Origin of the sequence: Burkholderia aenigmatica (genome assembly GCF_048627025.1) — a bacterium.
Lineage (GTDB): Bacteria > Pseudomonadota > Gammaproteobacteria > Burkholderiales > Burkholderiaceae > Burkholderia > Burkholderia aenigmatica.
On record NZ_CP184468.1, the window covers coordinates 909,449 to 966,703 of the forward strand.

The 57,255-nt window shown below is 60.4% G+C and carries 52 protein-coding genes (1 of these 52 running past the window's edge); 32 read left to right on the forward strand and 20 right to left on the reverse strand.

What is annotated here, in order from left to right; genetic code table 11:
* Nucleotides 1-252: 252 nt before the first annotated feature.
* Entirely contained in the window at nt 253-1,527 is a 1,275-nt protein-coding gene (locus tag ACN8ZM_RS04265; RefSeq protein WP_420210620.1) for a hypothetical protein, read from the forward strand.
* A 175-nt stretch (nt 1,528-1,702) separates the two neighbouring features.
* The gene (locus tag ACN8ZM_RS04270; RefSeq protein ID WP_420210621.1) at nt 1,703-4,228 is read left to right on the forward strand and encodes a hypothetical protein; all 2,526 of its coding nucleotides are present in this window, start codon (nt 1,703-1,705) and stop codon (nt 4,226-4,228) included.
* 16 nt (nt 4,229-4,244) lie between these two features.
* On the opposite strand, the gene ACN8ZM_RS04275 is transcribed toward ACN8ZM_RS04270, so the two are convergent.
* From ACN8ZM_RS04275 to ACN8ZM_RS04340, 14 genes are all read right to left on the reverse strand, one after another.
* Nucleotides 4,245-4,523 (reverse strand): helix-turn-helix domain-containing protein, encoded by a 279-nt coding sequence (locus ACN8ZM_RS04275; protein ID WP_420210622.1) that lies wholly within the window; start codon nt 4,521-4,523, stop codon nt 4,245-4,247.
* Nucleotides 4,524-4,580: 57 nt separating this feature from the next.
* Nucleotides 4,581-5,009 carry an antitoxin Xre/MbcA/ParS toxin-binding domain-containing protein gene (locus ACN8ZM_RS04280; protein WP_420210623.1) on the reverse strand — a complete coding sequence of 143 codons (429 nt, stop codon included), beginning with the start codon at nt 5,007-5,009 and terminating at the stop codon, nt 4,581-4,583.
* 451 nt (nt 5,010-5,460) lie between these two features.
* Nucleotides 5,461-6,330, reverse strand: a complete 870-nt coding sequence (locus ACN8ZM_RS04285; RefSeq protein ID WP_420210624.1) for a TniQ family protein — start codon at nt 6,328-6,330, stop codon at nt 5,461-5,463.
* Nucleotides 6,323-7,294 carry a TniQ family protein gene (locus tag ACN8ZM_RS04290; RefSeq protein WP_420210979.1) on the reverse strand — a complete coding sequence of 324 codons (972 nt, stop codon included), beginning with the start codon at nt 7,292-7,294 and terminating at the stop codon, nt 6,323-6,325. Before ACN8ZM_RS04290 ends, ACN8ZM_RS04285 begins: the two co-directional genes overlap by 8 nt.
* Entirely contained in the window at nt 7,294-8,154 is an 861-nt protein-coding gene (locus ACN8ZM_RS04295; protein WP_420210625.1) for a TniB family NTP-binding protein, read from the reverse strand. Before ACN8ZM_RS04295 ends, ACN8ZM_RS04290 begins: the two co-directional genes overlap by 1 nt.
* Complete coding sequence (locus tag ACN8ZM_RS04300) at nt 8,151-9,323, reverse strand: hypothetical protein (RefSeq protein WP_420210626.1); 1,173 nt, start codon at nt 9,321-9,323, stop codon at nt 8,151-8,153. The genes ACN8ZM_RS04295 and ACN8ZM_RS04300 overlap by 4 nt, the downstream gene beginning before the upstream one ends.
* 788 nt (nt 9,324-10,111) lie before the next feature.
* The gene (locus ACN8ZM_RS04305) at nt 10,112-10,732 is read right to left on the reverse strand and encodes a TnsA endonuclease N-terminal domain-containing protein (protein ID WP_420210627.1); all 621 of its coding nucleotides are present in this window, start codon (nt 10,730-10,732) and stop codon (nt 10,112-10,114) included.
* Between the two features lie 162 nt (nt 10,733-10,894).
* Nucleotides 10,895-11,317: a helix-turn-helix domain-containing protein gene (locus tag ACN8ZM_RS04310; RefSeq protein ID WP_420210628.1), complete on the reverse strand. Its 423-nt coding sequence runs from the start codon at nt 11,315-11,317 to the stop codon at nt 10,895-10,897.
* Between the two features lie 343 nt (nt 11,318-11,660).
* The gene (locus ACN8ZM_RS04315; RefSeq protein ID WP_420210629.1) at nt 11,661-12,221 is read right to left on the reverse strand and encodes a TetR/AcrR family transcriptional regulator; all 561 of its coding nucleotides are present in this window, start codon (nt 12,219-12,221) and stop codon (nt 11,661-11,663) included.
* A gap of 63 nt (nt 12,222-12,284) precedes the next feature.
* Nucleotides 12,285-12,746 (reverse strand): DUF2147 domain-containing protein, encoded by a 462-nt coding sequence (locus ACN8ZM_RS04320; RefSeq protein WP_420210630.1) that lies wholly within the window; start codon nt 12,744-12,746, stop codon nt 12,285-12,287.
* 75 nt (nt 12,747-12,821) lie between these two features.
* Nucleotides 12,822-13,952, reverse strand: a complete 1,131-nt coding sequence (locus tag ACN8ZM_RS04325; protein ID WP_420210631.1) for an NAD(P)/FAD-dependent oxidoreductase — start codon at nt 13,950-13,952, stop codon at nt 12,822-12,824.
* A 45-nt stretch (nt 13,953-13,997) separates the two neighbouring features.
* Complete coding sequence (locus ACN8ZM_RS04330) at nt 13,998-14,513, reverse strand: hypothetical protein (protein ID WP_420210632.1); 516 nt, start codon at nt 14,511-14,513, stop codon at nt 13,998-14,000.
* Nucleotides 14,510-16,159 carry an FAD-dependent monooxygenase gene (locus tag ACN8ZM_RS04335; protein WP_420210633.1) on the reverse strand — a complete coding sequence of 550 codons (1,650 nt, stop codon included), beginning with the start codon at nt 16,157-16,159 and terminating at the stop codon, nt 14,510-14,512. The genes ACN8ZM_RS04330 and ACN8ZM_RS04335 overlap by 4 nt, the downstream gene beginning before the upstream one ends.
* A 151-nt stretch (nt 16,160-16,310) precedes the next feature.
* The gene (locus tag ACN8ZM_RS04340; protein WP_420210634.1) at nt 16,311-16,925 is read right to left on the reverse strand and encodes a TetR/AcrR family transcriptional regulator; all 615 of its coding nucleotides are present in this window, start codon (nt 16,923-16,925) and stop codon (nt 16,311-16,313) included.
* A gap of 178 nt (nt 16,926-17,103) precedes the next feature.
* On the opposite strand from ACN8ZM_RS04340, the gene ACN8ZM_RS04345 reads away from it, so the two are divergent.
* The 6 genes from ACN8ZM_RS04345 (at nt 17,104) to ACN8ZM_RS04370 (ending at nt 23,590) form a co-directional block, all read left to right on the forward strand.
* Entirely contained in the window at nt 17,104-18,177 is a 1,074-nt protein-coding gene (locus ACN8ZM_RS04345) for a VOC family protein (RefSeq protein WP_420210635.1), read from the forward strand.
* Nucleotides 18,178-18,287: 110 nt separating this feature from the next.
* Complete coding sequence (locus tag ACN8ZM_RS04350; RefSeq protein ID WP_420210636.1) at nt 18,288-19,241, forward strand: fumarylacetoacetate hydrolase family protein; 954 nt, start codon at nt 18,288-18,290, stop codon at nt 19,239-19,241.
* Nucleotides 19,242-19,246: 5 nt separating this feature from the next.
* The gene (locus ACN8ZM_RS04355; protein ID WP_420210637.1) at nt 19,247-21,190 is read left to right on the forward strand and encodes an acyl-CoA synthetase; all 1,944 of its coding nucleotides are present in this window, start codon (nt 19,247-19,249) and stop codon (nt 21,188-21,190) included.
* A gap of 209 nt (nt 21,191-21,399) precedes the next feature.
* Nucleotides 21,400-22,125: an OmpW/AlkL family protein gene (locus ACN8ZM_RS04360; RefSeq protein WP_420210638.1), complete on the forward strand. Its 726-nt coding sequence runs from the start codon at nt 21,400-21,402 to the stop codon at nt 22,123-22,125.
* Nucleotides 22,126-22,274: 149 nt separating this feature from the next.
* On the forward strand, nt 22,275-22,715 hold the full coding sequence (locus ACN8ZM_RS04365) for a nuclear transport factor 2 family protein (protein WP_420210639.1): 441 nt from the start codon (nt 22,275-22,277) through the stop codon (nt 22,713-22,715).
* Entirely contained in the window at nt 22,706-23,590 is an 885-nt protein-coding gene (locus ACN8ZM_RS04370) for a pirin family protein (RefSeq protein ID WP_420210640.1), read from the forward strand. The genes ACN8ZM_RS04365 and ACN8ZM_RS04370 overlap by 10 nt, the downstream gene beginning before the upstream one ends.
* A gap of 153 nt (nt 23,591-23,743) precedes the next feature.
* On the opposite strand, the gene ACN8ZM_RS04375 is transcribed toward ACN8ZM_RS04370, so the two are convergent.
* Nucleotides 23,744-24,445, reverse strand: a complete 702-nt coding sequence (locus ACN8ZM_RS04375; protein ID WP_420210641.1) for a TetR/AcrR family transcriptional regulator — start codon at nt 24,443-24,445, stop codon at nt 23,744-23,746.
* Nucleotides 24,446-24,599: 154 nt separating this feature from the next.
* Here ACN8ZM_RS04375 and ACN8ZM_RS04380 point away from each other — a divergent pair, with 154 nt between their 5' ends.
* From ACN8ZM_RS04380 to ACN8ZM_RS04415, 8 genes are all read left to right on the forward strand, one after another.
* On the forward strand, nt 24,600-25,463 hold the full coding sequence (locus ACN8ZM_RS04380) for an alpha/beta fold hydrolase (protein ID WP_420210642.1): 864 nt from the start codon (nt 24,600-24,602) through the stop codon (nt 25,461-25,463).
* Nucleotides 25,444-26,490 (forward strand): VOC family protein, encoded by a 1,047-nt coding sequence (locus ACN8ZM_RS04385; protein ID WP_420210643.1) that lies wholly within the window; start codon nt 25,444-25,446, stop codon nt 26,488-26,490. The genes ACN8ZM_RS04380 and ACN8ZM_RS04385 overlap by 20 nt, the downstream gene beginning before the upstream one ends.
* Nucleotides 26,487-28,253 (forward strand): bifunctional 3-(3-hydroxy-phenyl)propionate/3-hydroxycinnamic acid hydroxylase, encoded by a 1,767-nt coding sequence (locus ACN8ZM_RS04390; protein ID WP_420210644.1) that lies wholly within the window; start codon nt 26,487-26,489, stop codon nt 28,251-28,253. The genes ACN8ZM_RS04385 and ACN8ZM_RS04390 overlap by 4 nt, the downstream gene beginning before the upstream one ends.
* 24 nt (nt 28,254-28,277) lie before the next feature.
* The gene (locus ACN8ZM_RS04395; protein ID WP_420210645.1) at nt 28,278-29,072 is read left to right on the forward strand and encodes a 2-keto-4-pentenoate hydratase; all 795 of its coding nucleotides are present in this window, start codon (nt 28,278-28,280) and stop codon (nt 29,070-29,072) included.
* 11 nt (nt 29,073-29,083) lie between these two features.
* The gene (locus tag ACN8ZM_RS04400) at nt 29,084-30,031 is read left to right on the forward strand and encodes an acetaldehyde dehydrogenase (acetylating) (RefSeq protein WP_420210646.1); all 948 of its coding nucleotides are present in this window, start codon (nt 29,084-29,086) and stop codon (nt 30,029-30,031) included.
* A gap of 11 nt (nt 30,032-30,042) precedes the next feature.
* Complete coding sequence (gene dmpG, locus ACN8ZM_RS04405) at nt 30,043-31,059, forward strand: 4-hydroxy-2-oxovalerate aldolase (RefSeq protein ID WP_420210647.1); 1,017 nt, start codon at nt 30,043-30,045, stop codon at nt 31,057-31,059.
* A 74-nt stretch (nt 31,060-31,133) separates the two neighbouring features.
* On the forward strand, nt 31,134-32,252 hold the full coding sequence (locus ACN8ZM_RS04410; RefSeq protein ID WP_420210648.1) for an amidohydrolase family protein: 1,119 nt from the start codon (nt 31,134-31,136) through the stop codon (nt 32,250-32,252).
* Between the two features lie 118 nt (nt 32,253-32,370).
* The gene (locus ACN8ZM_RS04415) at nt 32,371-33,096 is read left to right on the forward strand and encodes an OmpW/AlkL family protein (protein WP_420210649.1); all 726 of its coding nucleotides are present in this window, start codon (nt 32,371-32,373) and stop codon (nt 33,094-33,096) included.
* Nucleotides 33,097-33,593: 497 nt separating this feature from the next.
* On the opposite strand, the gene ACN8ZM_RS04420 is transcribed toward ACN8ZM_RS04415, so the two are convergent.
* The gene (locus tag ACN8ZM_RS04420) at nt 33,594-35,336 is read right to left on the reverse strand and encodes a hypothetical protein (protein ID WP_420210650.1); all 1,743 of its coding nucleotides are present in this window, start codon (nt 35,334-35,336) and stop codon (nt 33,594-33,596) included.
* 557 nt (nt 35,337-35,893) lie between these two features.
* Between ACN8ZM_RS04420 and ACN8ZM_RS04425 the strand changes: the two genes are divergently transcribed.
* The 3 genes from ACN8ZM_RS04425 (at nt 35,894) to groL (ending at nt 40,701) form a co-directional block, all read left to right on the forward strand.
* Nucleotides 35,894-38,236: a KAP family P-loop NTPase fold protein gene (locus ACN8ZM_RS04425; RefSeq protein ID WP_420210651.1), complete on the forward strand. Its 2,343-nt coding sequence runs from the start codon at nt 35,894-35,896 to the stop codon at nt 38,234-38,236.
* Between the two features lie 482 nt (nt 38,237-38,718).
* Complete coding sequence (gene groES / locus ACN8ZM_RS04430) at nt 38,719-39,012, forward strand: co-chaperone GroES (RefSeq protein WP_011351136.1); 294 nt, start codon at nt 38,719-38,721, stop codon at nt 39,010-39,012.
* Between the two features lie 48 nt (nt 39,013-39,060).
* Nucleotides 39,061-40,701 carry a chaperonin GroEL gene (gene groL, locus ACN8ZM_RS04435; protein ID WP_043181578.1) on the forward strand — a complete coding sequence of 547 codons (1,641 nt, stop codon included), beginning with the start codon at nt 39,061-39,063 and terminating at the stop codon, nt 40,699-40,701.
* 183 nt (nt 40,702-40,884) lie between these two features.
* Here groL and ACN8ZM_RS04440 read toward each other — a convergent pair whose 3' ends face one another.
* Nucleotides 40,885-41,751, reverse strand: coding sequence for a hydroxymethylpyrimidine/phosphomethylpyrimidine kinase (locus tag ACN8ZM_RS04440; RefSeq protein WP_043181580.1), 867 nt, complete (start codon nt 41,749-41,751; stop codon nt 40,885-40,887).
* A 254-nt stretch (nt 41,752-42,005) separates the two neighbouring features.
* Between ACN8ZM_RS04440 and ACN8ZM_RS04445 the strand changes: the two genes are divergently transcribed.
* From ACN8ZM_RS04445 to ACN8ZM_RS04480, 8 genes are all read left to right on the forward strand, one after another.
* Nucleotides 42,006-42,176: a rubredoxin gene (locus tag ACN8ZM_RS04445; RefSeq protein ID WP_004186709.1), complete on the forward strand. Its 171-nt coding sequence runs from the start codon at nt 42,006-42,008 to the stop codon at nt 42,174-42,176.
* 104 nt (nt 42,177-42,280) lie between these two features.
* Entirely contained in the window at nt 42,281-43,582 is a 1,302-nt protein-coding gene (locus tag ACN8ZM_RS04450) for a hypothetical protein (RefSeq protein ID WP_420210652.1), read from the forward strand.
* A gap of 182 nt (nt 43,583-43,764) precedes the next feature.
* The gene (locus tag ACN8ZM_RS04455; RefSeq protein WP_011351143.1) at nt 43,765-44,343 is read left to right on the forward strand and encodes a YqgE/AlgH family protein; all 579 of its coding nucleotides are present in this window, start codon (nt 43,765-43,767) and stop codon (nt 44,341-44,343) included.
* Nucleotides 44,340-44,789 carry a Holliday junction resolvase RuvX gene (gene ruvX / locus ACN8ZM_RS04460; RefSeq protein WP_027788201.1) on the forward strand — a complete coding sequence of 150 codons (450 nt, stop codon included), beginning with the start codon at nt 44,340-44,342 and terminating at the stop codon, nt 44,787-44,789. Before ACN8ZM_RS04455 ends, ruvX begins: the two co-directional genes overlap by 4 nt.
* A complete protein-coding gene (pyrR, locus tag ACN8ZM_RS04465) occupies nt 44,776-45,288 on the forward strand; it encodes a bifunctional pyr operon transcriptional regulator/uracil phosphoribosyltransferase PyrR (RefSeq protein WP_420210653.1) in 513 nt (170 codons plus the stop codon). Before ruvX ends, pyrR begins: the two co-directional genes overlap by 14 nt.
* Before the next feature lie 73 nt (nt 45,289-45,361).
* Nucleotides 45,362-46,393: an aspartate carbamoyltransferase catalytic subunit gene (locus ACN8ZM_RS04470; protein WP_006476735.1), complete on the forward strand. Its 1,032-nt coding sequence runs from the start codon at nt 45,362-45,364 to the stop codon at nt 46,391-46,393.
* Between the two features lie 52 nt (nt 46,394-46,445).
* A complete protein-coding gene (locus tag ACN8ZM_RS04475; protein WP_420210654.1) occupies nt 46,446-47,723 on the forward strand; it encodes a dihydroorotase in 1,278 nt (425 codons plus the stop codon).
* Between the two features lie 19 nt (nt 47,724-47,742).
* Entirely contained in the window at nt 47,743-48,600 is an 858-nt protein-coding gene (locus ACN8ZM_RS04480) for a lysophospholipid acyltransferase family protein (protein ID WP_420210655.1), read from the forward strand.
* 32 nt (nt 48,601-48,632) lie between these two features.
* Here the strand turns inward: ACN8ZM_RS04480 and ACN8ZM_RS04485 are convergent, their stop codons facing one another.
* The gene (locus ACN8ZM_RS04485) at nt 48,633-49,472 is read right to left on the reverse strand and encodes a symmetrical bis(5'-nucleosyl)-tetraphosphatase (RefSeq protein WP_043181592.1); all 840 of its coding nucleotides are present in this window, start codon (nt 49,470-49,472) and stop codon (nt 48,633-48,635) included.
* A gap of 344 nt (nt 49,473-49,816) precedes the next feature.
* Between ACN8ZM_RS04485 and rfbB the strand changes: the two genes are divergently transcribed.
* Genes rfbB through rfbD form a run of 4 tightly spaced genes read left to right on the forward strand, consistent with a single transcriptional unit; the run spans nt 49,817 to nt 53,211 of the window.
* Nucleotides 49,817-50,878 (forward strand): dTDP-glucose 4,6-dehydratase, encoded by a 1,062-nt coding sequence (gene rfbB / locus ACN8ZM_RS04490; protein WP_043181595.1) that lies wholly within the window; start codon nt 49,817-49,819, stop codon nt 50,876-50,878.
* An 11-nt stretch (nt 50,879-50,889) separates the two neighbouring features.
* The gene (gene rfbA / locus ACN8ZM_RS04495) at nt 50,890-51,783 is read left to right on the forward strand and encodes a glucose-1-phosphate thymidylyltransferase RfbA (protein WP_089450033.1); all 894 of its coding nucleotides are present in this window, start codon (nt 50,890-50,892) and stop codon (nt 51,781-51,783) included.
* Nucleotides 51,768-52,319: a dTDP-4-dehydrorhamnose 3,5-epimerase gene (gene rfbC, locus ACN8ZM_RS04500; protein ID WP_089450034.1), complete on the forward strand. Its 552-nt coding sequence runs from the start codon at nt 51,768-51,770 to the stop codon at nt 52,317-52,319. The genes rfbA and rfbC overlap by 16 nt, the downstream gene beginning before the upstream one ends.
* On the forward strand, nt 52,312-53,211 hold the full coding sequence (gene rfbD / locus ACN8ZM_RS04505; RefSeq protein WP_420210656.1) for a dTDP-4-dehydrorhamnose reductase: 900 nt from the start codon (nt 52,312-52,314) through the stop codon (nt 53,209-53,211). Before rfbC ends, rfbD begins: the two co-directional genes overlap by 8 nt.
* A gap of 53 nt (nt 53,212-53,264) precedes the next feature.
* Here the strand turns inward: rfbD and ACN8ZM_RS04510 are convergent, their stop codons facing one another.
* Entirely contained in the window at nt 53,265-54,005 is a 741-nt protein-coding gene (locus ACN8ZM_RS04510; protein WP_420210657.1) for a glycosyltransferase, read from the reverse strand.
* Between the two features lie 61 nt (nt 54,006-54,066).
* Entirely contained in the window at nt 54,067-55,959 is a 1,893-nt protein-coding gene (locus ACN8ZM_RS04515; protein ID WP_420210658.1) for a glycosyltransferase, read from the reverse strand.
* A 236-nt stretch (nt 55,960-56,195) separates the two neighbouring features.
* On the opposite strand from ACN8ZM_RS04515, the gene ACN8ZM_RS04520 reads away from it, so the two are divergent.
* Nucleotides 56,196-57,255 carry the 5' portion of a glycosyltransferase family 2 protein gene (locus ACN8ZM_RS04520; RefSeq protein WP_420210659.1) on the forward strand. It continues 1,013 nt past the right edge of the window, so the window shows 1,060 of its 2,073 coding nt (coding positions 1-1,060); the start codon lies at nt 56,196-56,198; its stop codon lies off the right edge, out of view.

Sequence of the window (57,255 nt, forward strand, 5' to 3'; positions counted from 1 at the left end):
GGCGGCAGTGTTTTGTGCGAGTCATCCATCTACTATTCCGCTTCCTTGGTGGCTCACTTGCATGGAGTGATCGTGGTCACGAAAATGATCTACGGTCGACGGCGATGAAGCGTAGGCTGAACACATCTTTCCGAAGGAAAGGAATAGGCCTCGGATCGTGATCTATCCTTTGCGAGGCTCCGCGTCCAGTTTGGGGGGATGCAATCGAAAAGGGATCGCGCTTTTGTACTTCACTTTAGTGAAAGAGTCGCAATGCAGACCTTGAAACCCCAAGATGTAGCGACGTGCATCTACTGCGGCCTCGAGCGTGGCTTCACAAACGAGCATGTATTTCCAGCTGGCCTGGGTGGCGACGACGATCGCTTCCTTTTGACTAACATGGTCTGTGGCCATTGCAATACCAACATCTTTTCACCGATCGAACTGCAATTCATGCGTTCGTCGCCGACGGCCCTCGCCCGTATTTTTCTTCAGCCACATGGCAGAGGCCGCGGAAAGAAAGCGAGCTTGCCAACGATCGACACACGAGAAACGACGGTGCTTACTGAGAATTTCGGTGCGGTTGAGGGGGAGGTCGGTACGTCGGGTAAGGCGGTAATTCTCATGCAACTCGTCTTTCTCGACGACGGGCGAGTAGGCTGCACGGGAAGCAATGCCGAAAACCCGGACGACTTCTTTGCGAGTCTTTCCGCGACACTGACCGATTCCATCGACTTGATCGAAAAGATCGGGATTGGTAAGAGTGCAAAATTTATCGTTGAGACTGTCCGGTGGACTGAGGCAGGGTATGAAAGCGGGTCGCGGTACGCGGCTGAACGTCCGCCTGTATCGGGTCTTTGGCGAGAGGTATTACATCCGTCGCCAAGTGGTAAGGTGTGTCGTCCACCGACCCTCTACAGACGGCGAGCTGGCCAGATCGTGCTGCGAGCGCCGACTGGGTGCGATGAGCTAGCGTTGTTGACGAGGGCACGAAAGGCTTTGCCGGCACTTTCGGTTACGACTCGAGAGGAAGCCGCCGTGGTCAATCCACTGGTACATCTCTCGATGTCGATGGAGTTGAGCACCTACGCACGCGTTATTGCGAAGATCGGGGTTAATGCCATCGCTTATGCGTACGGCCGGGACTATGCACGACACCACGGATTCAACGGCATCAAGCGAGCGATCCTAACAAATAAGCGCGCGATACCACTGAGTACGAAACCATCACAAGACGACCCGTTCTCAGGCGTACCTGCCGATAGGCACGTCGTCATGGTTCATTTTCAGAAGGGGCACGCCGGTCGGTACCGTGTTGCAGTTTCAGCAAGATTGTATGGTGGGGCAACGACGTGGGTATGGCTCTCTGAAAAGGCAGTTGCTCCGCCAGAACGGGCGGCGATTCTTGTGGTGAAGTATCGCGAGCATCGTATTGAAGAATTCAACAATCTTAGGCAATTCGTGGAGGCTTACCCTCCGGAAGTACCAATCGAATTCATCCGGGAACAGATGGTGAAACTGTATTCCGCACTACCTCACGGGATATGAGGTGAAGATACTTGAGAGGACCATTCGTATTGAATGGAGGGAGCGATTCGGGCCTGAGTTAGACGGTGGCGCAAGGCAAGACGTGAGGTGCTTGAGTCTATCTTGATTGTCGTTGCTGCAAGAGCTATTCGCCCATGAACATCGCGCGTGAAAACTACGTTCCACCGGGGACTCGATGCATAAGCCTGATCCTAAGATTCGAGCAACTGAGCGCCCGATTCGTATCGCGTACGTACTGGAAGATGGGGAAGATTCACATCACTGGCTAGACGAAATAATGGCTGAATGCTTCGCGCGCCACGGAGGCCGTCAGTCGTTGATCGTGCCATGCATCGAAGGGCGAATTTCTCAGCGCTACATCGACTGGTTAAAGGTCATCGATCCAGATGTCGTGATGCTTTTGACGTATCGGAATTCTGAAATTGCGTCACACTTACGACCGCATATAGGTGACGTGCTTTTGGAGCATCGGCAGCGAGATCCGGAAGAGATCGAACCTCAACCGCGTGTCTATCGCGAGCCTGCGGCGCTCACGTCGCTCTCATGGATCCCGTTCCTGAAGACCGTCTCGGGTCTTCGTCGGCACACAGTTGATTTGATCCTGGACAGCTATCCGCAGTGGGAAGACGATGGCTTGATAAAGGACAACTTTGGTACGCTCCACGCAAGCATCGGCCGATACCCGGTACACGATCAAATCGGCGTGCGTCCTCTAATGTTGACCCCCGAAAACCCGTCTCCGAATCGCTGGCGGTTGAATATAGCGAATCCAGAGGAAGTGCAAGATGCATATGCTGCTCTCGAGCACCTTGGGCGAAGCAGTGTGTCGACGCTTGCCCAACTGTCAAACTTGATGTGTCAGCCTTTTCGCGCGAACCATGCGTGGAGAGACGCATTCTGTCTTGTCGTCGGTGATAGCTTGGCAGACCGAATTTCCTGCTGGAACGCCGGTTTGTTGTTCGATGATTCGACAAATCAGACTTACCATACTCTGCGAGTGCCATCGACAGTCGCTAATGACGAGGAAAAGATCGCCAGCATTGGTGCCTTTCTTCGGGCAGTAAACTGGCTTGGTGGCGGCTCTGGACCTCAGCAAATTGCGGTTCGCTCGTATTCGCTCGACGAGCCGTCACTCTCGTCGTTTGTTGACAAAATTGCACTGGCTGCGCGATCAACGGTGATCTATTCGACGATCTCAAGTTTCGACGATTGTTGTCCCGCAGATGCCTCGAGTGTACGTCCCGCTTTTGGTATGACCAGAACGTCACGTGGTACGAGCGAAACGTCAGTGCAAGATCAGACGACACTTGTTGAGGTGCCGGCACCACCCCATCTCAAGTACAGCGCAGGTCAGCACCCGATATTTTCGGAAGGAGTGTGGTTTGTTGATCTAAGTGTTGATAAGTTAGAAGATCACGGACGATTCAGCAACATTCGGCAAAGCTGGAGATTGCCAAAGAGGCGGATGCTGGTTGGACACTTTGTTAGGGTTGAAGGTGCTCGAATTCTTCGATTTGGAAACCTGTCGGCTCCTGCAAGCATCGAGTCAGCCACAATAAAAATTACGCAGCCAAGTGATGAGACATTTTTCGCCAGTCTGATTACCCAAGCGAACTTCCTCCATCACGACGATATCGAGTTCGATCCGGACGCACAACCACCATACCGTTACGTTGAGTTGTCGGATAAGGGGCGCTATCTTGCGGGTTTGCTCGGAATGTTTGGATCACTAAGTGACATTGAGCATACGATGGATATGCGATTCTGGCGTCGGCAGTTTTATGCGATGGCGGCACCAGCCAACAATCAGAACGCCGAGGTCATCGCCCTTCTCAAGAATAGGCTCAAAGCTAGAACAGGCTCACTTCTTATCGACGATGACGAAGGTTGGGAGCGTCTGGCGGATCATGTTGTTCGAAACGCCAGTCGACTGAAGGTTCCGCGTCTGCGTACCCGCTATGACAGATTGCTGAAGCTCTGGCTTGCTGAGCTCGATGAAGCGGTTGCCGGGGATGCTAACCTGAGAGAGCGTGTAGACGAGATCATGACAGACGCTCCGGGCGAGCTCAAGTCATCGTTGGCATACCTGGTCGACAGACGCGTTTTTTATCGTGGACACGAATGGGTGTGTCGGAACTGCTCGCATCGAAATTGGGTGAACGTTCGCAATTTAGACGACAAAATGGGATGCGATGTTTGCGCCATGGAGCACTTCCTTCCTGTCGACGTCGCAATGGACTTCCGCCTCAATGAGTTCTTTGCGACGTGTCTTCGGGAGCATGACACGTTGACTGTTGCGTGTATCTTGGCGGCTCTTCGAAAGGAGTCGGCATCGTTCTTCAGTTTCACACCGCAAACGATGCTGTACAAGCGCTATCCGGAAGACCAAGATTGGGTTCCGTCCCGAGAGCTAGACATCTTGTGTGTTTGTGACGGGAAGTTCGTTATTGGCGAAGCCAAGGCGCGAGCGGAACTGATTGCACCATCTGACATTTCTGATCTCGCGGAAACCGCAAAAGATCTGAAGGTTGACGTTGCCCTTCTGGCAGTACTGTCCGATGAGCGCTCATTGATAGACGCTAAGCTTCAACAGCTTCGTGAATTGGTCCCAGACACAATTGAGGTTCGAGCTATGGTCGCGAGTTGGGACAATGAACCATCAGCCTATCTTGCAGGGCAGGTCTTTGTGCATTCCCTTTGATGGCGAAGCGGCGGAACTAAGTGTCGAGACTATCTGACCCAAGGAGCTCTTCCAATGAGTCAATTGGGGACGCGCCGCACGCGCGGCACCAGTCAATGTAGCCGAAGAAGTCAAGGGACCGGACGCCACGCTCAATCTTCGACAAATTCGATTGATCAATTTTTAGGAGTTTGGCCAACTCGGTCTGAGAAAAACCAGCTCGCTTGCGCAACGCGTAAAGTTGATCACGGAGGCGTGTTGGGTCTGTTAGCACTTGATTTGAATTTCCAGGTGGGGGCACAGGTACGCGTTCCATGTAACAAGGAGTTTCCGGTGAAGATCAGTGTTTGCTTTACTAATGCCTGGAATTCTCTCATGTCGGCAGTCCGTAGAAAAGCTGCCATAGCAGTTCTTCGACGCGTCGCGCGCCTAGTTCCGTTAGGCCAACATTGAGAGGCTTGCACCCTTCGAGCAGCGGGTGGGGCGTCCCGAGAAACACGCGCGCATCCTCTCGATTTCCCCACATATAAGAGGCTGTCGCGACTATACGCGCGAGTCGCTCGGTCCTTTCGGACTCCGCTTGGGTGAGTCGAGCACGACGTCGCTTGTAGGTCGCTGCTGGGACGATTTGTGCGAGTAACGCGTGCTGCGCTTCAACGCCGCTGGTAGCGGACTCAACGCAGTTACGCAGCGCCGACTTTGGGAGCCCTTCTTGGACTCGCGCATCGAGTTCAGCCAAAGTATGCGGAACAGGGTGCAAGGCCATCACTTCAGCGATCGATTCAGGCGATACCAGTTGCATCGTGGTCGCTCCTATTTAGACCGACGGCGCGTGAGAGGGCATGCGCAAGCGGATGCGTTCGCGCACAAATTTGGACTATCCATCGTGATGGTAGCAACTTGGCGTCGTGCCCACGTTGCTTGGTGCGATATGCCGTCTCGGTGTAGCACTGGAACCTCTCCGTGCGTGACCAACTGAGGTAGCGAAGATGCCGACAAGCTTCTGAGTCCGTTTTCGCATGCGAAATTTTTTGGCCGTGCCCGTCAATGGAATTTCGCTCGGTTCGAGCGGGATCAGAGGAATGTGAACAGTCTAGATCGGGATCCGAGGTCGCAGTACACGAGACAGAGCGCACCTCTTTGTGCCCCTCGGCGCCGTTTAATGAACTCTACATAGAGCTCTACATGGAAGGTGAGTAATTCAAATAGATCAATGCGTTGCGCGAAAATTAACCATACATAGAACCCTACATTCACCATGGGGGTGTGGTCGGCTTATGAGCAATTGCTGGGGGCTCGTCAGGGGCTTTGCCTTGACTCAGTTTGGCCCCCCGGCGGCGGCGCTCGTACATCGCCAGAATGGCGGGAAGATCGTCACCTATATCCAGAAAGGAGGCGCGCGGGCGTTGCGATCTAGCTGAGATGCTGAATTCGGGGCGATAGCGGCGAACGTACCAGAGGAGATACCAGCGTAGGACGCCACGATTGACTGGTCCGTCTATTTCGTTCATGTCAATCAACGACGCGGTAACGACATGCCTCTGAAGTGCCACGATAGTGTCGCTAGCTTGGGCATTGACGTTTGGCGGCCCGTGCGCCGCTAGTGAATGACAGCAGCGAGGGCAGTTCCGGATGTTCAGTGTTTTGTCAGTCAAGATTCTTCCGTACGACATTCCAGATCTTGGGCTGCCACATTGTCCACAGTGATCAGCAAGTTCGATTCGATGGATGGGGCAGTATTTCCAGTCGAGGAATCGCCACTGGATACGGAAATATGGGACAGGGTCCGTCCGCAAGCATTCGGTGCAAAATCGATACTTCACACGATAGGGTCTGTCGGTGATCAAGAGAGCGGTGAGGAATCGATCCCGTCTCACTGCCGAAAACGTATTCCCAAGGTTGCGCAGACGTTGCTCCGGGATCTTGGTACCTCGCCCGATACGCAGTAGGTCCTCGGCTCGCAGCGATATGTCGGGATCGTAGTTTTCCTTTATGCCGAAATTCCGTAACAGCATCCAGTACGAGATGTGGTGCTTCTCGCAAACTCGCAGTATCCACGACGCTGGCGACTCGTCGGCAATGGGAGTGGGTACGACTAGCAAACTGGGTAGCCCCTCAATCATCGGCTTCTCCAAACAGTGGCAACTGAGGATTAGTCAAGCGACACCGTCGGCGTGGCATTGACCCCGACCTTTCATCCAGCTTCCCCGCTATCGACTCGATCATCCGAACGTCGGAAGCCGATGTGTAGTCGAGACGAAGCGAGGCGAATGCGGTCGTGTGTACGTTGACGTCGAGCCGGCCAGACCTCGTACTGATTAACTGCACGAAACGGTCGTGTGCCCTGCAACAGACCATCGAAGCTTCGTCGGTAGGCAAGAGCCGGTTGGCGCTTCGTGGTTTTGTCGACTGATTCTCTTCGACGATTCCGAACGCCCAAATAAGGCGAAGATAGGTGTCAATCGACACATCGTCGAACACACCCAAGATCGCGTCGCGGGCATGGAGGCGAAAATGCGCGGTACCGAGTAAGTACGTTGCCTGTCGCGCAACTTCCACTTCGCGTGGATCCGCCTGTTCAGTGCGCTGGTAGGCATCTGTCAGATGCAGACCGCATTCACACGTGTCGATCGAGGGGCGCCGCCAACTGATCGGTCGTCCGCAAGCGCAGTGTTCGATGAGACGAATTCCGTGCACGGGGCACGCGGTGACCAAGGACACGGACCAAATGGCAAGCGCGTGGGCTTGCTCGCGAATGCATATTGGGCAGAGTTGCGGGTGGGTTTGACGCAGATGGTAGGGGCGTAGAAAGTCGAATCCTAGGAAGTGGGCTCCAACGCTGCATCCTCGAAATTGCCTTTGCACAAAGGCGTGACATAACTTGGCCGGCGTACACCCGAACATGAAAGCGATGGCACTTGCCGATTGCGCAGGAAGATAGAGGTGACCCGGCGACGCAAAGTGTCGGGCGAGATCGTGAAAGGTGATGCAGTTCCGAGTCGCCATTCTCAAAGCGAATCCCATACCGTCTTCATCGGCGTGGATCTCGTCCTGCCTGGGATATGGCACTGCTGAGAAGGGACGCATCACACAAATGGATTCGGAAGGCTTGAGTCGTCACCGTAGACTCGATTGAACGCGATCTGTAGATGCTGCTTTGTGACCTGACCTTCGCCGTTGTCGATCGCAATCATGGAGACCTCGATAATCAGCGCTTTTAGCATGCGCATCATTCCGCGCGTGGCTCTGAACATTGTCGTTGCGTAGTCGGTGCACAAGGGCGCCAAATTGACCTCCGGGACCGCCGACGAGAACGCAGTGAGCATCCCACGCCACTCTTCGTCATTCTCGAACGCAGGCAGCGCAAGAACAGTGGGGACTCGCGAGGAGAGCTGCGGGTCGCCCTTCTCAATGCTTCGCAATGTCTCTGTGCCCGCGAGCAGGACCGGGCACTTGGTCTTCGTCATCAGTCTTTTCGTCCAGTCGATCATGTCTGCGCGAGCATCGGTTTTTCTTGCGAGAAAGACGTGTTGATACTCGTCGATCGCGATTAGTCGTATGCCGTGGTGATCAACTGCCTCAACAAGCAGGTCGAACGATATGGTGTTGTTCCGCCGGACTGATCGTGGCGGGATGACATAGTTGAGCCCGGCGAGAAGTTCGTCCTGGACCTGGCTCACGCTCGGAGATTCTTTCAGCGAAGCGCAAAGGACGCTATTTGGTGGCAGAAACGGCCATCTGCATACGTTTTGCTTTACCGATTCGATAAGAAGAGTCTTACCGGAACCAGCTGGAGCGATGACGCTCACGCCGGTTGTCATCGAAACAGAGTTTCCTATCTGGATGACCCTAGCGATCGCGTCGAGTGCGCGCTTGAACTTTGTGTGGTGAACTCGTATGCCTTCGATGCGGATTCCAGCTTGTATGGCTTGATCGCTATAGCTCATAGGATGTCTCCGACGAAGGTATCAAACGATGGAATCGGCTTAGTCATCGCCACCTCGTCTTCATCGGTGGCGAACTGCTCGAATGCCCGGATCGGAGTCGCCGGGGCAGCGGAGGGCGCGACAGACACAGCGCTGACTTGCTGAAGCAGTGCCAAGTCTCGAGGAGCTTGTCTGATGCGTTTCCCCGTTGAAACTGCAGTTGCCCAGTGGTCGAGCAACGCGAGCCGAGCCTTTCTCAACACCTCTTCGGCATTTGCGAGAGTCAAACGTTGTGCGGCCGCCGCGCGGATGATTCGATGTTGAGTCTCCGACAGGCCAGTCGCATATTCTTCGTCCTTGGCCGACACACTCACCCATTCGGTGGTGCGTGGGTGCTGTACGAATACACTCCCAAGTTCGTACGGGTTATAGACGATATTGGCGCGAAAATTCGCTCCAACCTCTTTCCTCATGTCGCCTAGCTCATCAGATGCGTATGTGATCCATTTCCGGGTCAGTCCGTCATGACGGACCGTCGTGGTCGTGCGAATCCCGGCTATGACGTCAAGATTCCTTGTCGACTCCAGGAATGTTGGGGCGGGGCAGCTATCCAGGCCGTCCAGGAACAAATCGATTGGGCGGCTCATTTTCCTGGAGTGAATTTGGAAGGGGTGTACGTCAACCACCCACTGCAATACTCCGTGACACAGGTCGGAGAAAGTGATGCAAGCCGTTACACGTGGATCGATCGGATCGGGTTGGCGCCCCGGCTTCTGGGGGCGACCTTGCGCAGGGAGGTCGCGGGTAAGTTCACCGAGATGGCGCTCGACGACGGCTTTGAACCAAGGCATGCGTACCGGACAGTACTCCAGGTCAGAGCACAACTCGTTCACGATAAGCTTGAGGCGATTCGAGTGTACCGACAGGGCGTTGTCAACGACGAGAGTCTCCCATAGGCCCATCGCATGCCATGGATTAAACAGGTTCGCGGTCTTCGTGATCTCGTCTTTCGGCTGTATTGCTAGCTTGATACATTGGAGAACACGTGCGAGCGATTCGCCTTCGAACGATATGTAGAAGCCAAGGATGTAGCCACTGTAGCTGCATACCAGGAAGGTGATCGTTGGTCTCCCGAGCGGGATGCCCCAGCGATCGTCAATCACCCAGATGTCGAGCAACGTGTGATCCATCTCGACTCGCTCGAGTGGTCGGGATGCGTAGCGGCCTGGTTTCGAAAATCGCCATTTGTGATTCGCTTCGACCGTGCCGAGACGAAGTCTGTCGCGATCGTAAGGTGTAGTCTCGTACGCTATTCGGCGAACTGTCGATGAACTTACGACGGCTTTGCCGGTTGGTATGCGGCCCGCCTCAACCTCATCGGCAAGTGCTTCAACGACACGGTCATGTATTTCGACAAGGGTGGCCCCTCGCTTCTTGAAATAGTGCCGTTTCAAGACATTGTCGACAATCGCGCGGACCTGACTAGGGATGCGTGGTTGACGTCTGCGGTGAGCATTCCCGGAGATGAGGGCGCTTGGGTTGCCGTCGCTTGTGTCGAAGAGTCGCATCCACCGCATGACGGTTGAGGCGCTCGGTGGATGATCGTCTCCGATGGATTCGGCGCATGACGATATAGCGTCCGCAATTCTGCGACGTTGACCTCTCGATATTCCGTGTCGTCGTAGGTATCGCACGTAGTCGTTCGCGCGGACATATGCTTGTTGGTAGCGCTCTGAAATGGAAGTTATAGATATCGCCGTGGGTGCTTCTGGGCGCATCCCGGTCATAAGGTCTGCGTCTCGAACAACATGTACCTTGCCGGAGGTAATGTCCGCCGCGAGCTTTGAGAGCTTCTCGCGACGAATCCTGCCTGACTGTACATGTTCGAGTTGAACGTACGTGTGATCGAGGACGCGCTGAACTTGCCATTGAGAGTCGCCGCTGCGCACGATGAGGCCACGATCTAGCGTATAGATTGTCACTGGATCACCTCAATGGGAAAGACGAGCTGGTGTTCATCGATGCGCAGAGATTCACCGATGCGCAGTTGCCGGCGGCCGACGAGATGGAGAACGGTAGATTGAGGAACGCCGACTTCGTCTGCCAGGTCCCTTATGGTGATGCCGTCCGGCCTTCGGGATGCGATCACCAGTACCTTGGACGTAACGTTTGATTGCAGATGGCTCCTGGCTTGCCGGAGGATGATGGCCGCACGGTCGTGGCGTTTGTCGCCGCGAATGAAATCTTCCGTTGCGACGAGGAATCGGTGGTCTCTGCCGGCTAATATCTTGGCGGCTGCATCAAGGCGCGATCGGACTTCAGGTTCGGACACGCGAGCACTTGGTTTCACTTCGACGACAATCGGTCCGTGCTCGTGTGCCAGAAGAAAATCAGGTGTGTAGCGGCCTGCGCCTCCGAGGTCCAATGTGAATGGTTGCTCAAAGATCGCAGAGACTTTCAGACTGAGAAGCGCGAGCCGGATGAAGTCACGCTCCAGCAGGCTTTCGTACTCGATAGGAGCTGAACGGAACCACGGGCACGCGACGGTGCCTACTCGCCTGAATGGGGAGCGCGTGACGACTTTCCTGACGCCAGACATGAATTTTCTCCAAGCAATATGGTTCCAGCTTCCTTTCTGGAAGTGCTTGAAGAGGACTTGACACGTCCGAACATGCCGCCGATACTGAACTTGCCCAAGTCGTGTATCGAGAGATGCACGCGACGCCGCCTAGTCCTCCGGGGTTAGGTGGCGTTTTTATTTCTACATGGGAATCTCCTCTTGAGATTCGCCGGCCGGATTGGACGCCTTGCTCTTGCGAAGCCCGACGCCATTACCGACTGAATCGAGGAAGGTGGAAAGGGTGTTGAAGTCTGCGGATGACAACCTAGGAAGCGCGTCAGAGAGCTTCGCGAAGTATCTATAAGCCGCAGGCGGTGCATCGTTGGGGGGGAGGTCGAACCTCCGGGACGCTTGGAATGCTTGCCATAGAGACGCTTCTTCCTGCGGATGAAGGCTTAGCGCTTCGACAATTTTCCTGACTAGGTCCCTGTCCCTCGGGAGCTTAGTGCCGCGCTCCAATTGAGAGATGTAGGATTGACGGAGACCGAGCCGGTCGGCCAGCTCTCCCTGCGCAACGTCATACTCTGCGCGCAACTGCCGCAATGCAACAGAGAACGGACTCATTGCAACCTCGAGCAAATTTCTCTTGATTAGAGTAGAAAAGATTTCTCGTATTTCAAGAAAAAATTGGTCAATAGAGATTGCTATGTTCCAGGGTTTGGTTAATTTTAATCAGTGAAATGAGGTGATTAAAATTTAATTTTCGTGCGTGTTGCGGGCATGCCGGCGGGCTCAGGGGCGATGATTCGGATCAGGTTGGTTCGATTGTCAACGCTCCCTTGGCTGCAGAAGAGCGGGCGAGAGGAGGCGGGTAGATGAGCTCGAACTCACGCATTTGTCAGACTACTGTCGTGTCCTTGGGCACTGCAAGACCGTGACGTGTGGTGCTAAGTGGATGGGCGATCAGCTAGGAATGCCGCGACGAAGTTTGCGCAAGGTACCGGGCGATCACTACGTTCACCACTTCATCGGCGTTGAAATTTCCATCCGACAACTTGAAGAGTTGCAATCCTTCACATAGACCGAGAATGACTATCGTGAGGTGTTCTGCCGGTACGCTGCCTCTTCGACCTGTTCGCTGGAGTAGTTGGTCGACGCGCGAATGAATTTGTTCTATTTTTTCGAGCTGCAATGCGACGAAGTGCTTCCTAAATTCTGGCTCGTGTCTTGCAACAAGCATAGCTTCTGCCCACAGCGGATAGCAGTCGCTACCACGAATGAGTTGACGACAGTAAGCGGCGATCAGAGATTCGATATTCGCTTGATGGATGTGACAGTCTGACAGCTGAGGAAAGTTTGTGCGCTCCTGATCGCGACGCAGCAACTCGAGCAACAGCGCCGCCTTGGCGCCGACGCCGATGCTCGAGTAGAGGACCCCGCGTGTGTAACCTGCCGCTTCGGCAATGTCCCGTACACTCGACGACACATATCCCTTCTCGAGGAATACACTGCGTGCCGCAATGAGCAAACGCTCTCGAGTCCGGGCTTTGTCCTGTTCACGAGTGGAACTTGCCGACGAGGCCACGGGGCATTACTCGCGAACCCAGGTCTGCGTGCGCCCGAGCAGACTGATCCCGATGTAGCCCCGCACGTTCAGTTTCTTTCCGTCATCCGACAGCGCCATTTTTGCGCTGTAGACCTTGCCATTTTCGGGATCGAGAATGTTGCCGCCCGACCATTCGTTGTCGCCAGTCTTTTTCAGGCCTCTCAGAATCGTCATGCCGACAATCGGTTTGTCCTTACGGTCGTCGGTACATTTCGAACAGATCTTGGTGCGCTCGTCGTCCTTCAGGACGTTGGTAAGCTTGCCGGAGAAAACACCCTCCTGGTCGACGATCTTGACTTCGCCTCGAGGCTGACCGGTCGCATCGTCGATCGTTCTCCAGGTACCGGCGGGAGAAGTCTGGGCGAACGAATTGCTCGCGGCAAGAGCGATTGCGAATCCACTAAGAAGGTGAAAAATCATGCTGCGCGAATAGCTGTTCATTTGCATTCCTTATTTGAGTGGGTTTGTACATGATGCAACTCGCCGCACCTGGCCGGTTGCATCTTCTGCCTGAGCGAAATGTTAAACGCCGAAAATCTTTCGGTATTTCGGAACTAGCATGTGGCCGGCCTTCGCCATGCGGCTGAACGCCGGGGAGCGCACCACGCCTACGACAGGAAGGTGGAGTACACCATTTCGGCTGCCGAGTGTGACCGCCATCATCGGATTCCCGGTCTGCGGTTTATGGGCCTTGAGCCGATGCGGTCCACCAGAGTTAGCGAGCACTGCACGAATGTTGTGACTCGCGTTCTTGACTTGAGCGTCGATGTGCCACGCCATCTTGTTCTCGTCGAGATCAGTGATGTCGCCGAGCGCGAATACTCGATCCAGACCGATGACGCGTAGATCCGATCCGACTCGAATGCGCCCGGCCGCGTTCAGCGTGGAGGCGAAGCGAGGTTTCATATATCCCGTATTGGGTTTGCCGCCGACGCACCAGATCAGCAAGTCATACGGAATTCGCCGGCCTTTCTCGGTCAACGCTTCGCCGGCGGGGGCGAATGCATCCGTGCTGGCACCGTCGGCTCGTTGCAGGCGCTCGTTGAGCAGAATCTGCACGCCATTCTTTTGCAAAACTTTGGCCGCATGGTCAGCGGCCGTCTTTGACGTTCCGGCGAGAAGGCGAGGACCACCTTCGAGAATGGTGATGGATTTGTCGGAGTAATTTTCGCTGATCTCGCCGGCGACCTCGACGCCGATCGGACCACCTCCCACGATGAGAATCCGTTTCGATACGTGGATTCGTTGCTGGTAACTGCTGTAGAAAGCTTTCCGCTCACTGGCGGTGGCGCCGTCGATCGCGCGCATCAGCGAGTTCGAGAACGCGCTTCCGGTCGCCAATACGGTTACTTGCCCCCTGACTACCTGGCGTTGTCCGTCCAGAAGCTCGACGAGCCCCCCGTCGCGGCGCAACTCGACCAGTGAGCCCCGGATATGCTTCACGCGGGGCAGTGCTTCAGCGAACGGGATGATCGCCCGTTCCGCGAACTCGGGTTTGACGAGATTTCGCGGAGCCGCCATCGGAACCTCGAAATAGTCGTTCGGATCGACCAGCGTAATTTGAAACGAGCGCGACAGGGCCTTGGCGAGAGGGGCGCCTGCAATGCCGCCGCCGTAGATGACGATCTGAGAATCGGGAAGGAGTTTGGACATGATTCGATCCGGAAAACGTCGTGGTGGCTCGGGAGCGCCTTTGGTTCAGGCTGCGTCGCGTGAAAGAAAGCGCGTGACTTGTTTGCTGTCTCTGCCACGCGCGAGCTTCATCGCTTCGTTGAGCCAAAGCACCGGGAGAAAGCTGCCGCTCATCTTGAGATGACCAGCGACGAAAGCGCGTTGCAGGTCCGTTTCGTCGCTACTCGTCAATGCACGCAGTGCTTCCTTCGCCGATGACCAGGTCTGTGTCAGATCGGGAACCGCGGAACGACGGCGAGAAAAGAAAAGGCGGCCATCGCGGAGAATCAACTGGCCCCCACCGCCTTGCATCGTGGTGACAGTCACGACGAACGTTCCGGAAGCCAGCATTTCTCGCAAACGCGGCAGACGCGTCGCGGACCGATGGATAAGGGACGGCGTCATCGACAACAACAGACGGACGGCGAAACCAGCGAGCGCCGACGGCATGTAGCTGATCACTGCGTTGCGCAGATTCTCGGCACGCGGTGACGGAGGGCGATGGTGACCGGCACGCGTTGCACCGTGAGTAGACGGATTCATGATTGAGCTCCACGTACGGTGTCGATAATGGATCGACAATTGGTCGGCAGCGCATCACCGCGCCAGCAGACATGTTGGTCAGGACGCACGAGCACCCATTTGCGATCCAGCATGCGGATCAGATGCGGTTCCTCGATATGCACGACAGTGAGCGGTAACCCTGCAGCTTCTGCTGCCGCCTTCATGGGACTCGCATCGCAATTGGCGTTGTCGGCGGCCAGCAGCGTAAATCCGGTCGGGTCAAGATGATCGAAGAGTGCCACGCCGTTTGCCAGGAAGCCGCTGGGCAGGCGTGCACCAGGCCAGGTGGTCGGGAGATACTCGATATCCGGATAGGCAGGAGCAGGCGAGCCATCGGAGCAAATTACTGGCGATCCGGCATAGCGATATCCGATTTCAATCCCCAGTGCTTCATACATCCGTGAGATTCGGGTCTCCAGCATCCGACCGAGCTCACGGCGCTGAGCGTCGCCCTTGGACGAAGCGTCGAACACGGCGTCCTTGTCGGGAAACTGGGCTTCAAAGCAAGCGGCGGCACATTTCATCACGTGATCGCGATTGCGACGGGCGATGGCGATGCGCTCGGCCTCGTAGCTCGGCAACAGTCGGTCGCCACCCCAGCCTTTGAGCATGGCTGCGAGTTTCCAGGCGAGGTTATGTGCTTCGGTGACGCCAGTGTTCATTCCGAGCCCGCCCGTGGGCATGTACTGGTGAGTCGCGTCCCCGGCCATCCACACACGGTCGTCGCCGAACCGTTGCGCCACCAGGAACTGCGGTCGCCACGGCCCGCTCTGCACGATTTCGAACGGCAAGGTCACGCCCAAGGCGCTCGTGACGATCGCCTCCAGCGATTCGCCTTCTCGCGGCGGATAGGCGAGATGGAGCACCCAGTCGCTCTTGCTCGCATCCGGGGATACAAGCAGTCCCGTGAAGCCGGGACGCGACAGCCAGGTGTGCCAGTAGGGTTGATTGTTGGGGTAAAGCGATTTGACGGCGTCGGATCGAAAATGAATGATGTACAACTCACCGATCAGGTCTCGCGTGCCGTCATACTCGATTCCCAGCGTCCGTCTGATCAGACTGTTGGGGCCATCGCAACCAACCAGATACTGCGCGCGGAATTGTTCGACCTGTCCGTCTTCTGTCCGCCTGGCAGTCGCCACGACACCATCAACGTTCTGCTGGAATTCTTCGACTTTCCAGCCGAGTCGAATATCGATGTTCGGATCGGCAACAGTTGCCTCGAGCAGGATCGGCTCGAGGTACATTTGCGAGATCCGTTGCATGGATTCCAGCGGCAAACTGCCATCAGTGCAGGCCGCGATCTGCTTTCGACCTTCGGCTACCGGGGGATAGAACAGGTGACGATCGCGCAGCACGCCGTACCACGGGCCATTCGCCGTCGCGGCATATGCCGCGTACTGGTTTGCCTCCACCGGATTGCCGGCTGCTCGAATCTTGTCTGCAAGACCCAACTGGCGAAATATCTCCATCGAGCGGCAATTCACGACATCAAGCTTGGGATGACGAGTCGTCGTCGTTCGATCGTTCAGAACGACGGAAGCAATGCCTTGCTGACTAAGGCTCAAGGCGAGGGTCATGCCAACAGGGCCAGCCCCAACAATCAAGACGGGCGTGGTAGTCATAAAGGTCTCCTAATAATCAACTGTCACCCGGATCGCGGGCATCGATCAGTTCGATGGATCCTGCGATCCTCGACGTTTATCGTCGTATGTATCTGCAGCCTTTCGGCTGACCGACGTACTCGACTACCAAGAACGAGTCGAGAGAAATTTGTTACGGCCGCTCTGCCAGGGGCGGCAGTTCTGCAGTGGCGTGACGTCGAGCCGTCTCACCGTCGACGCCCAGGCTCCGCAAAACCAACTCAGCCGTGTCCGAACCGGCATCGCGCCAAGTGCGATGTCCGTCGAGAACCAGAACGATGGAGGCCAGTACCGAACCCGCGATGACGGCAATGGCCGAGTGAAGTTGCTCGGGCCGGAAGTCATAGCGTTGTTGCTCCAGTCCATCGACCACGTCACGCATCGTCGGACCTGCCCACATACCCTGCAGCGCGTCATGGCTGAAGGCGAAGCGGCTGAGAAAGCGTCCCCAGTGGGGTTCTTCGTGAGCTCGACGGATGAAGTAGCGAATGCCGTTTGCCAGCCGTTGGGCGGGGTCGGACACATTCACGAAGCTTGCGACGACGCGCTCGTGCATCTCTTCCGCCATTCGCGCAGCCACCGTCTCAAACAGCGCCTCTGGGGAGGGGACGTGGTTGTAGACCGTTCCGCGAGCGATTCCGGCAGCTTGAGCCAGTTCGCTGATGCTCACTTGGGTCTCGCCTTTCTCGGCGAAGAGTTCGAATGCGGCCCGGTGGATACGGGAAATGATCGGGAGATTGGGCTCCATGGCTGAATCCTTCGTTTGATGTCTACCATTGAACATCATTGTTCAAAAATGGTCAACTTCTCGGCCTAGTGATTTACACTGATACTCGTTTTTGAACATGAGTGTTCATAATAGTTCTCAAGTGTTCTGCTTAGAGGTGTTTTTTGGGGACACGTTACCCATCTCCTCGTTCATTGCCATGACTACGCTGCTCACCACCCAACCGGCTCGCCACCCGAACCCGACGGTCAAGGCCACCTCGCTGGCCTATTTGATCTTCGAGCGACCAGACCTCGATCAGGCGGAGCGCTTCCTCCTCGACTTCGGGCTGTCCACCGTCCGCCGCTCCGACGACATGTTGTACATGCGAGGTACTTCCGACGCGCCGTACTGCTATCGCGTACATCGAGCTGAAAAGTCCAGGTTCGTCGGACTCGGATTCACCGTGGGCGATCGGCGGGACCTGGAGAAACTCTCGCGCTTGCCGGGTGCCGGCGCCATGACGAGCGTCACGCATCCGGGAGAGGGCGAGCGGGTCGTGTTGCATGATCCGGCCGGTTTTGCGGTGGAAATCGTGTGTGGTCAGAATCCTGTCGCAGCGCTTCCGCACCGCGAGCCGCTTCACTTCAACTCGGTCTCGGATTTGCATCGCATCAACGATACCCAGCGTCCGCCCGTGCAACCACCTGAGATTGTCCGGCTCGGTCACTGCGTTCTCGAGGTGCCCAACTACCAGGCCACAAGCGCTTGGTATACCGAACATCTCGGCCTGATCCCGAGCGATGTGCAGGTACTGCCGGACGGGTCGCCCGCGGTGGCGTTCTTTCGGCTCGATCTCGGAGAGACACCGGCCGACCATCACACCCTTGCGCTGGCGCAGAGTTTCATGCCGCTCTACAGCCATAGCGCCTACGAAGTGGTCGACGCCGATGCGGTAGGGATGGGCCAGCGCGTATTGCGCGAGCGGGGCTGGAAGCACGCGTGGGGAATCGGGCGGCACATACTCGGCAGCCAGATCTTCGACTACTGGCAGGACCCGTGGGGCGACAAACACGAACACTACTGCGACGGCGACATGTTTACCGCCGATCGACCCACTGGTGTGCATGCAGTCAGCCGGGAGGCGATGTCGCAGTGGGGGCAGCCCATGCCGTCGAGTTTTACCAAACCGACGCTGACGCTGTCGGCAATCGCGGCATTGATTCGCAATGTGCGACGCACACCGGATCTGACGCTGCGCAAGCTGGTGACGCTGGCGCGGATCTTCGCATGATGGATTCGCGTCGAGCGCCCGGGCGTATCGAATGGGCAGACCTGTTCCGAACCGAGATGCCCGCCCTGGTGCCCGTGCAGCCGGCCATTTTTTTCAAACGAGTTTAAGCCATGTCAGTCAATATCGTTCGCTTTGAGCATCGAGATCTCGCCCAATGGGGTGTGATTCGCGGCAACCTTATCACGCCGATTCCCGGTACGTTTGAGACCACCGGCGACTTCGTCCGGCACGCTTCCGTCCCCGAGCTGGCCGCGCTCGGAGGCGACACGCTCGAATTGTCCGCCGTGACGCTGCTGTCACCCGTTACGCAAAACCAGCAGTTCGTGTGTCAGGGAGCGAACTACCGGCAGCACATGATCGAATCGGGAATGGATCCCGACGTGAAGACCTATAACATGATCTTCACCAAGGCCTCCAACTGCATGGTGGCGGCCGACAGCCAAGTGGTGAAGCCCCGCATCGTGCAGTTCCTCGATTACGAGATCGAACTCGGGCTTGTCATTCGCAAAGCCATTCGAGGTGCAGTAGAGGTCACGAATGGCAACCTGCATGAGTATGTCGCCGGTGCCGTGATCGTTAACGACTACTCTGCGCGAGACATCCAGATCCCGCAGATGCAGTTCTACAAAGGCAAATCCTTCAGGACCTTCGGTCCTGTCGGCCCCTGGCTGACGCTGCTCGAGCCCCAGGATTTCCCGGTATTGAGAGATTTGCGGCTGCGGCTGACCGTGAATGGCGAAGTCCGACAAAACGACACGACGGCGAACCTGGTCTACGGCCCGGCGGAGACGCTGACCGAACTTTCGCGCGTGCACGACTTCGAAGCCGGCGATCTGCTGGCGACCGGTACGCCTGCCGGATGCGCTCTGTCCGTGCCATCACCCGCGAAGCAAAGGATTGCCGCGTTGCTGCCTGAAAAGAAGAAGTGGGAATTCTTCCTGAAGGTTCAGTCGGCACGACCGCAGTACCTGAAGGCCGGCGATCTCGTGGAAGCAAGTATCCGATCGACAGACGGTCGGGTGGACCTCGGTATGCAACGCAACCGAATCGTCGCGGAGGGGTGAACATCATGTCGGGAATCGCTACGCTTCACGATGTCGAGGCCATTGAGGCACGCGGCTTGCCGACCGACCTGCCGGCAAGTACCTATGAGGTGATCTGCCGGAGTGCAAGGCAGTATCCGGATGCGCCGGCCTTGAGTTTCTTCATGACGGTCGACGAGCATCGCGTGCCGCGGACATGGACGTATCGCGAGTTGCTCGCACGCATTACGCAGACGGCCAACTTCTTCGAAAGCATCGGAGTCGAGAAAGACAGCGTGATTGCCTTCGTGCTGCCCAACCTGCCCGAAACGCATTTCGTGATTTGGGGTGGTCAGGCCGCGGGCATCGTTTGTGCGTTGAATCCGATGCTGGAAGGCGCTGCGCTTGCGGAACTGCTCAATGCGACTCAGGCAACCGTGCTGGTGACGCTGGCGCCGTTCCCGGGCACTGACATCTGGACGAAGCTGCAGCCCCATCTGGACGGGATTGGTTCGCTCCGGCACCTGGTTCTCGTGAATCTCGCGGATCGCGTGCGCGGTGCGAAGCACTACGTGGCGCAGATGATGCACGAGAACGAGGTCGAGCGCTTGCATGGTTCGGCTGGGCTGCGTGGCGCGGTACCGGACGATATCCGGATTCATAGTTTGAACAGTGCTGTAGCCGATCATCGAGGCGACCGCCTGAACAGTGATCGTTGCTTTTCGGCCGACGATGTCTCCTCTTTCTTCTGTACGGGTGGAACCACCGGTCTCCCGAAAATAGCGATGCGCCGGCACGGCAACGAAGTCGCTAACGCGTGGAGTACCGCACAAGTCCTGGGTGACGGAATCGGGCCGGGAAAGGTTGTTTTCTGTGGCCTACCGTTGTTTCACGTCAACGGCGTGCTGGTCACGGGCCTGCTGCCTTTCTCCAGAGGGGCGCACGTGGTTCTGGGGACGCCGCAAGGCTACCGTGGCGACGGCGTTGTTGCCCGCTTCTGGGAAATTGTCGAGCATCATCGGATCAATTTCTTCAGCGCCGTTCCGACGCTTTACGCATCCCTCCTGCAGGTACCTGTCGGAACGCACGACATCCGTTCGCTCGAATACGGCCTGTGCGGCGCAGCGCCGATGCCAGTCGAAGTGTTCCGCAACTTTCAGGAGCGAACCGGGATCAGAATTCTTGAGGGCTACGGCTTGACCGAGGCCACATGTGTGAGCAGCGTAAATCCGCCATTGGGAGACCGCCGCCTCGGTTCGATCGGATTGCGCGTCCCGTGCCAAAGAATGAAGACGGCCATCCTGGACGAACGAGGTACGTACATTCGGGATTGTGCGGTTGAGGAGGTTGGTGTGCTGCTCGTGTCGGGTCCCAACGTCTTCGCCGGCTACCGCGTAGCGGAGCAGAACAAAGGGCTGTGGGTCGACTGTGGGGCTGACGGACGTTGGCTGAACACCGGCGACCTGGCGCGTCAGGACGAGGATGGATACTTCTGGATGACGGGCCGAAAGAAGGAACTCATTATCCGCGGCGGCCACAACATCGATCCGCTCACGATCGAGCAGCCGCTGCACCGTCACCCCGCCGTGGAGATCGCTGCTGCTCTGGGCCGGCCCGACGCACACGCGGGTGAATTACCCGTTGCCTACGTTCAGTTGCGTACGGGGGCACTTGCCACCGAAGCGGAATTGCTCACCTTCCTCAAAGAGGAAATTCGGGAGAGGGCTGCAATGCCTCGCCAGGTTCATATCGTCGATTCGATGCCGCTGACGGCAGTCGGAAAGATCTTCAAGCCGGAACTGAAGCGACGCGAGACAAAGGACGCATTGGAAGCGGCACTGCACGACGGAGGTGTTGCGTTCCAGCGTCTTGCTGTCGTCGATGACAAGTCGCGGGGGATGGTGGTGAGCGTGACCCTGGAAAATGCCGAATCGGAACAGATCGCACGGCAGATCCTCGGCTGCTTCCCGTTTCAGTTCGACATCGATTGAAGATGCTGCTGAATAAACACTGATCCCCATCTTGGGATCGGATGTCGGGTGAAAATTCGATTCATGAAATTAGGATTCCGTATTTTATAGAGCAAACCCACGTGGTCCGCTTTTTTGACGACTGATTTTTCCCGTCTGAAGCGGAGTTTGGGCGTTGTTCCGCGGTGTTTCTCGCTGTAGCAGTCACACATCAAAATATTGGAGACGACATGAAACACGTAAGCAAAGCGGCCCTCTTGATGATCGCGACCACTTCGATGGCCCATGCGCAGTCCGCTGGGCAAGTCGTGGTGAATGCCGGCTGGTTGCATCTCGCGCCACAAGATTCAAGTCAGCCGTTGACCGTCCATGCATTCGGACAATCGAACGAGGTTCCGGGAAGCGGGGCAAGCGTCGGTAACTCGGATACCTTCGCACTTACGGCGCGGTACTACGTAACGGACCACGTCGCACTCGAGACGATCCTCGGTGTTCCTCCGAAGTTGCATATGACCGGTACGGGGTCGATTTCCCAACTCGGTGAGTTGGGTACGGCGCGAGCCTGGAGCCCCGCCCTTCAGCTCCAATACCATTTCGGCGAGTCGACTTCACGCTTTCGGCCGTATCTGGGGGCGGGGGTCGCCTACGTCTGGTATCGGTCCATTCAGTTGAGTCAACCGGTTGCGACCGGCCAAATGCTCTATTCGCCGACTTTCGGGACGCAGCTCGAGGGTCCGACGTCGGTGACGTTGAGCAAGTCGTTCGCGCCGGTCATCAATGCCGGTCTCACGTACAACATCAACTCGCGCTGGTCGATCGGTGCGTCGGTGTCGTATATGTGGTCGTCGACCAAGGCGACGCTCACGACGCACTCTCCGGTGGGAACCATCACCACCACGACCAAGGTGAAGATCAATCCGATCGTCAGTTTCGTATCGGTCGGCTACAAATTCTAGGGATCGACGCCTTGGTGATGTAGAGAAAGCGGAGCAAGCGGCGAGCGTGATGCCGCATCTCGTCGAGCTCGACAACATCGAAGAGCTACGCAGATCGAGCGTGGGTATGCGCTCAAGTCAAATTTCGATGCAGTATTTGGAGAAGGGCTATGTCAAACGCAGAGGAATCCAGAAACGTTGCGACTGTGAAGGAGTATTACGCACGGGGCGACGCTGGCCGTACAGATCTCTTCGATCTGTTTTCCGACGATTTCCAGTTCTATTTCCCGAAGTTCGGGATCGGAGCCGGAAAGGCGGCGTTTGCCGAGTTCATCACTGGGTTCATGTCGGCCGTCAAATCAATCTCGCATGATGTCGCAGCTATGAAAATCATCGAGGGCGGCGGCTTTGTCGTTGTCGAAGGTGTCACGAGCGGTACCTACAACGACGACAGATCATGGTCAGGTGGAAGGACGCCGGGTGGCCGGTTCTGCAGCGTGTTCGCATTCAATGGCGAGGGCCTCATCAATCGCATGCACGTCTATCTCGATCCCGACTACATGGGCGACGATACGGGCCGCTTTCTTTGGGGAGAATCCCGATGCTGGTGAACAGGCAAATCGTGCATCGCACGCGTGGCGATGGCCACGGACCGATCGCCCGGCTGATGAGTCCGTCCGATCTGGGGGAGATGCTGAAACCTTTCGTGTTTCTCGACATTTTCGACTTGGGGCGACTGGCTCTTCAGGCCATGGCCATGGGCGGGGGGATGCCGCTCCATCCCCATTCGGGCGTGGCAACCGTCACGGTGCTGGTCGAGGGCCGACTGCATTACGACGACCCGACGACTGGTTCCGGCACGATCGAGTACGGAGGTGTTGAATGGATGCGTTCCGGTAGCGGTGTGTGGCACGGCAAGGAAATGTCGCCGTATGAGAACGTGTCCCGCGTCCTCGGCTTTCAGCTTTGGATTGCGTTACCACCCGAGCTCGAGAATGGAGAGCCGGAGTGCTGTTACGTCATTGAAAAAGACATGCGGCGTGCAGGTCCTGCCTACATTATCGTTGGCGAGTATGGGGGAGTCTCGAGCCCTGTTCCGGCGCCGGCAGGCATCAACTATCTGTTGGTCACGCTCGAGCCTGGCGAAAGCTGGACCTACTGGCCGCCAGTCCATCACGCTGTAGGTTGGCTGGCCCTCGCAAAGGGAGCACTGCAAACGGGTGAGTCGATCGCCGCAGGTGAGATGGTGCTCTTCGAGCAGAACGAGGCCGCTATCGTATTGCGTGCATCAGGAAACGAGGATGCCGTTTTCGTACTGGGATCCGCCGTGCCGCATCCGCATGCGTTGCATCTCGGTCGGTACTCGGTTCACACGTCGGCGGAAGCGCTCATGGCAGGCGAACGCCGCATTGCCGAACTTGGCCGTGAGCTGGAAGAGAACGGGACGCAATGTACTGCGTCGGGTACCACTCCGGTGATTCGCTAGTGCGTTGGCCCCTGCATTGACCACGGTATGCCGAAGGCCCCTGCTATTTCGATTTCGGCAACGGAGAACCCGTTCAAATCTCTGTTTCCGCAAACGACGCGTGCAGCAGCGAACCAGCGAGATCATCCCCGACGGGCGTGAAGGTCGATGCCGTCAAACCGTGGATAGCATGTGAGCCTGCAGTCTCGCATGCCCTCGTTCGAGCAGTGACGTGGCGGGCATCTCGATACGAGGTAATGCAGTGTCGACAAGCGCCTTGGTCTCCTGTCGATCGACGCCAAGTGCGCGGAGGATCGCGGCAACGACGGGCTCCGGAGGGATATTTTCGGGGCCTTCGGTCGTGATTCTGAGGATGGTGGCCAGCACAGTTCCGGCGATCACGTCGAGCGCTGTTGCAACACCGACGTCATTGAAGCGGCCCAGCGACAAACCCTGCTGGATGTGAACAGGCAGGAAGACGTAAATAAGACTGCTTGGCCCGGCGGAGTGCAGGCCAGCCGCACAAATGAAACGGGCCAGTAGCGGATAGGTGCGCGCCGTGTGCAGGAACATTCGCACGCCGCATGCGATGCGTCGCGCCGGATCCTCGTATTCATGTACTTCCGCTTCAATCAAGCGCAGCAACTCGTCGTTGAGTTCCTGCGTGACCGCTGCGAGCAGATCCTCGTTCGTTCGGAAGTACTTGTAGAAAGTCCCCTGCGAAACGTCCGCCGCGGCAATGACGTCCTGGATGACGCTTGCCCCGACCCCTTTGTCTGCAAACACCAGCATCGCGCTTTCGATCAGTCGAGCGCGCATCCGTTCACGCCGCTCTGCGGCGACGCGGGTTCGATGATCAACGGTAGTTTCACTCATGACGGAATTATACGGCGCCACAACAAGCACTCCTGCAGCCTAGGTGAAAACGAGTATGTTGTCATGATGACAAATATCTCATTATTAGATCAAGCAAGTTCAATCACCTTCCTGGAGCGACGACGCCGTGAATGCACCGTCCGTGACTCGCGCAATGAACCAACGCACCGTTCGAGTCGGTGCGCGGAACATCTTTTTTACCGAACTGGGAGAGGGGCCTGTTGTCCTCATGCTCCACGGGGGCGGCCCCGGTGCTTCCGGGATGTCGAATTATTCGCGTAACGTCGAATCGCTCGCTTGTCACTATCGAGTCGTCGTGCCGGACATGCCCGGTTACGGTAAATCGACGAAGGGACTTGATCGCGCAGACCCCTTTGGCGATCTGGCCACGAACCTGCTCGGGATGCTGGATGCACTGAAGATTCGGCGCGCGCATGTGATCGGCAACTCGCTGGGTGGCGCATGTGCGCTCCGCATGACGCTGGAGCGCCCTGCCGCAATCGGGCGCCTCGTGTTGATGGGCCCGGGCGGTGTGGATACGACGCGCGGATTGCCTACTCCCGGCCTCAAGCGTTTGCTGAACTACTACAAGGGCGAAGGTCCTTCGTTACAAAAGCTCACGACGTTCATCCGGGGCGACCTCGTGTACGACGGCAGCTTGGTTCCCGATTCGACGATTCAGGAGCGCTTTCAGTCCAGCATCGATCCGGAGGTCGTGGCCAGCCCGCCGTTGCTCGGTCCCAAGGGCATCCCGCAATTCAAGAAGGTGGATTTCACGCGGGACCCGCGGTTGGCGTCGGTGCAGAATCCGACGCTCGTGCTGTGGGGCACGGAGGATAAGGTCAATCGTCCCAGTGGCGCGCATTCGCTTCAGCGGCGCATGCCGAACTGTGACGTACACCTGTTCAGCAAGACCGGTCACTGGGTGCAGTGGGAACGTGCCGACGAATTCAATGCCATGGTATTGGCGTTCCTGGCGCAGGACGGAGCTGACGCTCATGCTGCCCGTACTCGCTGACTCGGAGCTTGTTGCCATGCCAGCCATTGCGAGTTCGTCGTCCGCGCCGAACAGTTTGTTCGGTCGGATCCGTATGGGTTATGTGCTCGCCGAATCCACCCGATTGGACGAATGGAGGAAATTCGTTGGGGAAGGGCTCGGGCTGCATGTAGACCGTCCTCGATCCGGTGTGCTTGCGTGCCGCATCGACTCGCACCAACGGCGGTTGATCATCCGTGAGGGGCGTGCGGAAGACGTTGCTGCAATCGGCTGGCAACTGGCCGATGACGCGGCGTTGAAGCTCGCATTCAATCGCCTTGCCGCGTTTGGCGTCAGCGTGAAGGAAGGAAGTGCCGAAGAGGCCGAGCTGCGAGGTGTGAAGCGCTTCTGGTTCTTCGCGGGACCGAAAATGCTGCGCACCGAACTCTTTACCGACCCGGTGCTGACCGATTTGCCGTTGAACATGAAAGCGAGCGGGTTCGTTACCGGCGCCTCTGGCATGGGGCACGTTGCGATTACGACTCGTCAACCGGAAGCCATGCAGGCGTTCTGGAAAATGGTGTTCGACGCCCGACTTTCCGACGAAATCGAAGACAAGATCGATGGCCTGAGTCTCGACTTTGCCTTCCTTCGATTGAATGAGCGCCACCATTCGCTTGCGACTGCATCGACACGCGGCGTTCGCGTGAATCCGTTGCGCACGCAGATCCATCACATGAATCTCCAGTGCGCGTCGCTGGACGATGTGACCCAAGCCTATCTGCGGTGTCGAGCAATGGGCTATCCGATTGCCAATGCGATCGGCCAGCACCCGAATGACCGCGAGCTTTCCTTCTACGTCGAGACTCCGTCCGGGTTCGAGATCGAACTGGGCTGGAATCCGATCGTGGTGGACGAGCACGCGTGGCGCACGACGACCTATCAGGGCATCAGCCTGTGGGGCCATCGCCCCGAGAACCTGAGCCTGCGCGTCAGGCTGAGCCGCGCCCGTCGTGCGCTCGCCTCGCTGATGCACCCCGAATTCACTATACAAGGAGACCAGTCATGAACGCAGTGCATCAGGACGATGCGTGCGACGTCGCGATCGTGGGGCTCGGGCCGACCGGTCTCGTGCTGGCGCACATGCTCGGGCAGGCAGGACATCACGTCGTCGTGCTCGAGCGCGAGCCGGTTTTTTATGGCAACGCACGGGCGGTGTACACCGACGACGAGTGCATGCGCATTTTCCAGCATCTCGCAGTGGCCGATGAGCTGCAGTCACGGATGATGATGGAGACGCCGGTGCAGCTCGTTCGTCCGGACGGCACGCCGATCACGCAGTACATGCCGCGCAAGCGCCCGCTTGGCTGGCCGGTCATCAACTTCTTCTATCAACCGTATCTGGAAACGACGCTGTCCGACACGCTGTCGCGGTATCCGAACGTGGATATCCGCCGAGGACGTGAGGTCGTCGAATTTTCGCAAGACGGCGAAGGTGTCAGCATCGTGCATCAGGCCACGCGTGAAGCTCGATTCAGCGACAGCACGGATGCGCGGACGAGCGTGAACACCGATCCCGACGCCCGGTCGATGCGGGCACGCTACATGATCGGCGCGGACGGTGGTCGCAGCATCGTGCGTACGCGGCTCGGCATTGAAATGGCCGGCAAGAGTTTCCCGGAGCCGTGGCTCGTCGTGGACATCGAACGCAAGCCGGGTACGGACGCGCTGCGTCATCTTCCTTACTTCAATTTTGTCGTCGACCCGAAGTTGCCGGTCGTGAGCTGTGTGCAGCCCGACAAGTTTCACCGGTTCGAGTTCATGCTGATGCCCGGGGAAACGAAAGAGAACATGGAGCGGCCCGAGACGGTGCGCAAGTACCTGTCCAAATTCGTCGATCCGGACCAGTTCGTCGTCAAACGCAAGCTCGTCTATACGTTCAATGCACTGATCGCGGCCAAATGGCGGGTCGGCCGTGTGCTGCTGGCCGGCGACGCCGCGCACATGACGCCACAGTTCATGGGGCAAGGCGCCAGTTCCGGTGTGCGCGACGCATACAACCTTGGCTGGAAACTGGACCTTGTGTTACGTGGGGTCGCCGGTGACGCGATGCTGGACACCTATCAGTCGGAGCGTCACGCGCATGCAAAGGCAATGATCGACGTATCCGTGTTGCTGAAGAACGTCGTGTCGGCGAGAAATCCGCTCGCGACGCTCGTGCGCGATACCTCCCTCGCGATCATCAGAACAATCCCACCGCTGAAGCGCTGGTTCCAGGAGGGCGGATTCAAGCCCGCTCCCGTCTATCGGAAGAATGCCTATCTCGGCATGCCGCGACGTCGCCGGAACGGACCGGAGGGTGCGTTGGCGCCGCAACCCGAAGTGCGCCGGTTTGATGGTTCACGCCAGCGGATGGACGATCTGCTCGGACGTGGATTTTCGCTCGTCGGATTGAACGTCGATCCGACCCGGTACCTGGACGAAGTGTCGGCGAAAGCGATGCAGACGTTGTCGGTGCAGTGCGTCACGTTGTATCCGTACGGCGGACGTCCGCAGGGCCTCAACGGCGTCGAGCGCGATAACCGGAATGGTGGGGTGACGGAAGTCGAGGATATCAACGGCGACATGGTCTCCTGGTTCGTGAAGGCTGGGTTCAGCGATAAGGCAGTGGCGATCCTGAGGCCGGACCGATTCGTGTTCGCCGTCGTTCCCGTAACCGAGCTCAATCGCACGGTAATGCGACTGCGCGACCAACTTGGCATGCCCATCGCCGGGAGGAGCCCTCGCACCTCTGCTTCGGCAAGCGCGCCTTCCATGGCCAAGGCAGCCTGAATTTCGATTTCCATACCATCAATCATGTCTCAATCGTCTGATCACACTTGCATTCAAGCCGCAGCCGAAGCGCTGCGCAGTGCGCGCGCAACGCGTACCGCGATCGAACCGATTGCTTCGCGGTTCGGCATTTCCGGGCTGGAGGCCGCTTACGCTGTCGCCGAAGCGAATACGGCAGAACGAATTGCCGCTGGGCAGCGCATCGTCGGGAAAAAAGTCGGATTGACTTCGATCGCGGTACAGCAGCAACTGGGTGTCGACCAGCCCGACTTCGGCGTGTTGTTCGACGACATGGAGTATCTCGACGGCGACGATGTTCCAATGAATCGATTGCTGCAGCCGAAGATCGAAGCGGAGGTCGCATTTGTCGTCGGGCGAGATATCGACGACGAAGCACCGAGCTACAGCCGCGTTCTGTCTTCGCTGGCCTATGCGCTGCCGGCCCTCGAGATCGTGGACAGCGCGATTGCGGACTGGCGGATCGCGCTCGAGGACACCGTCGCGGACAACGCCTCATGCGGTCTGTATGTGCTGGGCCATCAGCCGATCGCGGTTGGCCAGCTCTCGCTCGGCGAATTGGGCATGTCGATGACGAAGCAGGGCAAGACTGTGTCAACTGGCGTCGGTGCAGCCTGTCTTGGCCATCCGTTGCGTGCGATCTATTGGCTGGCCTGCACCATGGCGCGCCGCGGTCAGATGCTGCGCGAAGGCGACGTGATCCTGTCCGGCGCACTGGGGCCGATGGTGCCGGTGACGAGGGGCGACGCGATTCACGCGCAGATCGGTGCACTCGGCAGCGTGCGCTGTCGCCTCGTTTAAGGAGCGTATCGATGAGCAAGAAACTCAAGGTCGGCATCATCGGTAGCGGGAACATCGGTACGGATCTGATGATCAAGATCCTGCGGCACGGCGAACACATCGAGATGGGTGCGATGGTCGGAATCGACGCTGCATCGGACGGACTGCAGCGTGCTGCCCGCATGGGCGTCGCCACGACGCACGAAGGCGTCGAAGGACTCAGTCGGATGCCGCTGTTCGAGGACATCGACATCGTGTTCGATGCAACGTCAGCGTCGGCACACACCCGCAACGATGCATTCCTGCGAGCAATCAAGCCTGGCATCCGCTTTGTGGATCTGACGCCGGCGGCAATCGGCCCGTATTGCATCCCGGTGGTGAACGGCGAGCGCCATCTCGATGCGCTCAACGTCAACATGGTGACTTGCGGAGGGCAAGCGACGATCCCGATGGTAGCGGCCGTGTCGCGGGTCGCGAAGGTCCACTACGGCGAGATCGTGGCATCGATTTCCAGCAAGAGCGCGGGGCCCGGCACGCGCGCCAACATCGACGAATTTACCGAAACGACGTCGCGGGCAATCGAGGTGGTCGGCGGAGCGGCGAAGGGGAAAGCCATCATCGTGCTCAACCCTGCCGAGCCGCCGCTCATCATGCGCGATACGGTGTATACGCTCAGCGATTTCGCCGACGAAGGTCGGATCGAGGAGTCTGTCGCCCGAATGGCCGAAGCGGTTCAGTCCTATGTGCCCGGCTATCGCCTGAAGCAACGTGTGCAATTCGATCGCATCGAAGCCGATCGGCCGATCCGGATTCCGGGTGTCGGTGAGCGCATGACGGGCCTCAAGACTTCGATCTTTCTCGAAGTCGAAGGCGCAGCCCACTATCTGCCGGCATACGCCGGCAACCTCGACATCATGACGAGCGCCGCCAAGATCACGGCAGAAAAAGTCGCCGCCCGCCTGCTGGCCAATGCAACGTGAGTTTCGCTCCTATGGACAAGAAGATCTATATCTCCGACGTGACGCTGCGCGATGGCAGTCATGCGATTCGTCACCAGTACAGCGTCTCACAAGCGCAGCAGATTGCGCTTGCGCTCGACGAGGCCCGGGTCGATTCAATCGAAGTGGCACATGGGGACGGCCTGCAGGGAGGAAGCTTCAACTACGGCTTCGGCGCGCATACCGATATCGAATGGATTGAAGCCGTTGCCAGCGTAGTCAAGCATGCGAAGGTTGCCACGTTGCTGTTGCCCGGCATCGGTACCGTGCACGATCTTCGGGCAGCGTACGATGCGGGTGCGCGAATCGTGCGCGTTGCCACGCACTGCACGGAAGCCGACATCTCACGCCAGCACATCGAATACGCAAGCGAGCTGGGCATGGAGGCGGTGGGCTTCCTGATGATGAGTCATATGCAGACGCCACAGGGGCTGGCCGAGCAGGCAAAGCTGATGGAAAGCTATGGTGCGACCTGCTGCTACGTTGTGGATTCTGGTGGCGCGATGAACATGAACGACGTCCGCGATCGCGTGCGAGCGTTCAAGGACGTGTTGAAACCCGAGACCCAGACGGGTATTCATGCGCACCACAACCTGAGCCTCGGCGTGGCGAACTCGATCGTTGCGGTCGAAGAGGGCTGCGATCGCGTCGACGCGAGTCTGGCGGGGATGGGGGCCGGCGCGGGCAATGCACCGCTCGAAGTGTTCATTGCGGCGGCCGATCGCCTTGGCTGGCGTCACGGCACGGATCTGTACCGGTTGATGGATGCAGCGGACGACATCGTGCGACCGCTCCAGGATCGCCCGGTGCGGGTCGACCGGGAAACTCTCGCGCTGGGGTACGCCGGCGTGTACTCGAGCTTTCTGCGCCACGCTGAACTGGCCGCAGGGAAATACGGGCTCGGCACGGTCGATATCCTGGTTGAACTGGGGCGACGGAGAATGGTGGGTGGTCAGGAAGACATGATCGTCGACGTCGCGCTGGACTTGTTGCACGCGCGCGCCGATTAAGGCATCGCATCGTAGGCAACCTCACGACGTCTCGCCGTCGCCGTTCCGGTTTCTGACCGGCGTGGCGATTCATCGTGATTTTGATCAAACATAAAAATTTCGCAATCCATATTAATGATTGCGTATTGGAGCGTGTCGTGCACCGCATAGACGTCCATCACCATTTCATTCCTCCTGCATACCGGGACGCGATGTCGAGGCACGGCCTGCACAAAGTTGCAGGTGCGGCACTTCCGGAATGGAGCGCGGATGCGTCACTCGACGTCATGAACGCGAATGCGATTCAGACAGCCTTGCTGTCGATTTCGGCGCCGGGTGTGTATTTCGGCGATGTGGAAGAAGCACGCAAACTCGCACGCCAATGCAATGAATATACGGCGGGCTTGTGCGATACGTATCCTGGTCGCTTCGGCTCGTTCGCCGTTCTGCCGATGCCCTTCACCGAGCATGCATGTTCGGAAACTGTCCATGCACTCGATGTACTGAAGGCAGACGGTGTCGTGCTGCTCGGTAGCACCGAAGGAAAGTTTCTCGGTGCGCCGGAATTCGATGAACTGATGGCCGAGCTCGATCGCCGCCACGCAGTCGTTTTCGTTCATCCGAATCTGCATCGGACGAGTGAGGAACTCGGGCTCGGTGCACCCGGCTTTCTGATCGAATTCCTGTGCGATACGACGCGCGCCGCGCTTAACCTGATGCTGACAGGGACTATGGAGCGTTACCCGAACATTCGCTGGATTCTCGCGCATGCGGGCGGATTTCTACCTTACGTCGCATGGCGGCTGTCGCTTGCCAATCTCATGCCGGAATACGTGTCGATGGTGCCTGCCGGCGTACTGACGTATATCCGGCGATTTCACTTCGATACCGCGCTGTCACCCGCGGCCTATCCTCAGGCCGCGCTGCGCGAACTGGTCGAGCCATCGCAGATTCTCTTTGGCAGCGATTTCCCGTTCGCGCCGGCACCCGTGACCGCCATGCAGCGCGACGCCCTCGAACGATCGTCGGTCTGGAGCAGCGAAGCGCGCGCCGGGATCGAGCGTGGCAACGCGCTGCGCCTGTTCCCGCGCTTTGCCGGCGCCGGGGAGCATGTCGCGGATGTGCCAGCACACGACGATGGACCTTTGACGTCGCTGAAGCGCGCTGCGGCCGGCGCGAGCGTTCGGTTGATCGATCGGCTCAGAGATCGCTGATTCCCTTTCCGTTCAGAAGGTCAGGCGTGTGCGCCTGGCGGGCGACTTCTGTCCGGCGCCGTATGGCGGTAATCCCCCAGCAGAGTAGTACCCAGATATCACAAAAATCGGAGACAACATGAAACATACGAGCGCGGCAATTCTCTTGTCGATCGCGACGATCTCGGCTGCCCACGCCCAATCGGCGGGGCAGTGGATGGTCAACGCTGGATGGCTGCATATGGCGCCGCAGGACTCCAGTCAACCTCTGACGGTCAACGCGCTCGGGCGTTCCAATACGGTTGCGGGAAGTGGAGCGAGCGTCGCTGATACCGATACATTCGCACTTACCGCAACCTATTTCGTAACGGACCATGTAGCACTGGAGACGATTCTGGGTGTTCCGCCGAAACTGCATCTCAGCGGGACCGGGACGCTTGCGGGGCTCGGAGAACTGGGGACGGCGAGTGCGTGGAGTCCGGCGATTCTCGCGCAGTACCATTTCGGCGAGCCGTCGGCGAGCTTTCGGCCGTACATCGGTGCTGGTGTCTCCTACGTGTGGTTCAAGAACGTCGAGCTCAGCAACAAGGTGGCGTCCGGGGAATTCCTCTATTCACCGACGTTTGGGACGCGTCTGGAAGGGCCAACCTCCGTAACGTTGAGCAAGTCGTTTGCGCCGATCGTCAATGCCGGCCTGAACTACAACATCGATTCGCACTGGTCGGTCGGAGTTTCGGCCGCATACGTATGGCTCTCGACCAAGGCAACACTGACGACACGATCGGCTGTCGGTGCAGTGACCAGTACGACGAAGGTGAAGATCAATCCGATCATCACCTTCGTGTCTGTCGGGTATCGGTTTTGAGATTCAGGATAGTGAATGAGGCTCGTTTGGCTAACGGGCTCTGGAGGGCAAGCTGCCGAATGACGACCCAGCTTGCTTTCGTCGAGAACTCTGCTGGAAATTGCGTTGGACTAGAGTCGACCTTCTTGTGACAATTCCTTCACGGCCAGATCGCATTCGTGATGTCCGAGCGCTCCCCGTCGGACATTTGTGCATCGTATCTAGCGGATACCGGGCGAGCGCTAAAAATATGTGCGGCCTCGCCGAGGTTGATCGCTGACGTGTCAACGTCGGAGGGGCCATTGGTGAGCGCCATTCAGTCTGGATTAGAACATGTGTTTGTTGCACGTTTCACCAATGTATCTATCGTAGGCAGCTTGAACCTTTCCGAGCCCCGCGTTCGATCAGCTTCGTTTATCGGAGGATTGATATCGGTTATCGCTTAGAGCAGGGGATACGCATCAACTCTTATAGAGCTGCTGAGTCGTTCAAGTAAACTTGGTCGCACGATGCGCTCGTCATGACGAGAACCAATTTTGGTGGAGCGCTTCGATCTCACGCTCGTAGTATTTGACGACATCCAGGGTTTGTCTCCGTCGGTCGTCATTATCGGCTGCCGCTAGATGTTGCTTCCAGCCATCGCGGGCGGATAGCATTCTCCTCATGATGCGAACAGGGACATCCTCCTTCGTTACTCTTAGTCGTTGCGGGTAGACGCCGGTAACGACGTAGGGGCGCCGGTCGCTACTCGTACCGTAGGTCGCATTCTGGGCCGACCACAGAGCATGTGGAAGGCATTTCCCCCAATGCTTGCCGAGTAGATTCACAACTATGCTCTCGGCTTCAAGGTCGCTTACAGGATAAAGCGTACCTACATATGCCCGTGCACCTCCGCAAATGAACCGCTCTGACAGTTGGTGCCACGATACGCAGGCGTTGTTGATAATGATCGGTGAGCCATGTTCTGCGAGTGCGCGTGGCAGAACGAGCAAATTATTGTCGTGCATCGCCATGGCCGCAGATGCTTTTACCCGCTTGAGGGATTCCTTCTTGGTAGGCACGAGGTCATCATTTTGCGTCCGTTCCAGATAGTCAAGAATGGCTGTCCCAACATGGAGCTTTGCTTTCGCGGGTGGGTCGTTCCAATCGATGCCGTCGAGTGAATGGAAACGGGTGTATTGCACGACGTTCAACTTGTCAGGATCATCGGTCTCGGCAAAACTAACCGCGATATCAACGACTAGTTCGCGCTGGAGACCTTCGCTGTCTGAGTAGTTGTAGGTCCAGCGATATCCGGCTACATCTCCGCAATGTGTCGCGAAGATCAGAAGATCGTACGGGAACAAATGTACCATTTCTGTCACGTTGCGAACACTGGCGCCTGCCCCGCGGTAGCCGCGAACAAATATTCGTCGGTCAGGAAGCACTTTTGTGGCGGCCTCAATCTCTGGTGCGCGTGTCTTTTCTGGGTCAACTAGTACCGCGACGTTGACGCCACGTGTGCCAGATTGCTCGGCTGCAAACCCGTTGATTATCGTGATCCCTAGGTCGGGGTAGGTAAAGAGGTGGGTCGATGGGCAGCTGGGAAAGGCGATGCCGAACGGTAGCCTTCGTGTGAAGAAGGTCATTGATCCTACTTTCGAGAAATCGAGGTCACCACATAATCCCCGGAGGCGAGCAAGTAGATTCTGACGTGTGTCTGCTTGCGAGCTCCCATTGTCATCGATGGAGTAGTAGGCTTCCAGAATATTGTCCGCCTCGACGCTGTCGACCTCAGGTATTAGGTGGAGGCCGGCGCCTAAGGCAAATGCGTAGTTCGCTGCAATGACTTCTGATAGAGGTTCTCCTTCCTCGCAAATGACCAAGTGGTCGCTCTTTCCCGATATTGTCGTTGATGGTGTGGGAGCGCTATCGTCAAACTTAATCAGACGCCCTTCATACAGGGCTTGAAGGACGCCGATGCCGACAGCGTTGGTGTTCCACATTAGTGGCTGTCGAGCGGCTCTCTCAGGAGGCGCGAGCGCAAGCGCGTCGGCAGCTGAGCAGAGCCGTGTGCGCGCTCTCGGCAAGCCTGCCGACATTGCGACAGCTCCTTTATCGCTCAAGCCGGCGAGGATCACGACCTTCGCTTTGAGTCGTGCCAATGCGTTGTTCCGCCGCAATACCTCAGCATCCGCGTCGTTACGCGTCATGCGCGGGCCATCAAGTACCGCGAAGTAGGAGCTTTTGCGTGCCAGCGCGCAGCTGAAGCTGGCTGCCAAAAGCGGATCGTCTGTGACGATCGCTGTCTGATTGAGGCTAGGGCATTTGGACGACATTCCAAGCCCCAAAGATTTTTATCGAATAGAGATTGAACATGTTCCCGTGGCTATCGTGTGTGAGACTCTTTTAGAGAAAGGGTGCGCTTCTTCGTCTTTCGCGATCGGCTATCGCCACCATGATAGTACTTACGTGTCCTTTCGCGAATGCAGTAGCAGCGACGAGGGCGTACTTTTTCGATGGGTAGCATGATGACGTAGTTTCCTTCGGGAAATGATCGGTTTCAGAAAGCCGGTGTGTGCCATTGAAGCGACGTGTGTTTGCTGTTTTGCCGTTAGCAAACAGGATGGGCTAGGATCTGCAAACGTAGAGGGATTTCCTCGTGTATCACCGGGAATTAGGCGATGTGTCGAAAAGGTATTTTGGGTGCCCGTGGGAGCACAGGTGATGAAGAACATTCGAGTGCATCTTTCCTGATGCGTGTGCAGTCGCATTCCATCTGGACGCGAGCTCTTCGTTGCTTCGGCGAGTTTGATGGTTGCACGGGAGTCAGTGTTCGATGACCAGCCTATTGGTACGCTTTTCGACGTGGTGTGCCCGTCGTCGGGCGAGGTTCGATGCGAAGGCGGCGAGAGCCGAACGGCCCGACAGCGGGATCGGGGCGGAGGCACCGATCCGGACAGCTTCTCAGGATCGCCTGAGGAGGGCCGACTTCGCGGACCGTATAGCCGGTGTGCTCTCTGAGCTTAGTTTGCGCGAGGGCCGGGTGTTTGCCATCCGGGGTGGGTGGGGCTTCGGCAAGTCCTCTCTGAAGAACCTGATTGCCGAAAGGCTCGACGCCAGAAGTGACGGAGCGGACTGGCTTGAATTCAACCCGTGGCAGTGGGGTGACGGCGAAGCGATTGCACGCGCCCTTTTTAGCCAGATGGCGGATCGTCTAGGAGGGGGGCATTCGAAGGCGGCGCTCGCTCGCGCCGAAGCGCTCCGACGCTACGGCGCGATCCTCACTGGGGCTGCTGCACCGCTCAAGGAAGCGGGGGGCTCAAGCCATCTAATCTCGATGGTCCTGACGAATGCTTCGTTGATCGCCGTCGCCTCGGCCATAGGTTTCGACCTCCCGACGGTAGCAATGGTGGCGGCCGCTCTTGCAACGTTCTCCGTCTGTGTGTCCGTGCTGGGGGGAGTGCTATCCCTTGTCGGACGTGATCGCAGTGGCGAGCCGCTAGACAAGGTGCGCGAAGCGCTCGAAGTTCGTCTTCTCGAACTCGACCGCCCTCTGGTTGTGTTCGTTGATGACATTGACCGGCTCGAGCCCGAGCAGATCCGGACACTCCTTCGGCAAGTGAAGGCAAATGCCAACTTGCCGAACATAGTCTTTGTGCTTTTGTTTCAGCCCAGTATTGTGGAGCGTGCGCTGGACCCGGTCGCCAATGACGACGGTCGCGCCTTTCTTGAGAAGATTGTGCAGGCTAGCTTTGACCTGCCGGCCGTCCCAACGACGATTGTGCATCGTATATTTGCGGAGGCACTCTCGGAGCTGGCGGGCCCCTACGCAACCGAGGCGAATGGATTTTCGGAGACGCGTTGGGGTAATGCCTTTGTCGGATGCATCCAGCCCTTGCTGCGCAATATGCGCGACGTGCATCGACTGATCTCGTCGATCGCCGTGCACCTGCCGTTGCATGTCGACGGTGACGTGTTTGAGGTGAACATTGTCGATTTCCTCCTTTTGGAAGCGCTTCGGGTCTTTGAGCCGCGCTTCCACGAGGCGTTGTTCCGAGAGCGGGATCTGATTCTCCAAACGCAGCGATACCGGGGCGATGGCCGACGGGATGAGGATAAGAAGGCGGCTGAGAGGCTATTAGGGGTCGTGCCTGACGAGCGCCGCGCCGTTGCGCAGGATGCTCTCAAAGACTTGTTTCCGCTTATCGAATGGGCATTCGGGGGCACGAACTATGCGAATGGTTTCCATGCAAGGTGGCGGTCCGAAAAGCGAGTGTGCTCGACGCGCTACTTTCCTCGTTACTTCGAACTTCAGACCGCAGCTGGTGAAATGTCAGAGCGCCGATTCGTCGAGTTTCTCGATGCCACAGCGACGAAGGACCGTCTAGCCGCAGTGGTCGCAGATGTCGAGACTGACGGCTTGTTGCCCTCGCTCGTCACAAGGCTTGACGAATCAGTCGATCGCCTCCCAGTCGCTAACGCCGCCGTGCTGCTGCCTGGAATGTTCGACGTAGCTCAAAAGTTTGCGGGCATACGAGGTGCTGATCCTTTCAATTCGCCTTGGCTTTCAGCATGGCGAGCGACGAGCTGGTTCCTGAAGCGGATTCCAGAGGATGTGCGAAGTGACTTGGTAGGCGAGGCGCTTCGTCAGACCAAGGCTCTGTCTATCGCTGCAATGCTGATTCATCTGAGCGATCCCGCCGATCGTGAAGAGGGGGACGACAGTAACTTCGATCCTGCGCTTAATATCGATACCGTTGGGGCGATGAAGACCGAATGGCTGCGCTTGATTAGGAGTCGCGCCACGGATGGCGACGCGCTGATCGCTGAACCAGATCTTATGTTCCAGCTCCACCGATGGGGAAAATATGCGGGCACGTTGGATGAGCCCCGTGAGTGGATGACGGGGGCGATTCGGACCGACGAGGGCTTCGCAAGCATGGTCGCGCGCATGATGTTCCGCGGCACGAGCCATTCGTGGGGCGATCGGGTTTCCACGCCGCACAACACCTTTAATAGGGAGACGATCGACGACTTTATCGGTATCGGCGTGGCAAAGGCCAGGTGCGACGCGATCGATCCCGGCAAATTTCCTGAGCACGAAGAGGCTCTGCGAACCTTGCGTCGCTTTCTTGAGAGATGGTTGGGACAAGAAAGCAGCGACCCATTCGACTTATAGCGGTTGGCCGCTGTCGACGTCGAGTCGATCGGAAGGCGGGGGCTCGCCATCTTGGAGCAGCGAGAATTAGATCCAGATGACTCTCGGGTCGGCTGGCTTGAATCTGCGGGAACTTGGTGCGGGATTACCCTAGACGGTTCTCGTCGCAGGATCAAAAGATCAGCTTCTGTGTCGAAGGGCTGTCGATCAAGTTGTAGTGCTCAGGAGGTCTGGCGATCTCCGCAAGTTATTGTTTTATTGATGAATATTTGCATGCGTCGCAGCCGGCGCGGGCTCTTGCAAGTTCCGATTTGAACGAAAAAAGTTCCAAGTTGGACGCATCTCGACACCTGAAAATTCCTCCGGTTTCCCTTCTTGAATTTGTCAAAACCCGTCCATATAATTAGCACTCGCTGCACGAGAGTGCTAACAATTCTCTGCCGGGCGACAAGCCGGGCAGATTCCCTAAGCGTTCTTCAATCTCAGTCAAGAGAGGAGTGAATATGAACCTTCGTCCTTTGCACGATCGCGTGATCGTCAAGCGCCTGGATCAGGAAACCAAGACCGCCTCGGGCATCGTGATCCCCGACGCCGCTGCTGAAAAGCCGGACCAGGGCGAAGTCCTGGCCGTCGGCCCGGGCAAGCGCGACGACAAGGGCGCCCCGATCGCGCTCGACGTGAAGGTCGGCGATCGCGTCCTGTTCGGCAAGTACGCAGGCCAGACCGTGAAGGTCGACGGCAACGAACTGCTGGTCATGCGCGAAGAAGACATCATGGCCGTGGTCAACGCCAAGTAAGCGCGTCCACCGACGGTACATATTCCCAAGAATTCAAGGAGTTAGAAGATGGCAGCTAAAGACGTCGTATTCGGCGATTCCGCCCGTTCGAAGATGGTCGAAGGCGTGAACATTCTCGCCAACGCAGTCAAGGTCACGCTGGGTCCGAAGGGCCGCAACGTCGTGCTCGAGCGCAGCTTCGGCGGCCCGACGGTCACCAAGGACGGTGTGTCGGTCGCGAAGGAAATCGAGCTGAAGGACAAGCTCCAGAACATGGGCGCGCAAATGGTCAAGGAAGTGGCTTCCAAGACCAGCGACAACGCAGGCGACGGCACGACGACGGCAACCGTCCTCGCGCAATCGATCGTTCGCGAAGGCATGAAGTACGTCGCATCGGGCATGAACCCGATGGACCTGAAGCGCGGCATCGACAAGGCAGTCGCAGCGGCTGTCGAAGAGCTGAAGAAGATCAGCAAGCCGTGCACGACGAACAAGGAAATCGCACAGGTCGGCTCGATCTCGGCGAACAGCGACACGTCGATCGGCGATCGCATCGCTGAAGCGATGGACAAGGTCGGCAAGGAAGGCGTCATCACCGTCGAAGACGGCAAGTCGCTGGCTGACGAACTCGACGTCGTCGAAGGCATGCAATTCGACCGCGGCTACCTGTCGCCGTACTTCATCAACAACCCGGAAAAGCAAGTCGCCGTCCTCGACAACCCGTTCGTGCTGCTGCACGACAAGAAGGTGTCGAACATCCGTGATCTGCTGCCGGTACTCGAGCAAGTCGCAAAGGCTGGCCGTCCGCTGCTGATCATCGCTGAAGACATCGAAGGCGAAGCGCTCGCGACGCTGGTCGTGAACAACATCCGCGGCATCCTGAAGACCGTTGCGGTCAAGGCGCCGGGCTTCGGCGATCGTCGCAAGGCGATGCTGGAAGACATCGCGATCCTGACCGGCGGCCAGGTGATCGCGGAAGAAACCGGCCTGACGCTCGAGAAGGCAACGCTGGCAGAACTGGGCCAGGCGAAGCGCATCGAAGTGGGCAAGGAAAACACGACGATCATCGACGGCGCAGGCGAAGCCGTGAACATCGAAGCACGCGTGAAGCAAGTGCGCGCGCAAATCGAAGAAGCGACGTCGGACTACGACCGTGAAAAGCTGCAAGAGCGCGTGGCCAAGCTGGCCGGCGGTGTTGCAGTGATCAAGGTCGGCGCAGCGACCGAAGTCGAAATGAAGGAAAAGAAGGCACGTGTCGAAGACGCACTGCACGCAACGCGCGCAGCTGTGGAAGAAGGCATCGTGGCAGGTGGCGGCGTTGCGCTGATCCGCGCTCGCACCGCGATCGCAGGCCTGACCGGCGCTAACGCCGATCAAAACGCCGGCATCAAGATCGTGCTGCGCGCAATGGAAGAGCCGCTGCGCCAGATCGTCACGAACGGCGGCGAAGAAGCCAGCGTCGTGGTGGCGGCAGTTGCTGCAGGTACGGGCAACTACGGCTACAACGCAGCAACGGGCGAGTACGTCGACATGGTTGAAGCCGGCGTCGTCGACCCGACCAAGGTCACGCGCACCGCACTGCAGAACGCAGCTTCGGTTGCAGGCCTGCTGCTGACGACGGACGCAGCTGTCGCAGAACTGCCGAAGGAAGATGCACCGATGCCGGGCGGCATGCCGGGCGGCATGGGCGGCATGGGCATGGACATGTAATCGACTTCGGTCGATTGTCCGGAGCGCGCAGCGATGCGCGTTCCAGCCAAAAGAAAAGACCCGCAGCGATGCGGGTCTTTTTTTATGCGTGCAGATTTCGACGCGTGCGCGGGGGAGCCGGAGCGGTCGCGCTCAAAGCGGCGCGGCAGGTGCGACGGCGGGGCATGCCCCGCCGTGTCCGCTTCAATGCCGGTGCGATGTCCTCGGCACCGGGTCGGCCTTCGCGGCCGGCGGGGTGTCCGAGTCTTCGTTGCTGCGCGCCCAGAAGAACCGGTCGGGCAGGTACGCGCCCATGCCGGGCCGGAACGCGTCGCGGACGGCCTGGTACAGGTATTCCTGCGCCTCGCGCACGGCTTCGGGCGGCTCCTGGCCGTTCGCGAGCAGCGCCGCGATCGCTGCGCCCAGCGTGTCGGTGATGCCCATCAGCCGGTGCGGCGAACGATCCCACATGTCCTCGCGCAGTTGGCCTTCCTCGCCGTACAGTGTGTTGACGAGCCGGTGCGAGCCCGTCTCGGACGACAGGATGTATTCGCAGCCTTGCGACAGCAGGTGCGACAGGGCCGCATCGAGATTCGGCGCCTCGGCATCGCCGTCCGGCTGCGCGAGCGCGATCAGCGTCGCGTAGTCGGCGACCAGCAGCGTGGTTTGCGGTGCGAGCAGGTCGGCAATCGATTCGCGCAGGTCGTCGGCGGCGAGCACGTGCTCGTCGTCGAGCGTGAAATCCGGCGCGAGCACGAGCGGCACGCCGTCGTAGTCCGCGACCACTTCGGCGATCGCGCTGACGACTTCCGCGCGCGTGGTTGCGCCGATCTTGAACGCGGCGACCGGCATGTCCTCGAGCAGCATGCGCGCCTGGGCGGCGACGACGTCGGGATCGAGCCCCGTCACTTCGTCGCAGGCGGCCGAGTCGCGCACGGTGTAGCCCGTCAGGACGGACACACCGTGACAGCCCATGCTCGCCAGGGTCAACAGATCGGCTTGAATGCCAGAGCCGCCGGTGGGATCGGACAGGCCGAAGGTGAGGACGATCGGAGGGGCGTTGCTGGACATGTAAAAATGGGGCAAGAGAAAAACGGACAAGCGACGGACATGCGGACGGCGAGGCGAAATGGGCGTTTTCGGCCCTGTGTTGCCCGGCAGGCCGCACTTTTCAGTCATTATGCGGCGGAATCCGGCCCGCACGACGGATTTTTTAGCGCAGCGCAACGTAGTCGCGTTACTCCAGCGCGATTGCTAGGCAGTCCGGCCCCGACACGGTACCATCATGGCTCCCGAATTTACCGACTTTCCCGACGCGGCTTAAGATGGAATACAAGAGCTGGATGTGCCTGATTTGTGGCTGGATTTACGACGAAGAAGCCGGGCTGCCGGAAGAGGGCATTGCCCCGGGCACGCGCTGGGAAGACGTCCCGATCAACTGGACGTGCCCTGAATGCGGCGCCCGCAAGGAAGACTTCGAGATGGTCCAGATCTGACCGGATCCCTGGCCCACGGACACACCGCTCAGGCCTCGCATCGGCCCGGCGCTCGCGCGCCGAGGGTCGCGCGAGCGACTTGACGATGACAGGCGCGCGTGTCCATGAGGCCAGAACCGGCGAACGTTCCCCACCCTGACGCACTGCCCAACCCGCGTGGCGGGGCCGTGCGCGCGGCCGACGCATGGCTTGCGGCGGCCGCCGACGCTTTCGAGCAGCGTGACGATGCGGCCGCGCCGCTGTCCGCTGCGGCGGCCGTGCTGGCGGAAGCCGGCTGGCTGCCGGCCGCGCGTTTCGCGGGGCAACTGTCGGCCGCCGTGCCGCTGGTCGCCGTCGAGCCGACTTCGACCGGCTGGCGCGCGGCGCTGCGCGATTTTCGCGCGGCCGTCGCACGCCATAACCTGCGCGAGCTCGCCTGCTCGCCCGTTCTCTTCGAACATTTCCGTGCATTGCGTGCGCAAAGCGCCGCCGACTTGCGCGCGAACGCGCCGCTCGACGCGCTCGCGCTCGTCGGTCGCGCGGTGCCGCCGGCCACGCTGCGCGCGCTGCCCGATGCGTTCGCGACCCGGATTCGCGCCCGCTACGAACAGGCGCTGCTTGGCCTGCTGCGCGCGGAACACGGCGCGCCCGACGCGGCGCTCGACGAACTCGATGCGATGCTGGCCGCGCTCGCCGACGACGATCCATACGATTTCTGGCGGCTCGCGGCCGCGTGCTTGCGCGCGTTGCGCGCCAGCGGCGCGCCCGAGCTGAAGCGCTTTCTCGCGCGCACGAACCTGCTGCTCGGCGAGCACGCGCAGGGCCGGCGCGACGCGCCGCCCGAGTTCGTGCGCGAGACGGTCGCGCTGCTATGGCGCGATTTCGCGCTGTTCGGCGCTGCGGCCGAGGATGTCGCGCTCGTCGACGTGCTGCACGACTACGGGCTGACGGTCGACTGGCACGTGGCCGGCACGCCCGCGTCCGAAGCGCTGTGGGAGGCCGATGCCGCGCGGGCCGAGCACGATGCGGTCGCCGCCGCGCCGACGCGCGCGCTCGGCGTCGTGACGGTCAATGCGCATGCCTATGAGGATTTCCTGCAGACGGCCGATGCGTCGATGGCCGACCTCGCGGCCGATCCGGCCAGAGCCGACGCGAGCGCCGCATGGCATGCGTCCGGTGCCGCCTACCGGGTCGGCACGGCCGCGTGCGCGCTCGGGCTCGGCCACGCGGCGCTCCTGGCCGACACGCTCGGCCTCGCCTGGCGGCGTGCGGCGCACGGCGTGCCGCTCGCCGACGGCGGCCTCGACGCGCATGGCCACGCGTCCGACATGCTGCGCGCGGCGCTGCTGAAGATCGCGGCCGGCGTCGCGCCGCCGGATCTCACCGCGGCGTCCGGCGCGCTCGGCGCGGCGCTCGGCCGAGCCTGACGAACAAGGGGACGAACACGCGTCGGCAACCCTTGCCGCGCGGGCCCGCAACACGCTGCCGACAGCGCCCGCGCGCGTGTTAGAGTGCCGTGTGATCCGTGCGCGCCGTTGCCAGCGCGGTGCGGCGTTGCTTGTTGATCGCGGCTCGGTCAGGCCGCGGCGTCTTTGCTAAAATTCAAACCATGTCAAAGCCTTCCGATCGCATCAATCTCACCAACCAGTTCCTGATCGCCATGCCTAACATGGCCGATCCGACGTTCTCGGGAACGGTGGTCTATCTTTGCGATCACAGCGAGCGCGGTGCGCTCGGCCTCGTCATCAATCGTCCTACCGACATCGACCTCGAATCGTTGTTCAACCGCATCGACCTGAAGCTCGACATCGAGCCGCTGCTGCACATCCCGGTGTACTTCGGCGGCCCGGTCCAGACCGAGCGCGGTTTCGTGCTGCACGAGCCGGTGGAGGGTGCGAGCTACAACTCGTCGATGTCCGTCGAGGGCGGGCTGGAGATGACCACGTCGAAGGACGTGCTCGAGGCGGTCGCGACGGGCACCGGCCCGAAGCGCTTCCTGCTGACGCTCGGCCATGCGGGCTGGGGGGCCGGGCAGCTCGAGGAAGAAATTTCCCGCAACGGCTGGCTGACCGTGGCCGCCGATCCGCGCATCGTGTTCGACACGCCGGCCGAAGAGCGCTTCGAAGCTGCACTCGGCCTGCTCGGCGTCAGCTCGTCGATGCTGTCCGGCGAAGCAGGGCACGCATGAGTGGCGCGAGTGCGCGCGATGCGACGCTCCTCGCGTTCGACTACGGCGAAAAGCGTATCGGCGTCGCGATCGGCAATGCGCTGACGCGCTCGGCCCGTGCGCTCGTCGTGATCCAGAACCTGAACCGCGAACACCGCTTCAAGGCGGTCGGCGACCTGCTGGCCGAATGGCGGCCGGACGCGCTCGTCGTCGGCCTGCCGATGCATCCGGACGGCACGCCGCACGACATGACGCAGCAGGCGAAGCGCTTCGGCAACCAGCTGAACGGCCGCTTCGGGCTGCCCGTCACCTGGGTCGACGAGCGCTATTCGTCGGTCGAGGCCGAGGCAGGGCTGCGCGAGCGCAACGTGCGCGGCCGCGCCCGGGCCGAGATGCTCGATGCCGAGGCCGCGCGCGTCATCCTTCAACAGTATCTCGATCAATTGTCCGACCATGAGCACCATTGATGCCGAGGCGCTTTACCGCGTCCTGCTCGACCAGATCCGCGCCGCGTACGGCACGGCTTTCGCCGAACCGGGCGGCCCGCGGCTCGCCGGCATTCACAGCGGCGGCGCGTGGCTTGCCGAGCGCCTCGCGCGCGATCTCGGCGCACCGGCGTTCGGCGTCGTGAACGTCGCGCTGCACCGCGACGACTACGCGAAGAAGGGGCTGCACAGCCAGGCCAGCCCGACGTCGCTGCCGTTCGAGGTCGACGGCGCGCGCATCGTGCTCGTCGACGACGTGCTGTACACCGGGCGCACCGTGCGCGCGGCACTCAACGAGCTGTTCGACTACGGCCGTCCTGCCGCGGTCGAGCTCGCGGTGCTCGCCGATCGCGGCGGCCGCGAACTGCCGGTCGCGGCACGCTTCGCGGGTGGCGCGCTCGACGTGCCGGCCGATGCGACGCTCGTGCTCGCGCGCGACGATGCGCAGTTCACGCTGCGCGTCGAGGCGCACGGCGCCTGAACGACACGCGAACCGTATCCCGGGCCGCCGGTTTGCACCGCGGCCCGTTTGTATAGTTGGAATCACGCACACCATGACCACCGACACCACTGGCCGCACCGGCAATCCCGCTGCGGCCGCGAGCCCCGACCGGTTTCGCTACGGCTTCCTGAAGGGCAACCCGCAGCTCACGAAAAACGGCGAGCTGAAGCACCTGCTGTCGATCGAGGGCCTGCCGCGCTCGATCGTCAACCACATCCTCGATACGGCCGAGCAGTTCGTCAGCGTGACGGACCGTGAAGTGAAGAAGGTGCCGCTGCTGCGCGGCAAGTCCGTGTTCAACCTGTTCTTCGAGAACTCGACGCGCACGCGCACGACCTTCGAGATCGCCGCGACGCGCCTGTCGGCCGACGTGCTGAACCTGAACATCAATGCGTCGTCGACGAGCAAGGGCGAATCGCTGCTCGACACGATCAACAACCTGTCGGCGATGCATGCCGACCTGTTCGTCGTGCGTCACGCGTCGAGCGGCGCACCGTACCTGATCGCCGAGCACTGCGCGCCGCACGTGCACGTGATCAACGCCGGCGACGGCCGCCATGCGCACCCGACGCAGGGCCTGCTCGACATGTACACGATCCGTCACTACAAGCGCGACTTCACGAAGCTGCGCGTGGCGATCGTCGGTGACATCCTGCATTCGCGCGTCGCGCGCTCCGACATCCATGCGCTCACCACGCTCGGCGTGCCGGAAGTGCGCGCGATCGGCCCGCGCACGCTGCTGCCGGGCGGTCTCGAGCAGATGGGCGTGAAGGTGTTCCACAACCTCGACGAAGGGCTGAAGGGCGTCGACGTGATCATCATGCTGCGCCTGCAGAACGAGCGGATGAGCGGCGCGCTGTTGCCGTCCGCACAGGAATACTTCAAGACCTGGGGCCTGACGCCCGAGCGCCTCGCGCTCGCCGCGCCCGACGCGATCGTGATGCACCCTGGCCCGATGAACCGCGGCGTCGAGATCGATTCGCAGGTCGCCGACGGCCCGCAGTCGGTGATCCTCAACCAGGTCACGTTCGGCATCGCCGTGCGGATGGCGGTGATGGGCATCGTCGCCGGCAACAGCGACTGAGCCCGCTTTCGCGCATCCCTATTCACGCAATCAACGCATTCACAGACAGCGCATGAAGATTCATATCAAAGGCGGCACGCTGATCGACCCGGTCGCCGGTACCGAGCAACAGGCCGACGTATTCGTCGCAGGCGGCAACATCGCCGCGCTCGGCACGGCGCCGGCCGGTTTCAACGCGGACAGGACGATCGACGCGTCGGGCCTGATCGTCGCGCCCGGCCTCGTCGACCTGTGCGCGCGGCTGCGCGAGCCCGGCTACGAGCACAAGGCGACGCTCGCGTCCGAGATGGCCGCGGCCGTCGCGGGTGGCGTCACGACCCTCGTGTGCCCGCCGGATACCGACCCCGTGCTCGACGAGCCGGGCCTCGTCGAGATGCTCAAGTTTCGCGCGCGCAACCTGAACCAGGCGAACGTGCATCCGCTCGGCGCGCTGACGGTCGGCCTCAAGGGTGAAGTGATCACCGAGATGGTCGCGCTGACCGAGTCCGGCTGCGTCGGCTTCACGCATGCCAACGTGCCGGTGCGCGACACGCAGGTGCTGCTGCGTGCGCTGCAATACGCGAGCACCTACGGCTACACCACGTGGCTGCGCCCGCAAGACGCCTTCATCGGCCGCGGCGGCGTCGCTGCCAGCGGCGCGCTGGCGTCGCGGCTCGGGCTGTCCGGCGTGCCGGTCGCGGCCGAGACGATCGCGCTGCACACGATCTTCGAACTGATGCGCGTGACGGGCGCACGCGTGCACCTTGCGCGGCTGTCGTCGGCGGCGGGCCTCGCGCTCGTGCGCGAGGCGAAGGCCGAGGGGCTGCCCGTGACCTGCGACGTCGGCGTGAATCACTTGCACCTGATCGATGTCGACATCGGCTACTTCGATTCGCAGTTCCGGCTCGATCCGCCGCTGCGCAGCGAGCGCGATCGCGAAGCGATTCGCGTGGCGCTCGCCGACGGCACGATCGACGCGATCTGCTCCGACCACACGCCGGTCGACGACGACGAGAAGCTGCTGCCGTTCGGCGAAGCGACGCCGGGCGCGACGGGGCTCGAACTGCTGCTGTCGCTGACGCTGAAGTGGGCGGACGAGACGCGCACGCCGCTCGCGCAGGCGCTGCGCCGCATCACGTCCGCACCGGCCGACGTGCTGCAGCTGCCGGCCGGCCGCCTGGCCGAAGGCAGTGCGGCCGACCTGTGCGTGTTCGACCCGCGCGCGCACTGGCGTGTCGAGCCGCGTGCGCTGAAGAGCCAGGGCCACAACTCGCCGTTCCTCGGCTACGAACTGCCCGCCTGCGTGCGCACGACGCTCGTCGCCGGGCAGATCGCGTTCGAGCGCCCCTGAACCACGCCGGACCTTCGCCATGATTGCCCTTCGCAAGCTGCGTCTCGTTTTTCACCTGTTGCGCGGCATGGCGATCGTCGCGCTGCGTTTTTCGCATGTCACGCCCGCGCGGCGCGCCGAGATGACGCGCCGCTGGACGCTCAAGATGCTGCGGATCTGCGGGATGCGACTCGTCGTGCACAACGACGGCGCGCGGCTCGACGCGAGCGCGCTCGTGGTCGGCAATCACGTGTCGTGGCTCGATATCTACGCGGTCAACGCGTGGCGGCCGACACCGTTCGTGTCGAAGGCCGAGGTGCGGCAGTGGCCGGTCGTCGGCTGGCTCGCCGAGAAGCTCGACACCGTGTTCCTGCAGCGCGAGAAGCGCACCGAGGCGATGCGGGTCATGCACGAGATGGCCGAGCGCCTGCGCAACGGCGGGCTGATGTGCGTGTTTCCGGAAGGGACGACGACCGACGGGCAGGAACTGCTGCCGTTCCATGCGAACCTGTTCCAGTCCGCGGTATCGGCCGGCTGTGCGGTGCAGCCGATTTGCCTGATGTATGAGGATGCGCAGCGGCGGCAGTCGGTCGCGCCGGCCTACACGGGCGAGCTGGCGCTCGGCAAGTCGCTCGACATGGTGTTGCGCGGCGGCCCGCTCGTCGTGCACCTGTACGTGTGCGATCCGATCGCGCCGGGTGGCGACCGGCGGGCGACGTCCGCGGCGGCACGCGACGCGATCGCGGCCGCGCTCGCGACGCTGCAGGCGAATGTCGGCAAGCCGACGGCCGAGTCGCTCGCGGAACTGGCCAGGCATGCGTATCCGGCGACCGAGATCGGCGCCGGCGCGGTAGCCGACGAGGCGGCCGACGCACCCGTGCCGGGGCGCGAGGGTTGACGCGCCTCCCGGCCCCGCGAATCAGCCGGTAATCACTCTCCGCCCGGCGCGCGGCACGCGTCGCACTGCACCTGCGTGACCGTGCGCTGCGCCGGATCGGCCGTCAGCCGCACGGCCGACAGCTGGTTACCCCACACGCACCCCGAATCGAGCGCGACGACGTTGTCGCGCAGCATCAGGCCGAGCGCGGCCCAGTGCCCGAACACGACCGTCACGTTCTCCGTGCGGCGTCCCGGTACGTCGAACCACGGCAGGTAGCCGGGCGGTGCGTTGTCGGGGCCGCCGTTCGCCTTGAATTCCATCGTACCGTCGGGGGTGCAGAAGCGCAGGCGCGTGAATGCATTGAACGCGACGCGCATCCGGTCGCGTTTCTTCAGATCCGGGCTCCATTGATACGGCTCATTGCCGTACAGCTTCTGCAGCGTGTCGCGCCAGTCGGGCGCGCGCAACGCGCGCTGGAGTTCGTCGGCGAGTTCCAGCACGAGCGTGGCATCCCACTGCGGCAGCATGCCCGCATGCACGAGCAGCATCCCGTGCTCCGCATGCACGAACGGGCGGTGGCGGACCCAGTCGAGCAGCGCGTCGGCGTCGGGCGCGTCGAGAATCTCGCCGATGGTGTCGCCCGGGCGTTCGGTGCGCAGGCCGGCGGAGACTGCAAGCAGATGGAGATCGTGATTGCCGAGCACGACGGTCGCGCGCGGGCCAAGGTCGACAAGTGCTCGCAGCGAGGCGAGGGAGTCCGGGCCGCGGTTGACGACGTCGCCGGCGATCCACAGCGGCGTGTCGGCGGGGGCTGAAAGCTTGTCGAGCAAAGACTGGAAAGCCGAATGGCAGCCCTGGATGTCGCCGATGGCGATGGGGGGTGAAAGCATGAGGGTCGGATCGTAACGAGTCTGGGTGAGCTGAGAAAGCATCATTCAAATACGCGTGCGGCGCAACGGACGTTCCGTATCGGGCCGTTTGCGTGGCACAGGATTCTTGTGGCGCAAAGGGCCGGGGCGCTGTATCAAGTTGTTAGCGGCATGGAGTTGGCGCCGGCTGGATTCCTATAATTGGCATTTTCGCTCCGAAATTAACATCTCGTGACTTGGCCGGTCATGGCGACCGGTTAAAATGCCGGGCCTGATCGGCCGAGACTTGGCCACTGTGACATGACAAGAAGTGCGAAGTGCGCCTGTCAGGCGCGCCGCACATGATTATTACTAGAGGACGTTTCATGATCCTGGTTACCGGCGGCGCGGGTTTTATCGGTGCCAATTTCGTACTCGACTGGATGGCAGCGTCCGGCGAGGCCGTGCTCAATGTCGACAAGCTGACCTATGCGGGTAACCTGCGTACGCTGGCCCCGCTGAACGAGAATCCGGATCATGTGTTTGCCCGTGTCGACATCTGCGATCGCGCGGCACTCGATGCACTGTTTGCCGAGCACAAGCCGCGTGCCGTGATCCACTTTGCCGCCGAAAGCCACGTCGACCGCTCGATCCACGGGCCGGCCGATTTCGTGCAGACCAACGTCGTCGGCACGTTCACGCTGCTCGAAGCGGCACGCATGCACTGGAACGGCCTGGACGATACCGACAAGGCGGCGTTCCGCTTCCTGCACGTGTCGACCGACGAGGTGTTCGGGTCGCTGTCCGCGACCGATCCGCAGTTCTCGGAAACGACGCCTTACGCGCCGAACAGCCCCTATTCGGCGACGAAGGCGGGCTCCGACCACCTCGTGCGTGCGTACCACCACACGTACGGCCTGCCGACGCTCACGACGAACTGCTCGAACAACTACGGCCCGTACCAGTTCCCGGAGAAGCTGATCCCGCTGATGATCGCGAACGCGCTCGCGGGCAAGCCGTTGCCGGTCTACGGCGATGGCCAGAACGTGCGCGACTGGCTGTACGTCGGCGACCACTGCAGCGCGATCCGCGAAGTGCTCGCGCGCGGCGTGCCGGGCGAGACGTACAACATCGGCGGCTGGAACGAGAAGAAGAACCTCGACGTCGTGCACACGCTGTGCGACCTGCTCGACGCCGCGCGGCCGAAGGCAGCGGGTTCGTACCGCGACCAGATCACCTATGTGAAGGACCGCCCGGGCCACGACCGCCGCTATGCGATCGACGCGCGCAAGCTCGAGCGCGAACTCGGCTGGACGCCCGCCGAGACGTTCGAGACGGGGCTCGCGAAGACCGTCCGCTGGTATCTCGACAACCAGGCGTGGGTGGACGAGGTCGCGTCCGGCGATTACCGCAAGTGGGTCGAAACCAATTACGCGCAACGCACGTGAGGGTCTGATCGATGGCACGTAAGGGCATTATTCTCGCCGGCGGCTCGGGCACGCGGCTGTATCCGATTACGCACGTCGTATCGAAGCAATTGCTGCCGGTGTACGACAAGCCGATGATTTACTACCCGCTGTCGACGCTGATGATCGCGGGCATTCGCGACGTGCTGATCATCTCGACGCCGCAGGACACCCCGCGCTTCGAGGCGATGCTCGGCGACGGCAGCCAGTGGGGGATGAACATCCAGTATGCGGTGCAGCCGTCGCCCGACGGGCTGGCCCAGGCGTTCATCATCGGCAGGGACTTCGTCGGCAACGATCCGTCCGCGCTGATTCTCGGCGACAACATCTTCTACGGGCACGACCTCGCGAAGCAGCTCGAGCGGGCCAGCACGAAGGAGGCCGGCGCGACCGTGTTTGCCTATCACGTGCAGGATCCCGAGCGCTACGGCGTGGTCGAATTCGACCGCGCGTTCCGGGCGGTATCGATCGAAGAGAAGCCGGCCGTGCCGCGCTCGAGCTACGCGGTGACGGGGCTCTATTTCTACGACCGGCAGGTGTGCGATATTGCCGCCGACATCAAGCCGTCGGCGCGCGGCGAACTCGAGATCACGGACGTCAACTCGCGCTATCTGGCGGCCGGTGAGCTCGACGTCGAGATCATGGGGCGCGGCTACGCGTGGCTCGATACGGGCACGCACGATTCGCTGATCGAGGCGGCGACCTTCATCGCGACGCTGCAAAAGCGGCAAGGGCTGGTCGTGGCATGCCCTGAGGAAATCGCCTATCGGATGCGCTGGATCGACGCGGAACAAGTGCTGGCGCTGGCACGACCGCTTGCGAAGAACGCTTACGGTAAATACCTGCAACACATTCTCGACGACCAATTGGCATGGCCATCCAAGTAACCGAAACGGCATTGCCGGAAATCAAGATCATCGAGCCGAAGGTGTTCGGCGATGCGCGCGGGTTCTTTTACGAGAGCTTCAATGCGCGCGAGTTTGCCGAACAGGTCGCGCCGGACGTGACGTTCGTGCAGGACAATCATTCGCGATCGGCGAAGGGTGTTCTGCGCGGGCTGCATTATCAGATCCAGCATGCGCAAGGGAAGCTCGTACGGGTCGTGGAGGGCGAAGTGCTCGACATCGCGGTCGATATCCGGCGCAGCTCGCCGAATTTCGGCAAGTGGGTCGGCGTACTGCTGTCGGAAGCCAATCATCGGCAGCTGTGGGTGCCGCCTGGCTTTGCGCACGGCTTCGTGGTGTTGTCCGACTCCGCGCAGTTCCTGTACAAGACGACCGACTACTGGTATCCCGAACACGAGCGCAGCCTGCTGTGGAACGATCCCGCGCTGGGTATCGACTGGCAGCTCGATGGCGAACCGGTGCTTGCGGCGAAGGATGCCGCCGGCAAGCCGCTCGCGGAGGCCGACGTGTATGAGTGACGCACGACGGATTCTCGTGACGGGGGTGGGCGGGCAGGTCGGGTTCGCGCTCGCCCGTTCGCTGCAGGGGCTCGGCCGTGTCGTCGCGGTAGACCGTGCCGCACTCGACCTGGCCGATCCGGACCGGATTCGGGCGGTGGTGCGCGACGTGCGGCCCACGCTGATCGTCAATCCCGCGGCCTACACGGCGGTCGACCAGGCAGAGCGTGACGAGGACGCGGCAATGCGTATCAACGCGACCGCGCCGGGCGTGCTGGCCGAGGAGGCGAAGGCGCTGGGCGCTGCGTTGATCCATTACTCGACCGACTATGTGTTCGACGGTGCGAAGGCCTCGCCGTATGTCGAGACCGATACGCCCGCGCCGCAGAATGTCTACGGAAGCTCGAAGCTCGCGGGCGAGCGTGCGATCGAAGCCGTCGGCGCAGCCGCGATCGTATTTCGTACCAGCTGGGTGTATGGCGCGCGTGGGCGCAACTTCCTGCTGACGATGCTGCGGCTCGCGGCGGAACGCCGGGAGTTGAAGATCGTTGCCGACCAGATCGGTGCGCCGACCTGGGCGAACACGATCGCCACGATGACCGCGCACGTCGTCGCGCAGGCGCTTGGCGCCGACGATGCGCCCGCGTGGTGGGCGTCCCGTTCGGGCGTCTATCATCTGACGGCCGGTGGCGAAACCTCGTGGCATGGTTTTGCGAGCGCGATCGTCGAGCTCGCCGCGCTTGAGGCGCGTCCGTTGGTCCTGCCGATTCCGTCGTCGGAATATCCGACACCCGCCGTGCGCCCGGCGAACTCGCGCTTGTCGAACGAAAAGCTCTTGCGGACGTTCGGGCTTGCCGCACCGGACTGGCGCGATGCACTGGCGCTTTGCCTCGCCGAAATCCGGCGGGACTGAGCGCTTGCCGGACCGCGCGTCATCGCGGTCCGCTCATGGGCATTCCGGGTCGGTCAGGCCGTGCCGTCGGCCTGGAGAGGGTGATCCTCGTGCTTCCCGACGATGGGGAAAATCTGCTCCGGCATGTGCGGGAGCAGCCCTTCGCTCGCATTGCTCTGTCCCAGGGAGCCCATTTCCTTCACGCGGATGATGTGGACGGTATCCGGCACGATCCGGTGTGCGACGTCGGACCAAAGCGTTTCGATGTTCCAGGTCCAGTCCTCGATCCCGAGCCCCATCGACTTCACGACAGGCTTGTACGGGAACCGCTGGTAAATGCTGCGGTGCGCGAAAATGTTGGCTGACCAGACGTTGTTCAGGAACAGCGAGTTGCGATCGAAGCCTTCCTCGTCGCTTGCCCGGTGGCGGAAGTGGAACGATTGGGCCAACGGGTGCGGCAGATGGTTCATCGAGTGCCGGTCGTAATCGCTCTCGTGGAAATAGAACAGACTTTCGGGGTGCCAGATGGAGCGGGCTTCGGCCGTCTCGTCGCGCGAGCACGCAAATGCGCGCGTCAGCCATTGGCTGCCCCACAGGTCGTCGCCATCGAGAAAGGCGAGATATTCGCCGCTTGCCACTTCGACGCCTTTGTTTCTCGTCAGGCCCAGGTCGCCGCACGAGACGACGTCGAGTGCATCCAGCCACGCGCCGCGCTGTTTCACGATGTCGAGCGTCTGCGGGTCCGGGTTGTCGAGCAACGCTCGTGCTTCGATACGCAAGCCCGATTCGCGCGCGACGCTCACCAGTCGCTGCATGCTCGCCAGAGCCGGAATCGCAAATGCCGCCTCTTTGTGGAAAACGATGAAGACGGAAATGTCAGTCACTTTCTAGTCCGAAGATGGTCTTGACGTTCTGCGAGTAGGCGGCAGGGGAGTGGCGGGCGACCACCTGCTGGTACGCGGCACCGATCATGCGTTCGACTTCCGCGCCGGTCGATCCGCACACCGCGTCCATCGCCGTGCTGAATGCGGCGGCCGTTTCGACGGCGTGGTGCTGGTGGCCGACGAACTTGACGGCCGAGTCGTCGAACGTACCGCGCAGCCCGCCAACGTCCGCCAGGATCATCGGCAGCGCATGCTGGCTCATTTCCAGCACGATGTTGGGCATGCCTTCGAACAGGCTGGTGAAGATGAAGCCGTCGTAGTCGACGAAATCCGCGGCCGGCACGTTTTCGAGCACGCCCTTGTGATGAATGTTCGGCGCGGAGAGGCCCAGTTGCGCAATGCTGCCGTGAACGGGGCCGTACACGTCGAATTCGTCCGAGCGGCGCAACTGCGCGAGCGCGGCCAGGATCTCTGTGCCCTTGAACGGTTCGACGCGGGAAACCCACAGCCAGCGCCGATGCCGGTCGGGGTTGGCCCAGCGTGGCGCGCGGCGCGCGAGGCGGGCGGCGAACGTCGTCTCGTCGATCAGCATGGCCTTGGCCGGCAACTCCACGACGCCGGGGCCGCGAATGCCGCCCCACATGCGCTCGAGGGTATCGGCCATGCGCGCGTTGTCGGTCAGTGCCGCGGCATAGGAAAGCGTGCGGCGCGGGAAGCGTGCGCCGTAAGGGGCGCCGATGCCGTTGACGCCGAGGCTGAAGAACGTGCAGAAAATCTTTGCGTACTGTGACAAGCCGCGGCCGAACTGGGCGACCGCGTCAAGGCCGACCCGGCTGTTGTTGATGATGATCGTATTGGGCCGAAGGGCGTTGAGAAAGCGGGCGAAGACGGCCGCACTGGCGTGGCCCGGGCCGCACGCGTCACGCCAGAACAGCACCTCGTGCCGCTTGAGGGGCGCGAGGATGTTCAGCGCTTCCCAGCCGGCGGATTCCTTTTCGGTTGCCTCGGTCACCACCACGAGGATCGGTTCGGCGACCGAATCGCCAAGCGTCTGCACGAGGTCGGCCACGTATTTCTCGGCACCGCCGGTACACAGGAACGGCGTTGCGACGACCGTGCGCGGCACCACCGACAGCGATTCGAAGATTCTCGACACGTGAACGCCGTCGCGAGCCAGCAGGTCGGTCGCGTCGAATTCGCGAAGATTGCTGATCGCTTTCGCGCCGGCCGCCACGATCCCGAGATCGAATTCGGCCTGTTCGGCGATCTGATCGAGGATGCGTCCGATCGGGCGACGCACGCGGACCGCGACGGGGCGCCCCTTCCAGCGGAAGTACTGCCACGACGCGCCTTCGATATGATCCATGTCGCCGATCACGACGTCCGTGCGCGGTGCCATCGAGCGACCTTCGTCGATGCCCCACTTCAGCCAGTGTTCGACGGGGTCGACGCCGGCGGCCTTGACGTCCGGATTGTTGAACAGATAGGCGTCGCGATCGAATTTTTCTTCGACGAACGCTCGAAATCGTGCGTCGTTTCCCGGCTCGTGGTCGCCTTGCGACGGAGCCGTGCCGTTGGGGCTGGCGGCCGTGTTGCTACGGGCGGGCCCGCGGCCCGCCGTCATGCGATGTCGCAGCCGCGACAGAACACGCTTGGAGAGGCGGGCAGTACCTTGAATCGTCAGTTTCATGTGATGAATGCGCAGCCTCGAACGAGAACACGTTAACACACCGGATACACGGAATGTCGCCCTCGATCGGCAGAGGCGGCAAGTGACAACGGCCGAGATTGTACATGACCGCTGGTGCGCCCTTTCCGCACGCGCACCTGTCCGGTGCGTGCGGTAAGGGGCGGGAGGCTGGCGTGGGCGTACCGCGGCAGCCACGGACGTCGCGGGCATGCCGCCGGGACGCAACTCGACAGGCCTTGATACACCTTTTAACATTACCCGCTGAGTCATTCATGCGACAATGCCGCCTTTGTCAGGCCTGTCGTCAGGCGGTCGAACCGGTCCAATTAGTCCAAATGGTTCAGCGGGCCGGGTGCCGGCGGTAACGGCCTGATTGCAATGCGTTTGCGTCTCTCCTCGACCCGAGAGTCGTCCATTCGCGCGGGTGTCTCATGGTGTACGAGAGGCATCCGTGGCGGGAGCGGGAGTACCCTGTCGTCCGGGGCTGCCCATGTAGTTCCAGTGCCGGCCCCAGCGCCGGCCAGACAGCTGCAACGCGAGCGGCTGTCCCGGGACGCTGCCGCGTTGTATCCCGTCCCTCGTTCAGGCGAGCAGACATGACAGAACCACTCTTTCCCCCCGGTCACCCTTTGGAATCAATGTCCAGTCTGAGCACAACCGACCTACCTTGTATCGATATTTCCATCGTTACATACAATTCCGAGCGCTGGCTTGCAGGTTTCTGGGAGAGTCTCGTCGCGCAGCAGTATCCGCTCGACAAGATCACGGTGTTGATTCGTGACAATGGTTCGAAGGACCGCACGGTCGAGGTGCTGCGCGACCTGTTCGCGCGATTCGGCGAGCGGTTCCGGTCGGTGTCGCTGGACGTGGGCGCAAACGTCGGCTTCGGCGCAGGGCACAACGCCAACCTTGCGGCGGGCCGGTCGGATTTCTTTCTGGTCACCAACGTCGACCTGACGTACGAGGCGGATGCCATCGAGCGCGCGGTGCGCCGCGCCGTCGCCGACGACGCGCGGGTCGCGGGCTGGGAATTCAGGCAAAAGCCGTACGAGCATCCGAAGTACTACGATCCCGTCACGCTCGAGGTGAGCTGGGCGTCAAGCGCGTGCATGCTGTTCCGGCGCAGCGCGCTGGAACAGGTCGGGGGTTACGAGTCGCGCCTGTTCATGTACGGCGAAGACGTCGAGCTTTCGTATCGCCTTCGCGATCGAGGCCATCTCATCAAGTACTGCGTCGACGCCGTGTGCTGGCACTACACGTATGAAACCGCGAACGAGCTGAAGCCGGTGCAGTTTTTCGGCAGCACGCGGGCGAACGTCCTGTTGCGCATGCGGTACGGCACGCTGCGCCAGATCGTCGGCGGGCTTGCGATGTATCTCGGGTTGTTCATGATCCCGCTGCCGATCCCGGGGCGCATCAAGGGCCTGTTTGCGAACCTGATGACGATCCTGCGCGACGGATTCTATTTCCTGCGCACGCGCAAGCAGTCGG

Bases quoted from the DNA above. Each gene is read 5' to 3' on its own strand.
- ACN8ZM_RS04265 (WP_420210620.1), top strand. From the start codon at position 253: ATGCAGACCTTGAAACCCCAAGATGTAGCGACGTGCATCTACTGCGGC.
- ACN8ZM_RS04270 (WP_420210621.1), top strand. From the start codon at position 1,703: ATGCATAAGCCTGATCCTAAGATTCGAGCAACTGAGCGCCCGATTCGT.
- ACN8ZM_RS04275 (WP_420210622.1), bottom strand. From the start codon at position 4,523: ATGGAACGCGTACCTGTGCCCCCACCTGGAAATTCAAATCAAGTGCTA.
- ACN8ZM_RS04280 (WP_420210623.1), bottom strand. From the start codon at position 5,009: ATGCAACTGGTATCGCCTGAATCGATCGCTGAAGTGATGGCCTTGCAC.
- ACN8ZM_RS04285 (WP_420210624.1), bottom strand. From the start codon at position 6,330: ATGATTGAGGGGCTACCCAGTTTGCTAGTCGTACCCACTCCCATTGCC.
- ACN8ZM_RS04290 (WP_420210979.1), bottom strand. From the start codon at position 7,294: ATGCGTCCCTTCTCAGCAGTGCCATATCCCAGGCAGGACGAGATCCAC.
- ACN8ZM_RS04295 (WP_420210625.1), bottom strand. From the start codon at position 8,154: ATGAGCTATAGCGATCAAGCCATACAAGCTGGAATCCGCATCGAAGGC.
- ACN8ZM_RS04300 (WP_420210626.1), bottom strand. From the start codon at position 9,323: ATGGATCACACGTTGCTCGACATCTGGGTGATTGACGATCGCTGGGGC.
- ACN8ZM_RS04305 (WP_420210627.1), bottom strand. From the start codon at position 10,732: ATGTCTGGCGTCAGGAAAGTCGTCACGCGCTCCCCATTCAGGCGAGTA.
- ACN8ZM_RS04310 (WP_420210628.1), bottom strand. From the start codon at position 11,317: ATGAGTCCGTTCTCTGTTGCATTGCGGCAGTTGCGCGCAGAGTATGAC.
- ACN8ZM_RS04320 (WP_420210630.1), bottom strand. From the start codon at position 12,746: ATGCAAATGAACAGCTATTCGCGCAGCATGATTTTTCACCTTCTTAGT.
- ACN8ZM_RS04325 (WP_420210631.1), bottom strand. From the start codon at position 13,952: ATGTCCAAACTCCTTCCCGATTCTCAGATCGTCATCTACGGCGGCGGC.
- ACN8ZM_RS04330 (WP_420210632.1), bottom strand. From the start codon at position 14,513: ATGAATCCGTCTACTCACGGTGCAACGCGTGCCGGTCACCATCGCCCT.
- ACN8ZM_RS04335 (WP_420210633.1), bottom strand. From the start codon at position 16,159: ATGACTACCACGCCCGTCTTGATTGTTGGGGCTGGCCCTGTTGGCATG.
- ACN8ZM_RS04340 (WP_420210634.1), bottom strand. From the start codon at position 16,925: ATGGAGCCCAATCTCCCGATCATTTCCCGTATCCACCGGGCCGCATTC.
- ACN8ZM_RS04345 (WP_420210635.1), top strand. From the start codon at position 17,104: ATGACTACGCTGCTCACCACCCAACCGGCTCGCCACCCGAACCCGACG.
- ACN8ZM_RS04350 (WP_420210636.1), top strand. From the start codon at position 18,288: ATGTCAGTCAATATCGTTCGCTTTGAGCATCGAGATCTCGCCCAATGG.
- ACN8ZM_RS04355 (WP_420210637.1), top strand. From the start codon at position 19,247: ATGTCGGGAATCGCTACGCTTCACGATGTCGAGGCCATTGAGGCACGC.
- ACN8ZM_RS04360 (WP_420210638.1), top strand. From the start codon at position 21,400: ATGAAACACGTAAGCAAAGCGGCCCTCTTGATGATCGCGACCACTTCG.
- ACN8ZM_RS04365 (WP_420210639.1), top strand. From the start codon at position 22,275: ATGTCAAACGCAGAGGAATCCAGAAACGTTGCGACTGTGAAGGAGTAT.
- ACN8ZM_RS04370 (WP_420210640.1), top strand. From the start codon at position 22,706: ATGCTGGTGAACAGGCAAATCGTGCATCGCACGCGTGGCGATGGCCAC.
- ACN8ZM_RS04375 (WP_420210641.1), bottom strand. From the start codon at position 24,445: ATGAGTGAAACTACCGTTGATCATCGAACCCGCGTCGCCGCAGAGCGG.
- ACN8ZM_RS04380 (WP_420210642.1), top strand. From the start codon at position 24,600: ATGAACCAACGCACCGTTCGAGTCGGTGCGCGGAACATCTTTTTTACC.
- ACN8ZM_RS04385 (WP_420210643.1), top strand. From the start codon at position 25,444: ATGCTGCCCGTACTCGCTGACTCGGAGCTTGTTGCCATGCCAGCCATT.
- ACN8ZM_RS04390 (WP_420210644.1), top strand. From the start codon at position 26,487: ATGAACGCAGTGCATCAGGACGATGCGTGCGACGTCGCGATCGTGGGG.
- ACN8ZM_RS04395 (WP_420210645.1), top strand. From the start codon at position 28,278: ATGTCTCAATCGTCTGATCACACTTGCATTCAAGCCGCAGCCGAAGCG.
- ACN8ZM_RS04400 (WP_420210646.1), top strand. From the start codon at position 29,084: ATGAGCAAGAAACTCAAGGTCGGCATCATCGGTAGCGGGAACATCGGT.
- dmpG (WP_420210647.1), top strand. From the start codon at position 30,043: ATGGACAAGAAGATCTATATCTCCGACGTGACGCTGCGCGATGGCAGT.
- ACN8ZM_RS04415 (WP_420210649.1), top strand. From the start codon at position 32,371: ATGAAACATACGAGCGCGGCAATTCTCTTGTCGATCGCGACGATCTCG.
- ACN8ZM_RS04425 (WP_420210651.1), top strand. From the start codon at position 35,894: ATGACCAGCCTATTGGTACGCTTTTCGACGTGGTGTGCCCGTCGTCGG.
- groES (WP_011351136.1), top strand. From the start codon at position 38,719: ATGAACCTTCGTCCTTTGCACGATCGCGTGATCGTCAAGCGCCTGGAT.
- groL (WP_043181578.1), top strand. From the start codon at position 39,061: ATGGCAGCTAAAGACGTCGTATTCGGCGATTCCGCCCGTTCGAAGATG.
- ACN8ZM_RS04440 (WP_043181580.1), bottom strand. From the start codon at position 41,751: ATGTCCAGCAACGCCCCTCCGATCGTCCTCACCTTCGGCCTGTCCGAT.
- ACN8ZM_RS04445 (WP_004186709.1), top strand. From the start codon at position 42,006: ATGGAATACAAGAGCTGGATGTGCCTGATTTGTGGCTGGATTTACGAC.
- ACN8ZM_RS04450 (WP_420210652.1), top strand. From the start codon at position 42,281: ATGAGGCCAGAACCGGCGAACGTTCCCCACCCTGACGCACTGCCCAAC.
- ACN8ZM_RS04455 (WP_011351143.1), top strand. From the start codon at position 43,765: ATGTCAAAGCCTTCCGATCGCATCAATCTCACCAACCAGTTCCTGATC.
- ruvX (WP_027788201.1), top strand. From the start codon at position 44,340: ATGAGTGGCGCGAGTGCGCGCGATGCGACGCTCCTCGCGTTCGACTAC.
- pyrR (WP_420210653.1), top strand. From the start codon at position 44,776: ATGAGCACCATTGATGCCGAGGCGCTTTACCGCGTCCTGCTCGACCAG.
- ACN8ZM_RS04470 (WP_006476735.1), top strand. From the start codon at position 45,362: ATGACCACCGACACCACTGGCCGCACCGGCAATCCCGCTGCGGCCGCG.
- ACN8ZM_RS04475 (WP_420210654.1), top strand. From the start codon at position 46,446: ATGAAGATTCATATCAAAGGCGGCACGCTGATCGACCCGGTCGCCGGT.
- ACN8ZM_RS04480 (WP_420210655.1), top strand. From the start codon at position 47,743: ATGATTGCCCTTCGCAAGCTGCGTCTCGTTTTTCACCTGTTGCGCGGC.
- ACN8ZM_RS04485 (WP_043181592.1), bottom strand. From the start codon at position 49,472: ATGCTTTCACCCCCCATCGCCATCGGCGACATCCAGGGCTGCCATTCG.
- rfbB (WP_043181595.1), top strand. From the start codon at position 49,817: ATGATCCTGGTTACCGGCGGCGCGGGTTTTATCGGTGCCAATTTCGTA.
- rfbA (WP_089450033.1), top strand. From the start codon at position 50,890: ATGGCACGTAAGGGCATTATTCTCGCCGGCGGCTCGGGCACGCGGCTG.
- rfbC (WP_089450034.1), top strand. From the start codon at position 51,768: ATGGCCATCCAAGTAACCGAAACGGCATTGCCGGAAATCAAGATCATC.
- rfbD (WP_420210656.1), top strand. From the start codon at position 52,312: ATGAGTGACGCACGACGGATTCTCGTGACGGGGGTGGGCGGGCAGGTC.
- ACN8ZM_RS04510 (WP_420210657.1), bottom strand. From the start codon at position 54,005: ATGCAGCGACTGGTGAGCGTCGCGCGCGAATCGGGCTTGCGTATCGAA.